General features: G+C 64.1%; 49 protein-coding genes and 1 tRNA gene (2 of these 50 running past the window's edge). 23 read left to right on the forward strand and 27 right to left on the reverse strand.

The features are described 5' to 3' along the window. The 3 genes from hemB to AC1DVS_RS16365 form a co-directional block, all read right to left on the reverse strand. Positions 1-803, reverse strand: partial view of a porphobilinogen synthase gene (gene hemB, locus AC1DVS_RS16355; RefSeq protein ID WP_478024762.1) — the 5' portion only. It extends 190 nt beyond the left edge of the window; the window shows 803 of its 993 coding nt (coding positions 1-803); its start codon is at positions 801-803; the stop codon falls past the left edge of the window. A 233-nt stretch (positions 804-1036) separates the two neighbouring features. Then, positions 1037-2488 (reverse strand): MATE family efflux transporter, encoded by a 1452-nt coding sequence (locus AC1DVS_RS16360; RefSeq protein ID WP_478025078.1) that lies wholly within the window; start codon positions 2486-2488, stop codon positions 1037-1039. A gap of 114 nt (positions 2489-2602) precedes the next feature. After that, positions 2603-5434, reverse strand: a complete 2832-nt coding sequence (locus AC1DVS_RS16365) for a valine--tRNA ligase (protein WP_478024764.1) — start codon at positions 5432-5434, stop codon at positions 2603-2605. 161 nt (positions 5435-5595) lie between these two features. Here AC1DVS_RS16365 and AC1DVS_RS16370 point away from each other — a divergent pair, with 161 nt between their 5' ends. Beyond that, on the forward strand, positions 5596-6384 hold the full coding sequence (locus AC1DVS_RS16370) for a hypothetical protein (RefSeq protein ID WP_478024766.1): 789 nt from the start codon (positions 5596-5598) through the stop codon (positions 6382-6384). A 19-nt stretch (positions 6385-6403) separates the two neighbouring features. Here AC1DVS_RS16370 and AC1DVS_RS16375 read toward each other — a convergent pair whose 3' ends face one another. From AC1DVS_RS16375 to AC1DVS_RS16400, 6 genes are all read right to left on the reverse strand, one after another. Further along, a complete protein-coding gene (locus tag AC1DVS_RS16375) occupies positions 6404-7012 on the reverse strand; it encodes an ATPase (protein ID WP_478024768.1) in 609 nt (202 codons plus the stop codon). Further along, entirely contained in the window at positions 6984-7193 is a 210-nt protein-coding gene (locus AC1DVS_RS16380) for a hypothetical protein (RefSeq protein ID WP_478024770.1), read from the reverse strand. Before AC1DVS_RS16380 ends, AC1DVS_RS16375 begins: the two co-directional genes overlap by 29 nt. 52 nt (positions 7194-7245) lie before the next feature. After that, on the reverse strand, positions 7246-9318 hold the full coding sequence (locus AC1DVS_RS16385; protein WP_478024772.1) for a S9 family peptidase: 2073 nt from the start codon (positions 9316-9318) through the stop codon (positions 7246-7248). A gap of 157 nt (positions 9319-9475) precedes the next feature. Further along, complete coding sequence (locus tag AC1DVS_RS16390) at positions 9476-10177, reverse strand: DUF2497 domain-containing protein (protein WP_478024774.1); 702 nt, start codon at positions 10175-10177, stop codon at positions 9476-9478. A gap of 42 nt (positions 10178-10219) precedes the next feature. Further along, positions 10220-11737: a TolC family outer membrane protein gene (locus AC1DVS_RS16395; protein ID WP_478024776.1), complete on the reverse strand. Its 1518-nt coding sequence runs from the start codon at positions 11735-11737 to the stop codon at positions 10220-10222. A gap of 15 nt (positions 11738-11752) precedes the next feature. Continuing rightward, on the reverse strand, positions 11753-12421 hold the full coding sequence (locus AC1DVS_RS16400) for a protein-L-isoaspartate O-methyltransferase family protein (RefSeq protein WP_478024778.1): 669 nt from the start codon (positions 12419-12421) through the stop codon (positions 11753-11755). 558 nt (positions 12422-12979) lie between these two features. On the opposite strand from AC1DVS_RS16400, the gene AC1DVS_RS16405 reads away from it, so the two are divergent. The 3 genes from AC1DVS_RS16405 to AC1DVS_RS16415 all read left to right on the forward strand — a co-directional run bounded on the left by AC1DVS_RS16405 (position 12980) and on the right by AC1DVS_RS16415 (position 14058). Beyond that, a tRNA-Cys gene (locus AC1DVS_RS16405) sits at positions 12980-13053 on the forward strand. A 131-nt stretch (positions 13054-13184) separates the two neighbouring features. After that, the gene (locus AC1DVS_RS16410) at positions 13185-13556 is read left to right on the forward strand and encodes a hypothetical protein (RefSeq protein ID WP_478024780.1); all 372 of its coding nucleotides are present in this window, start codon (positions 13185-13187) and stop codon (positions 13554-13556) included. Positions 13557-13899: 343 nt separating this feature from the next. Continuing rightward, on the forward strand, positions 13900-14058 hold the full coding sequence (locus tag AC1DVS_RS16415) for a hypothetical protein (protein ID WP_478024782.1): 159 nt from the start codon (positions 13900-13902) through the stop codon (positions 14056-14058). A gap of 71 nt (positions 14059-14129) precedes the next feature. Here the strand turns inward: AC1DVS_RS16415 and AC1DVS_RS16420 are convergent, their stop codons facing one another. Beyond that, a complete protein-coding gene (locus AC1DVS_RS16420; RefSeq protein WP_478024784.1) occupies positions 14130-14867 on the reverse strand; it encodes a 2OG-Fe(II) oxygenase in 738 nt (245 codons plus the stop codon). A gap of 766 nt (positions 14868-15633) precedes the next feature. On the opposite strand from AC1DVS_RS16420, the gene AC1DVS_RS16425 reads away from it, so the two are divergent. Beyond that, positions 15634-16896 carry a hypothetical protein gene (locus AC1DVS_RS16425; RefSeq protein WP_478024786.1) on the forward strand — a complete coding sequence of 421 codons (1263 nt, stop codon included), beginning with the start codon at positions 15634-15636 and terminating at the stop codon, positions 16894-16896. An 11-nt stretch (positions 16897-16907) separates the two neighbouring features. Beyond that, positions 16908-17753, forward strand: coding sequence for a FecR family protein (locus tag AC1DVS_RS16430; RefSeq protein ID WP_478024787.1), 846 nt, complete (start codon positions 16908-16910; stop codon positions 17751-17753). Between the two features lie 42 nt (positions 17754-17795). Here the strand turns inward: AC1DVS_RS16430 and gdhA are convergent, their stop codons facing one another. Next, on the reverse strand, positions 17796-19151 hold the full coding sequence (gdhA, locus tag AC1DVS_RS16435; RefSeq protein WP_478024789.1) for an NADP-specific glutamate dehydrogenase: 1356 nt from the start codon (positions 19149-19151) through the stop codon (positions 17796-17798). A 185-nt stretch (positions 19152-19336) separates the two neighbouring features. Between gdhA and AC1DVS_RS16440 the strand changes: the two genes are divergently transcribed. From AC1DVS_RS16440 to AC1DVS_RS16465, 6 genes are all read left to right on the forward strand, one after another. Continuing rightward, positions 19337-20977 carry an acetolactate synthase large subunit gene (locus AC1DVS_RS16440; RefSeq protein ID WP_478024791.1) on the forward strand — a complete coding sequence of 547 codons (1641 nt, stop codon included), beginning with the start codon at positions 19337-19339 and terminating at the stop codon, positions 20975-20977. A gap of 22 nt (positions 20978-20999) precedes the next feature. Beyond that, on the forward strand, positions 21000-22433 hold the full coding sequence (locus AC1DVS_RS16445; protein ID WP_478024793.1) for an aldehyde dehydrogenase family protein: 1434 nt from the start codon (positions 21000-21002) through the stop codon (positions 22431-22433). A gap of 115 nt (positions 22434-22548) precedes the next feature. Further along, positions 22549-23940 carry a multiheme c-type cytochrome gene (locus AC1DVS_RS16450; RefSeq protein WP_478024795.1) on the forward strand — a complete coding sequence of 464 codons (1392 nt, stop codon included), beginning with the start codon at positions 22549-22551 and terminating at the stop codon, positions 23938-23940. Then, positions 23937-25901: a heme-binding protein gene (locus tag AC1DVS_RS16455; RefSeq protein WP_478024797.1), complete on the forward strand. Its 1965-nt coding sequence runs from the start codon at positions 23937-23939 to the stop codon at positions 25899-25901. The genes AC1DVS_RS16450 and AC1DVS_RS16455 overlap by 4 nt, the downstream gene beginning before the upstream one ends. A gap of 96 nt (positions 25902-25997) precedes the next feature. Next, a complete protein-coding gene (locus tag AC1DVS_RS16460) occupies positions 25998-27890 on the forward strand; it encodes a hypothetical protein (protein WP_478024799.1) in 1893 nt (630 codons plus the stop codon). Continuing rightward, positions 27890-31819 (forward strand): LVIVD repeat-containing protein, encoded by a 3930-nt coding sequence (locus AC1DVS_RS16465; RefSeq protein ID WP_478024801.1) that lies wholly within the window; start codon positions 27890-27892, stop codon positions 31817-31819. Before AC1DVS_RS16460 ends, AC1DVS_RS16465 begins: the two co-directional genes overlap by 1 nt. A 201-nt stretch (positions 31820-32020) precedes the next feature. Here the strand turns inward: AC1DVS_RS16465 and AC1DVS_RS16470 are convergent, their stop codons facing one another. Beyond that, entirely contained in the window at positions 32021-32608 is a 588-nt protein-coding gene (locus AC1DVS_RS16470; protein WP_478025080.1) for a glyoxalase superfamily protein, read from the reverse strand. Between the two features lie 275 nt (positions 32609-32883). Between AC1DVS_RS16470 and AC1DVS_RS16475 the strand changes: the two genes are divergently transcribed. After that, a complete protein-coding gene (locus AC1DVS_RS16475) occupies positions 32884-33225 on the forward strand; it encodes a hypothetical protein (protein WP_478024803.1) in 342 nt (113 codons plus the stop codon). Positions 33226-33235: 10 nt separating this feature from the next. Here AC1DVS_RS16475 and AC1DVS_RS16480 read toward each other — a convergent pair whose 3' ends face one another. Genes AC1DVS_RS16480 through AC1DVS_RS16495 form a run of 4 tightly spaced genes read right to left on the reverse strand, consistent with a single transcriptional unit; the run spans position 33236 to position 39293 of the window. Continuing rightward, entirely contained in the window at positions 33236-34084 is an 849-nt protein-coding gene (locus AC1DVS_RS16480; RefSeq protein WP_478024805.1) for a phosphodiesterase, read from the reverse strand. A 10-nt stretch (positions 34085-34094) separates the two neighbouring features. After that, positions 34095-35909 (reverse strand): cytochrome c3 family protein, encoded by a 1815-nt coding sequence (locus tag AC1DVS_RS16485; protein WP_478024807.1) that lies wholly within the window; start codon positions 35907-35909, stop codon positions 34095-34097. A gap of 10 nt (positions 35910-35919) precedes the next feature. After that, positions 35920-36801 (reverse strand): hypothetical protein, encoded by an 882-nt coding sequence (locus AC1DVS_RS16490; RefSeq protein WP_478025082.1) that lies wholly within the window; start codon positions 36799-36801, stop codon positions 35920-35922. Next, entirely contained in the window at positions 36798-39293 is a 2496-nt protein-coding gene (locus tag AC1DVS_RS16495) for an NAD(P)-binding domain-containing protein (protein WP_478024809.1), read from the reverse strand. The genes AC1DVS_RS16490 and AC1DVS_RS16495 overlap by 4 nt, the downstream gene beginning before the upstream one ends. Positions 39294-39385: 92 nt before the next feature. Between AC1DVS_RS16495 and AC1DVS_RS16500 the strand changes: the two genes are divergently transcribed. After that, complete coding sequence (locus tag AC1DVS_RS16500; protein WP_478024811.1) at positions 39386-40321, forward strand: tetratricopeptide repeat protein; 936 nt, start codon at positions 39386-39388, stop codon at positions 40319-40321. Positions 40322-40711: 390 nt separating this feature from the next. Further along, positions 40712-41047, forward strand: a complete 336-nt coding sequence (locus AC1DVS_RS16505) for a hypothetical protein (protein WP_478024813.1) — start codon at positions 40712-40714, stop codon at positions 41045-41047. 245 nt (positions 41048-41292) lie between these two features. On the opposite strand, the gene AC1DVS_RS16510 is transcribed toward AC1DVS_RS16505, so the two are convergent. Next, on the reverse strand, positions 41293-42009 hold the full coding sequence (locus AC1DVS_RS16510; RefSeq protein WP_478024815.1) for a hypothetical protein: 717 nt from the start codon (positions 42007-42009) through the stop codon (positions 41293-41295). Between the two features lie 611 nt (positions 42010-42620). Here AC1DVS_RS16510 and AC1DVS_RS16515 point away from each other — a divergent pair. Both AC1DVS_RS16515 and AC1DVS_RS16520 read left to right on the forward strand, forming a co-directional pair. Further along, entirely contained in the window at positions 42621-43628 is a 1008-nt protein-coding gene (locus tag AC1DVS_RS16515) for a hypothetical protein (RefSeq protein ID WP_478024817.1), read from the forward strand. Positions 43629-43969: 341 nt separating this feature from the next. Further along, on the forward strand, positions 43970-44371 hold the full coding sequence (locus AC1DVS_RS16520; protein WP_478024819.1) for a hypothetical protein: 402 nt from the start codon (positions 43970-43972) through the stop codon (positions 44369-44371). A gap of 139 nt (positions 44372-44510) precedes the next feature. On the opposite strand, the gene AC1DVS_RS16525 is transcribed toward AC1DVS_RS16520, so the two are convergent. The 6 genes from AC1DVS_RS16525 to AC1DVS_RS16550 all read right to left on the reverse strand — a co-directional run bounded on the left by AC1DVS_RS16525 (position 44511) and on the right by AC1DVS_RS16550 (position 50835). Continuing rightward, positions 44511-45968: an amidase gene (locus AC1DVS_RS16525; protein ID WP_478024821.1), complete on the reverse strand. Its 1458-nt coding sequence runs from the start codon at positions 45966-45968 to the stop codon at positions 44511-44513. Between the two features lie 179 nt (positions 45969-46147). Further along, the gene (locus tag AC1DVS_RS16530) at positions 46148-46678 is read right to left on the reverse strand and encodes a cysteine hydrolase family protein (RefSeq protein WP_478024823.1); all 531 of its coding nucleotides are present in this window, start codon (positions 46676-46678) and stop codon (positions 46148-46150) included. 29 nt (positions 46679-46707) lie between these two features. Then, complete coding sequence (locus tag AC1DVS_RS16535) at positions 46708-46836, reverse strand: hypothetical protein (protein WP_478024825.1); 129 nt, start codon at positions 46834-46836, stop codon at positions 46708-46710. A gap of 2 nt (positions 46837-46838) precedes the next feature. Beyond that, positions 46839-49085 carry a CHASE2 domain-containing protein gene (locus tag AC1DVS_RS16540; protein ID WP_478024827.1) on the reverse strand — a complete coding sequence of 749 codons (2247 nt, stop codon included), beginning with the start codon at positions 49083-49085 and terminating at the stop codon, positions 46839-46841. A 104-nt stretch (positions 49086-49189) separates the two neighbouring features. Beyond that, entirely contained in the window at positions 49190-50332 is a 1143-nt protein-coding gene (locus AC1DVS_RS16545; RefSeq protein ID WP_478024829.1) for a sterol desaturase family protein, read from the reverse strand. A gap of 53 nt (positions 50333-50385) precedes the next feature. Beyond that, the gene (locus AC1DVS_RS16550) at positions 50386-50835 is read right to left on the reverse strand and encodes a (deoxy)nucleoside triphosphate pyrophosphohydrolase (RefSeq protein ID WP_478024831.1); all 450 of its coding nucleotides are present in this window, start codon (positions 50833-50835) and stop codon (positions 50386-50388) included. Positions 50836-50893: 58 nt separating this feature from the next. Here AC1DVS_RS16550 and AC1DVS_RS16555 point away from each other — a divergent pair, with 58 nt between their 5' ends. The 3 genes from AC1DVS_RS16555 (at position 50894) to AC1DVS_RS16565 (ending at position 51623) form a co-directional block, all read left to right on the forward strand. After that, positions 50894-51079: a Flp family type IVb pilin gene (locus AC1DVS_RS16555; protein WP_478024833.1), complete on the forward strand. Its 186-nt coding sequence runs from the start codon at positions 50894-50896 to the stop codon at positions 51077-51079. A gap of 126 nt (positions 51080-51205) precedes the next feature. After that, a complete protein-coding gene (locus AC1DVS_RS16560) occupies positions 51206-51373 on the forward strand; it encodes a Flp family type IVb pilin (protein WP_272626647.1) in 168 nt (55 codons plus the stop codon). Positions 51374-51461: 88 nt separating this feature from the next. Next, positions 51462-51623, forward strand: a complete 162-nt coding sequence (locus AC1DVS_RS16565; protein ID WP_478025084.1) for a Flp family type IVb pilin — start codon at positions 51462-51464, stop codon at positions 51621-51623. An 84-nt stretch (positions 51624-51707) separates the two neighbouring features. Here the strand turns inward: AC1DVS_RS16565 and AC1DVS_RS16570 are convergent, their stop codons facing one another. Genes AC1DVS_RS16570 through AC1DVS_RS16585 form a run of 4 tightly spaced genes read right to left on the reverse strand, consistent with a single transcriptional unit; the run spans position 51708 to position 55491 of the window. Further along, positions 51708-52655, reverse strand: coding sequence for an acetyl-CoA carboxylase carboxyltransferase subunit alpha (locus AC1DVS_RS16570; protein ID WP_478024835.1), 948 nt, complete (start codon positions 52653-52655; stop codon positions 51708-51710). A gap of 13 nt (positions 52656-52668) precedes the next feature. Continuing rightward, positions 52669-53601, reverse strand: coding sequence for a tyrosine-type recombinase/integrase (locus tag AC1DVS_RS16575; RefSeq protein ID WP_478024837.1), 933 nt, complete (start codon positions 53599-53601; stop codon positions 52669-52671). Beyond that, positions 53598-55373, reverse strand: coding sequence for a hypothetical protein (locus AC1DVS_RS16580; protein ID WP_478024839.1), 1776 nt, complete (start codon positions 55371-55373; stop codon positions 53598-53600). The genes AC1DVS_RS16575 and AC1DVS_RS16580 overlap by 4 nt, the downstream gene beginning before the upstream one ends. Further along, a complete protein-coding gene (locus tag AC1DVS_RS16585; protein ID WP_478024841.1) occupies positions 55354-55491 on the reverse strand; it encodes a hypothetical protein in 138 nt (45 codons plus the stop codon). Before AC1DVS_RS16585 ends, AC1DVS_RS16580 begins: the two co-directional genes overlap by 20 nt. Before the next feature lie 84 nt (positions 55492-55575). Between AC1DVS_RS16585 and AC1DVS_RS16590 the strand changes: the two genes are divergently transcribed. The 3 genes from AC1DVS_RS16590 to AC1DVS_RS16600 all read left to right on the forward strand — a co-directional run. Further along, entirely contained in the window at positions 55576-56115 is a 540-nt protein-coding gene (locus tag AC1DVS_RS16590; protein WP_478024843.1) for a shikimate kinase, read from the forward strand. Next, positions 56112-57221 (forward strand): 3-dehydroquinate synthase, encoded by a 1110-nt coding sequence (aroB, locus tag AC1DVS_RS16595; protein ID WP_478024845.1) that lies wholly within the window; start codon positions 56112-56114, stop codon positions 57219-57221. Before AC1DVS_RS16590 ends, aroB begins: the two co-directional genes overlap by 4 nt. 145 nt (positions 57222-57366) lie before the next feature. After that, positions 57367-57671, forward strand: partial view of a TraB/GumN family protein gene (locus tag AC1DVS_RS16600; protein WP_478024847.1) — the 5' portion only. The gene runs 652 nt beyond the window's last position; the window shows 305 of its 957 coding nt (coding positions 1-305); its start codon is at positions 57367-57369; its stop codon lies beyond the right edge, outside the window.

Raw genomic sequence — 57671 nt, forward strand, 5'->3', positions numbered from 1 at the left:
CTCTTCACCCTGAGGATGATGTCGAGATAGGGCAGCCCCGGCTTGACCATCACGCTGTCGGCGCCCTCGGCGAGATCGAGCGCAACCTCGCGCAGCGCCTCCTCGGCATTGGCCGAATCCATCTGATAGGTCTTCTTGTCGCCCTTGAGCAGCCCGCGCGACCCAACCGCATCGCGGAACGGACCGTAGAAGCCGCTCGCATATTTGGCGGCATAGGACATGATCTGGACGTTGACGTGAGCCTCGGCCTCGAGCGCCTCGCGGATCAGCCCGACCCGGCCGTCCATCATGTCGCTCGGCGCGATGATGTCGGCGCCGGCCGCAGCCTGGTTGAGCGCCTGGCCGACCAGTACCTCGGCGGTCCGGTCGTTCAGGACATAGCCGCCCTCGTCGAGCAGCCCGTCATGGCCATGCGCGGTATAGGGATCGAGCGCGACATCAGTCAGCACGCCGACCTCCGGCACCGCGTCCTTGAGCGCGCGGATGGCCCGGCACATCAGATTGTCCGGATTGAGCGCCTCGCCGCCATCGTCAGTCCGCAGATGCGGCGGCGTGTTGGGGAACAGCGCGACGCAGGGAATGCCCAGCCCGCGCGCTTCCTTAGCACGCGAGACGATCCCGTCGACCGACCAGCGCGACACGCCTGGCAGGCTGGCGATCGGATCCTCCACGCCCTCCCCTTCAGTGATGAACAGCGGCCAGATCAGATCGGCGGGCGTGAGCACGGTCTCGGCGTGCATGCGCCGGCTCCACGCGGAGGCGCGGGTACGACGAAGGCGAAGGGCTGGATAGGCGGCGGACATGCGTGGCTTTTGACCCCTCCCGCCCCTACGCGCAAGCCTGAGGCGTGGCGGGCGCCGTCCAAGCCAGCGAGCCCGATAGGCCAGGACGCCCCGCGGTTGAATCGCGGGAACGCCGATCAGATCATTGTTGGAAATGTCATGCGGGTGCTGACAGTTTCAGCCCCGGCCCCGAGAGGGTCATTCGACCCAGACCCCATACATTAAATCGTTAATTATCAACGATTTATATCGCATCAGCCGGTCGGGTGCAGCCTTCCAGCGGGTTCGCCGGTGGTATGGGCATGCTCTCCGGCCTCTTCGGGGTCGGGCGGCACGACCAGTGACTGCGCACGCCAGCGGCCGCTGCGGAAGTACAGGATCGCAAGCGAGAGCGACACGACTGACCCGAGCGGGAAGGAATACCACAGGGCGTCCTGGCCGAAGAACCGCGGGCCGAGGAGCGCGAACCCAATGCGCACCGGATAGAAAGCGATCGCCAGAATGATCAGCGGCGCGATCGTCGCGCCATTGGCGCGTACGGTCGAGAACAGCACCATGGTCGCGCCGAACATCAGGAAGGTCCAGCTGGCGATGAGCTGGATATGCCGCGCAATCGGAATCGCCGGGCTGGCACTCCCCACGAACAATGCCATCACCTGCCGGTCGAACAGGATGATCGCGACGATCACGACGAGCGTGATGACGGTATTGAACAGAATCCCGGCGCGCGTGATGGCATTCACCCGATCCCATTTGCCGGCGCCGATATTCTGCGCCGCCATGCTGCTGACCGCGACGCCGATCGCCATCGCCGGCATCTGGATATAGGTCCAGAGCTGCTGCGACACGGCATAGGCAGCAGCCGTATCGACGCCGAGCCGGTTGACCAGCCCGACCATCGTCAGCCCGGCGGTCGACATCACCAGCATCTGGGCGCCCATCGGCAGGCCCTTGGCGACGATCGTCTTCACCAGCGCCATCTCGGGGATCATGTAGCGCAGCTCATGGCCGCGCAGCCGGATCGGCAGATCCCGCCAATAGACATAGACGAGCAAGCCGGCCGAAGAGACGAACCCGGCCAACAGGGTCGCGGTCGCCGAGCCGGCGATCCCCATGCGCGGGAACGGCCCGATGCCTTGGATGAGGAGCGGGTTGAAGCTGCTGTCGATCAGCACGCTGAGCAGCATGAACCACAAGGGCGTCAGCGAATCACCGGTGCCGCGAAGACTCATCTGGATCAGCACGCCGAGCATCGAGAAGGGCAGGCCGAGAAAGATCACGCGCAGATAGTCGCGCGCCATATTCTGCGCCTCGCCGGGCGTGGCGAGCAGGCGGAGTATCTGCGGCGTGAACAGCCAGCCGAGAATCGAGATCACCACCGCACCACCGATCACCAGCCCGATCGTCGACCCAAAGGCGCGCCGCGCTGCATTGATGTCGCGACGCCCGACCGACTGGCCGATGATGACGGTGGCCGCCATGCCGAAGCCGAACACCGCCGAGAACATCAGGAACATGATGATATTGGCGTTCGACGTCGCCGCGAGCGCGCTTTCACCGAGGAAGCGCCCGACCCAGATCGAGTTGATCGAGCCGTTGAGCGACTGGAGAATGTTCGAGCCGAGCGTCGGAAGCGCGAAGGCAAGCAGGGTCGATGTGATCGGCCCTGTGGTGAGGTCGCGCTGGCCTGGCCGGGCTGATTTCATTTCCGTCATGCCGGATTCATTCCGGCATCCACCGGCCCGCAAAGGCGCCGGTCGCCCGCATGCGGAACAGTGGACCCCGGAACAAGTCCGGGGTGACGAAATGCTGGTGATGGCTCAACCCAGCCGCCCCAGCGCCGCGCTCAGTCGCTCAGCCTCAGCGGCCTTGTCGGCATGGTCAGCCCGCGCCTTCTCCACCGCTTCGGGCTTGGCCCGCTCGATAAAGCTGGCATTGCCGAGCCTGCCGGCGAGCGAATCCCGCTCCTTCTCCGCCGCCGCGATTGCCTTGGACAGGCGCGCTCGCTCGGCATCGAGGTCGATCACACCTTCGAGCGGCAGGACGAAGGTCGCCTCGTCGATCACGACCTGGACCGCACCACCTGCGGGCGCTTCGCCCTCGCTACGGTCGATCCGCGCCAGCCGCGCGAGTGCCGGCCCCTGCCGGGTCAGGCGCTCAAGTGTCGTCGCGTCGGCGTCGCGCACGAGGAACGGCATCCGCACGCCGGGCGACACGTTCAGCTCGTTCCGCGCCGCTCGCACTTCGCTGACCAGCCGGATCAGCCAGTCGATCTCCTTGCTCGCCTCGGGATCGATCGCGCGCGCATCGGCCACCGGCCATTTCGAGACGATCAGCTCATTCTCGCGCGGCCCCATCTTCGACCACAGCTCTTCGGTGATGAAGGGCATGAACGGGTGGAGCAGTACCAGGATCTGGTCGAGCACCCAGCCGGCGACCTTGCGCGTCTCTTCTGCTTCCTTAAGCCCCTCCCCTTCAGGGGAGGGGTTGGGGGTGGGGGACTCTGCCTCACCCGCGACGTTGCTTGAGGCACTGCCCCACCCCAACCCAGTGGCGTCCGCCGATGGGGTCGGGATTGCCCCCGGCAATCCCTCAATCATGCCGGGGGCATGATTGACCCCATCGGCGGGCGCCACTCCTGAAGGGGAGGGGCTTTTAGACAAGACCGGCTTGATCAGCTCGAGATACCAGTCGCAGAACCGGCTCCAGACGAACTGGTAGATCGCGTTCGCAGCGCCATCGAAGCGATAGTCCGCCAGTGCGAGATCGACTGCCTGCACCGTCTGGATCGTCTCGGCGATGATCCAGCGGTTGACCGCGAGGCTCGCCTCGGGCGCCTCGAGCGCAGTGCTCGCGCCGATCCCGTTCGACTGACAGAAGCGCGCCGCGTTCCAGAGCTTGGTCGCGAAGTTGCGGTAACCCTTAACCCGCTCCTCATCCATCTTGATGTCACGGCCCTGGCTTTCCATTGCCGCCATGAAGAAGCGCAGCGCGTCGGCGCCATACTCGTCGATCAGCCCGAGCGGATCGACCGTGTTGCCCTTGGACTTGGACATCTTCGCGCCGTCCGCCGCGCGGACCAGCCCATGCAGATAGAGCGTGCGGAACGGCACATCCTTCATGAGGTGAATGCCCTGCATCATCATGCGGGCGTCCCAGAAGAACAGGATGTCGAAGCCCGAGACGAGCACATCATTGGGGTAGCGGCCGTGAAGCGTTGGACCACCCTCGTCGGGCCAACCCATCGTCGCGAACGGCCAGAGCGCCGAGGAAAACCACGTATCCAGCACGTCATTATCCTGACGCAGTGCAACGCCCTCGCCCGCCTGCGCCTGCGCACCAGCCTCGTCCATCGCGACGAAGATCCGTCCGTCCTCAGCGAACCAAGCCGGAATCCGGTGCCCCCACCACAGCTGCCGCGACACGCACCAGGGCTGGATATTCTCCATCCAGTTGAAGAAGGTCTTCTCCCAGGTCTTGGGCACGATCTTGATGGCACCTGACTTCACCGCCTCGATCGCCGGCTTCGCCAAAGTCGCCGCGTCGACATACCATTGGTCGGTCAGCCACGGCTCGATCACCACGCCTGAGCGATCGCCAAAAGGCGTCTGGATCACGCGATCCTCAACGCGTTCCAGCAGTCCCGCCTCATCGAGCAGCGCCACCACGCGCTTGCGCGCGTCGGCGGTGGTGAGCCCGATCAGATCCGCCGGGATCAGCCCGTCCGAGGTCTGGACGACCTGCGCCTTGGCATCGAGCATGTTGAGCATCTCGCCAGCGGCGAAGCCCGCGCGCTTGCCCACCTCGAAATCGTTGAAATCATGCCCCGGCGTGATCTTCACCGCGCCCGAGCCGAGCTCGGGATCGGCATGCTCGTCGGCGACGATCGGGATGAGGCGCCCAGTGATCGGAAGCTTCACATGTTTGCCGATCAGCGCGGTATAGCGCTCGTCGGTCGGGTTCACCGCGACCGCCATATCGGCGAGCATCGTCTCCGGCCGCGTCGTCGCGACCGAGATGAAACCGGACCCATCCTCGAGCGGATAGCGAAGATGCCAGAACTGCCCGTTGATCTCGCGCGTCTCGACCTCGAGATCGGAGATCGCGGTGCCAAGGCCCGGATCCCAGTTCACCAGGCGCTTGTCGCGGTAGATCAGGCCCTCATTGTACAGATCGACGAACACCTTCAGCACTGCCTTGCTGAAGCCCTCGTCCATCGTGAAGCGCTCGTTCGCCCAGTCCATCGAACAGCCGAGCCGGCGCAGCTGCTGGGTGATGATCCCGCCGCTCTCGGCCTTCCACTCCCACACCTTGGCGACGAATTCCTCGCGGGTGAAATCAGTGCGCTTCTGCTGATGCAGCGCCATGTTGCGCTCCACCACCATCTGCGTCGCGATGCCGGCATGATCGGTGCCGACCACCCAGAGCGCATCCTTGCCCTTCAGCCGTGCATGGCGGGCGAGGATATCCTGCAGCGTATTGTCCAGCGCATGGCCGATATGGAGGTTGCCCGTCACATTGGGCGGCGGGTTGACCATCGTCCACGGCTCCGCGCCCGGGCGTTCGGGGTGGAACAGGCCGTGCGATTCCCAATGGGCGTACCAGCGGGATTCGAGTTCGGCGGGGTCGAAGGTTTTCGGGAGCTCGGTCATGGTGCCGGGGCTTTAGCCTTGGACGGCCCTGAAACGCCACCCTGTGATTTAAACGCCAGTCGACTTCCCGCAGGCGGTGGGTACATTGAACGTCACAAGCGAGTGTGCGGCAGGCGCCAAAGACCGACTCACAGCTTGAACGATCTGGGGAGGGACGCGCGATGAATCGCTTTTCCTGTGCTGCGCTGCTCGCCGTTCTGCTCGGGGCATGTTCGGGCGGAAATTCCGGGAGCGACAATGCGACTCCGCCCGTGTCGATGGCGCCGGGGTCCTCAATCGAAAAGGCGCCCGCAGCAACCATCGGCATGACGGTTTCCGGTGAGACCCTGCAAGAAGGCCAAAGCAATTTCTATCGCTTCGACAACCCCGCAAAACTGCGCGATCTGATAACCGTGCGGCTGGAGAATAAATCGGCGACGCTCCGTCCCGAGATCAAGATCTACAACGCCCACCGCGCGGAGCTACTGAACATTTATAACGGCACCCCCGGCGCCAGTATCGACCAGGGGATCAGCCTCGATCCCGGCCAGGCCATCTATGTCGCGATAGGCCCATCCGACTCAGCCGGCGCCTATCAACTCTCCGTGCTCGGCCAAAAGGCTTATGACGCGAACGAGCCCAATGACGATCAGCTGACCCCGACACCGCTCAATTGGGGCGTCCCGATCGACGGCGACATCATGGACGCCAAGGATACCGACTGGTTCCGTCTCAGGGGCGCGAGGGGCGGCACGGTGCAGGTGGTGCTCGAAAACCAGTCCGCCACGCTAGTGCCTCATATCAAGATCTACTCGGCGACCAAATCGCAGCTCTCGGAGAAATATGACAGCACTGGGCGCACCATCCCTGATATCATGCTCGACGTGGAACCCGGCAAGGATCTCTATGTCCAGATCGTACCGAACGGCAGCATCGGCCGCTATCGCCTGATGGTCCGGGCTTTGGGTTAGACCTTGCCATCAGCGGCGGTTAAAACCCTAACGCAGCACTGAGATCCGGGGCAAAAACAGCCCAACGAAACAACCGACCATCGATCTTCTCAGCGATCATTTCCGGTTCCCCCGTGGAGTTATCAAAAATATAGCATTCATCGACGCGCTCGCTGAACCATCGCAACTCGGCGAACGACCGCCGTCGCCGATCGACGATCTTGTCCACTGGAACGTCATGTCCGCCTTCCGACACCCTTATCCTGACTCGTTCGATCTGCAGCTCGGCTGACCGCAGCAGCACATAGATCATCTTCACGCGAAACCCTCGCGACTGGGCTTTCAGTACCAGATCACGATACTTCGGCGACGAAAGGACAGTCTCGACGCCGATCGTTTGATAGGTTTCGATCGAGGCTTCGAGCCATCGCTGGATGCGTTGCACGGCAGCCAGGTTTGCCTGATTGATCGCCAAGCGCTCTTGTTCGACGATCTGCTGGGTCAGGAGGTCCGGATTGATAATCCAGACCGAGCCGCCCCACCCCTCAATGTCAGTGCGATTGTAGAAGGAACTCTTGCCACTGCCGTTCGGCCCGGCAACGATCCAAAGAACAGGCCGATCAGGCTTCCGGGGAGTTTTGAGCGGCACGGTGCCGGTCTCTCCGCTCGTCCCTGATCCGCCGCACGTTGGAGCGGAAGGCAGCCAGCAAATCCGAGCCTAGAGTAGGGCTCTCTGCCTGCACGACCTTCATCTGGATGACCGATCCGTCCGGCGCGGTTACCCGTTTCGTCGGAAGGTCGCTGGGACGGGTTTTCCTGATGTCGGTCATCGTGAACTCCTCACCCTACAATCTATGTACGGGAAGCAATCAAGGAAAGCCCTCATTGGGCTTTCCCGGTCCATTTCCCCAGCCAGCCGAGCACCTCGCCATACCATTGGCGGCTCTCCTTCGGCTTCAGCACCCAGTGGCTGCCGCCGGGGAACACCACCAGCCGCGAGGGGATGTCGCGCCGCTGCAGCGCCGTGAAAGCCGCCACGCCCTGGGTATAGGGAATCCGGTAATCGCCCTCGCTGGTGATGACGAGCTGCGGCGTCTGCCACTTCGTCACGAAATTGACCGGGTTCCATTTCTCGAACTCGGCCGGCGCCTCATAATAAGGGTGGCCGCCATGCTCCCATTCGTCGAACCACAGCTCCTCGGTCTCATAGGCCATCGCGCGCGCATCGAAGACGCCGTCATGCTGGACGATGCATTTGAACCGGTCCGGCCAATTGCCCTCGATCCAGTTCATCATATAGCCGCCATAGGAGGCGCCGAGCGCGCAGGCATTGTCGGCATCGAGCCAGCCGAACTTGCTCGTAGCCGCCTTCAGTCCCTTTTGCAGATCCTCGAGCGGCCATCCGCCCCAATTGCTGCGGATCGCGTCGCTGAAGCCCTGGCCGTAACCGGTCGAGCCATGGAAATCGACCGCGACCAGGCCGTAACCGGCGCCGGCGAACACCGCCGGGTTCCAGCGATACGACCAGCTGTTGTTGCTTGAGCCCTGCGGCCCGCCATGGACCATGAACGCGATCGGCGCCTTGGCCCCCGCGGCAAGCCCGGCAGGCTTCACCGCATAGCCCCACACGGTGTCGTTGTTCGCGCCGGCAAAGCTGAACCGGGTCACCTCAGGCATGTCGATGCCGGCGAGCTTGTCGGCATTGACCGAGGTCAGCCGCACCGTCTTCTTGCCCGAGAGCATATAGAAATCATCAGGCGCGGTCAGGCTGTTCATCGAGAAGACCAGGCCCTTCGCGGTCGGCACCACCGCGGTGACATTGCCCGCCAGGGTCAGCCGGGTGATCTTGCCGCTGGCGGCATCGATCGACCAGATCGGGTTCTCCTGCGTGTCTTCAGCGGTGACGATGATGGCCTTGCTGTCGGGTGACCAGGCGATCGAGCCGACCGAGCGATCCCAGCTCTCGGTCAGCGCGCGGACGTTGCCGCTGGCGAGATCGCGGACCATCAGTACCTGCCGATCAGCCTCATAGCCCGGCCGCTTCATGGCGAACCAGGCAAGCGACTTGCCGTCAGGCGACGCCGTCGGGAGATTGTCCATGCCGTCATTGGCGTCGGTCAGGTTGACCGGCGCGGACGACCCATCAGCCGGTGCCGCCCAGATATCGAGATTCACCGAGAGCGGCTCCATCGGCAGATCCGATTTCACCCCCGGCACCGGCGACTGGCGCAGCGCGAAATAGACCGTCTTGCCGTCCGGGCTCCACGATATCTCCTCGCCCCCACCCATTGGCTTGGACGGGGAATCGCCGACCAGCCCATGCTCGATCGCGACGCCATTGCCTGGCGCACTGTCGGCGGTCAGCGGCAGGACGAATATCTGCGAGCGCGTATAATCATACCAGCTCGCCCAGTGGCGGATGAACATCTGATCGTACGCGCGGCCATTGCCCGCGTTCGGGTCCTTCTTCGCCATCGGCGGCTCGAGGCTCGGCGCTCCGACCGTGCGATCGGCAAAGACGAGCAGCTTGTCCCCGGTCGGGGCGACCTTGAAACCGCCCATGCCGCCCTTGAAGCTGGTCAGCTGCTTCGCCGCCCCGCCCGCGATCGGCACTGACCAGACTTCGTCGTCACCGCCTTTGTCCGACTGGAAATAGACCGCCCTGCCATCAGCGGAGAATTGCGGCGCGGTTTCGTTGACATCGGCTTCGGCGACCAGCTTTTCAGGCGTAGCGCCCTTTTTGGTCAGATCGAGCTTCCACAGATCGAAGCGACCGCCATCGATCGAAAGATCGGTCTCGCGCTGCTGCCAGACGAGCCAGTGGCCGTCCTTCGAGACATCAGGCGCGCCGACGCGCGCGAGCATCGTCACGTCGTCGATAGTGAGTTGGCGGGCGCCGGCAGGAGCAGCGGCGGCGACAAGCGCGAGCATGCTCGCGGAGAGGAGTATTTTCATGCGCCCGATCTGGCAGATGCCAGCGCAAGCCGCAATCTCGTGCGAAGGGTTAAAGCGAAACGCACCAGCGGTGAACCACGATGCGCGTTAGCGGCCCCTTCTTGCTGCCTTCCCCAGCCTTCGCTGGGGAAGTAAAGAGGGCTAGTGAAGATCAGATCTAGCGCGCGCCGGTGATCCGGGCGATCTCGCGCGAAACCATGGTTTCGACCATCGCCGGCAAATGGGAATCGAGCCACTCGCGCAGCATCGGCCGGAGCATCTCGCGCACCAGGCCCTCGAGCGAATCGCTGCCCGCAACCTCGGGCTTCACGATCAGCCGCGACAGCGCGTCGAGCGAACCACGACTCGCATCGGCGGTACGCGGCGACAGGATGGTATCGGCGGCGCGGGCCTCGGGGGCCGGCTCAGCAGCAGGTGCCGCCTGGACTGTTTCAGCGACTTCAGCGACCGGCTCAGGCTCAGGCTCAGGCTCCGCTGCGGGCTCGGGGGTGACAGACGGAGTCAGGATCGCCTTCGAAGAAGGGGCGACGCGCTGCCTCAGGATCGACTCCACGGGAGTGGCGAGAGGGCGCGAGAAGGGCGAAGGCAGTTCATCGGCCGGCTGGGCGCCAGCGTTTCGGTCCATGGCGGCGTTTTGGTCCATAGCCACAGGGGCCTCCTCATCCGACGCCCGCACCGGATCGCTCAATTCCAGGATTTCGTCGTGCCCGAAAGCGCCGGGCTGGGCCTGGGGGCTCATGATGCGCGCCGCGCGGCGCGCCCTGCTGGCTGCGGTCGCAGTCTCGCCCTCCTCGGCGATGATGCGTTTGATCGACGAGAGGATATCCTCCATCGACGGTTCAGCGCTGATATCTCCCATCAAAACTACCCCGTAACCCGAAAAACCGTCACCCAGCGATTCTTACTTAACGCCAGTTGCGGGATTCGGGCTGCCCGTGTCAACTACGGGTTCTACAGGAGCATCGAGGATCGGATCGAGCGGCCGTGTGACCTCCGATCCCTGTGCGGGCGTCTTGGCGGTGCTGGTTGCGATCGGCTTCGGATCGGGATCCGAACCGAAATCCCATATCTGGTGGTGTACGCGCTTGTAGTTAATCGTCGGATCGTAGAGCGCGCCGCCATCGAGCCCAAGGTCGCGAGCCTCGGCCTTGCCCATTGCCGCGAGCAGCGCGAAGCCGGCGACATAGGCGTCGCGCTGCGCCGTCACCAGGGTGACCTGCGAGTTGAGCAGTTCCTGCTCGGCGTTGAGGATGTCGAGGATGGTACGATTGCCGACGCTGTTCTCCGCGCGCACGCCTTCGAGCGAAAGCTTGTTGGCATTCACCGCGGTTTCCGAAGAGGCGATCACCTCGAGCGACGATTTCCAGATCGCATAGGCCGAGCGCGCCTGCGAGATCACGCCGCGCTCGGTCTCGGTGACCTGCTCGATCGCCTGGCTGCGTCGCGCCTGGGCCTGACGGACCTGTGCCGCCGGGCGGCCACCCTGAAACAGCGGAACGCTCAGCGAAAGGCCAACCGTTGCCGACGTGCCGGTCTGGCCGACCGGAATCCCGGTTCCCGAGCCGAGCGTGCCGAGATAATTATAGTAATTGCCGCCAACCACGCCGTTCAGCCGCGGCAGGCGCCCGGCCCGGGCGACCTCGATATCGTACCGTGTCGCATCGCGCGATTTCTGGGCGGCGAGCAGCGTCGGGTTGTCGCGCAACGCCACATCGACAGCGCTGTCGGGATCGTTCGGCAGATTGGGCAAGGCCGGCGGTGTCTCAAGCGTGCCGGGCGCATCGCCGACCAGGCGGATGTAATTTTCGCGGCTCGAGATCAGCCGCGCCTGGGCGGATTGCAGCTGGCTGCGCGCCAGCGCGAGTCGCGCTTCCGATTGGGCGACGTCGGTGCGGGTCAGGTCGCCGACCTGGAACCGGTCCCGGCTCGCCTGCAGATTGACTTCGAGCACGTGCACATTCTGCGCGTTGAGCGAGGCGATCGCCTCGTCGCGGATCACGTCCATATAAGCGCCGACCACGGCGGTGAAGAGATCGGCCTCGGTGCCGCGCAGGTTCAGCTCACCTGCCGCGACCCGCGTCTTGGCGGCGTTGACCGAGCCATGCACTGCCCCGAAGGTCAGCAGCGGAATCGACAGGCTGGCCTGGCCGTTGAGCTGCCGGTCGGGCGATGTCAGGCTGTTCGAACCCGGGGCCTTGGCCACCGCTTCGCTATAGCCGCTATTGAGATCGGCCGAAGGCAGGCCGGACGCACGCGCGATCGGCACAGTCTCGTCGATCGCGCGGACATTGGCGCGCTCGGCGCTCAGCGTGGGGTTGGTGTTGTAGGCCTTCACCAACGCGTCGCGCAGCGTTTCCGCGGAAACGGGTGCCGCGATCAGCACTATCGCCGCGCTGCCAAGCAAATGAATCCGTCGCATAGGGTGCGGCATCTTTCAGAAGGTGAAGGTTTTGGGCCGGGCGAACCCCGGCAGTGGAACACAATCGATATCGGCGAAGTCGAGCAGCGCGAAGCCGCCCGCCGTCTTGCGGCCTGATGTCAGCCGGCTGACGCCGCGATCGAGGATGCCGGCGACGGCACGACCACCCGGGCGGATCTGCGCGACCAGCGCCTCCGGCACATGATCGACAGCGCCGTCGATCACCAGCACGTCATAAGGCGCCGCGGCCTCATGCCCCGCTTCGAGCGGCCCCTCGACCAGCGTCACGTTCGAATAATCGGCCAGTGCCTCGCGCGCCAGCGCCGCAAGCGCCGGATCGCTTTCGACCGCGACCACTTCGGCGACCAGCCCGGCAAGCACAGCGGCGGTGTATCCACCGGCGGCCCCGATCAGCAGCACCCGGTCAGCAGGCAGCAGATAGGCCTCAGTCAGCAAGCGGCCGGTCGCCATCGGGAGATTCTGGGAACGGCCGCGGCCGAGCGGCACATCCCTGTCGCAATAGGCGATGGCGCGTACATCGGCGGGCAGGAACGCCTCGCGCGGCACCCGCGCCATGACGGCGACGATGCGCGGATCGCTCACCGCATTGGTGCGCAGCTGGCTTGCCACCATCGCGTGGCGCATCGCTTCGAAGCGAGCTTGATCCATTGCCATCATTTCCATCAGGTTACCTGTCGCACAACTGTTTTAGTGATGCAATACACTTGTTGCATCTGCGCGCTTGTATCGTGCCGCCCCGCCCGCGCCAAGCGAGCCGCATGGCAATTTTATCCGAGTGAAGCAATCCGCGACGCCAGGCACCCCTCGCAGGCGGTGAAATGAGCCTGGCGCCCGCCGAGTTCATCCGAATGTCAGTCGTTTGTCACGTGAAGTGTGCTACGCATCGTCCCAGCATCGGGGGACGGTCGGAATCGAGGCGTACGATGCAAGTCCTGCAACTCCTTCGCTGTGCCATTGGCCATCATGTCAGCTCGCACCGGCGGTCGCAGCTTGTCGACGGCAAAAAGGAAACCGTCTGCCGCCACTGCGGCCACAAGATCGTCCGGGAAGACCTGGCTGAGCGGTTATTCGGGGCCGATGGGCCTTCCGCACCGACCAACCTCACCAAGCTCTGATTGATCCGCCAATCACCCTGTCCGCCCGCCAATGGCGGGCACGACCACGAAAACTGCGCACGCCCGGTTGACCCCACGCCAAAAACCAAGCATTTGCGCCGCCTTCGGCCCGATGGCGGAGTGGTTACGCAGAGGACTGCAAATCCTTGCACCCGAGTTCGATTCTCGGTCGGGCCTCCATTCTCTTGAAATTGCACTCTTTCTGCCCTCTGGCGTAAATCCGATGGCCGCGCCGGCCAGCGGTTTTGCCAAACGCTATCCAGTCCCGGCTAATGTGCTAGCAATGTGGCTGACCACGGACGGAGAAGGCAATGCGTGCTGAATGGCTTCTGGCACTATCCGCAATGCTTCTCACGCCTGATACGCAGACGCTGCACGGGGCGAAAATCACCGGCTATGGCGCGAATCCTGGTGTTGGTTCGGGCGTAATGATGGTCCTGCGATCGGTACAGGTGACCACTGCAGACGGGTCGGGGCGAACGCTCTACTTCATCCACGGAGGCGCAAATGTATTTTTGGGCCGCGGCAAAGGCGAACCCTATCCGGCCATCGGCTCGATCTGCGATTTTTCGACGGTTGCACAGCCCATTTCAGGCAAGGCGCTGGCTGATGGTCCTCCCGATAGTCCGATCGGCAATATCATCACGGATATCCGCTGCGATCGTCCTTCCAGTTCGAATTGAACGCGGCGAATTTGCTGCCCGTAATGGCATCAAACTCCACCGGGGATGAGGCAGCGCACCCATTCGCCCGATCGATCCAGAGCGCCCTCCCCCCCGGCTGGCCCGAAATCGACGCAGCCTGCTCTGGCTGACGCCCCCAATGTGGATATTCAGAGTTGCCAGCGGCCAAACCACGAAGATCGCGCGCCGCAGGCGGCCAATCAGCCAGGAGTCCTTCGATGATGTCAGATCAGGGCTATTGTCAGACCAAATGCACTGCCAATTTCCCAGGCGGTTGGAGCACGACATCGACATATGTCGCGAGGATATGGTATCTGGACCGTCGCAGAGATGGAGCCACACCGTGATCGATCCGAAAGACGAATACGAGTCTGACGAACTGCCCGAAAAGGACGAACTGCCCGAAAAGGATGGGGGCGAAACCGGTCTCGAAGAGTTCAACGCGGAGGATCCCTTTCTGGAGCATCAAGTGCTTTACCGCTCCGGCCAAACTGGCGGATGAGAGGGCGAGCGGCCGCAAGGGCGCGGACGTGGTGAGCTATATCGGGTCTGTTCGGCGCCGGGAGGTCGCGATCAGCTGGCAGCGCTAAACCAGATCGAGTATGTTTGGCGCTTCCAGGCGCGACCGATCTCGCTGATTGGCTCCACCTGATGGATCAAATCGGTCCTGGGCTCGTGAATGACGACCCTGTTGGCGATCGGCGCAAGGCTGCGCGTTACGGCGCCGTGTTCCAGGTGCTGGAACCGGCCACCGAAGCCCTCTCGCCAGCCGCCATCGACATAGAGGAGCATGCAGAGGCGTCGCCGTCCCCCTGCGTCGCTGTGGGCGCGGCAGAAGTCGCCGTGCAGCATCGTCCTCGGCATGTAAGTCATGCGCTCCAGGCGATCGACGCCTGTCATTCCGGTGAGCAGCGACGCGAACTCGGTAGAGGCAAGCAACCGAGTGAAGTCGAGGTTAGCCTGCCAACCCGCGCTGTTCTTTCGACCGGGCGCCGGTCCCCTCATCAGTTGCTCGCACGCCAGCCTGACCTCTTCGGCGGATTCGTTGAACACGGCCTCGGTGACAGCCCGCTCGCCCGTTAGATCCTCCGCTGACGCGCCTTGCATCATCAGCCCGTAGTGGATCGAGAATTGCGCGTCTCTATCGAAGCACTCCTGCAACAGGCGTAGCTTTTCCCGCTTGATGAAATCATCGAGAACAATGGAGGTAAACCTGTCGCTCCGGAACTGATTGCATGACCGTTGCAAAGTTTGGGGATCAAGCCATTCGTCGCAGACCCATGCACCGACAGCTGTTGAATTGGCGCTCATCTTTCTCGCTTGTCACCCCCTCGGATGGAATGACACCTTTTATACGAAGCCGTTCGCAGTTCAAAATACTCCTCGTCGACGTCACCCCTCGCGGATGTGCAGCCGCCGCGATTGACGGCGTTAGGCGAAGCTCCTCAGATCGTATTGCAAACCCAAATGCACCACCGCTTAGCTCCTGGCCAGGTCATCGGCCCCGCGACAGGAGTTGTACAATGTTCTGTACAGATCTGAAATGTCAGTGGACCCTCATGACATTTCCAACAGCCACGGAGACGCCGATCGCTGTCTCCGCCCGCCTGGCCTCAAGCCCTGGCTGTGAGAGCCCCCCGGATAGGTGTGACACAATTCTCCAACAGCGGCGCTCGGTTTTCCGTGCATTCCCCTCCTAATAGGGTCTTCCAGCATCCGAAATCCGCACCGAATTATGTCACACATCCAACATTTCGCCGCGAACGCGCACACGCGATTCAACCCGTGCCTGAAATCGCCCATAGCATGGTCAGAAAGGAAGCTGTGGACGCCTTCCTGCGCGACGCATCCAATGCGGCCGCTGGCCCGTACAAGCCATACGGGCACCGCACGAACGAGACTGGGACGGCATGGTAACGATTGGTCGTTCTTCTGTTTCGCAAGCGTGCTACCAACCGGGCGACCCGCGAGCCGAACCAGTGCGCCGCTCGCAGCGGCACCACCGTCAGGATATGTCATGCACGGTGGCGTCGACTCTCCCGGCATATACGGGGCGGGCACATCGAGGGGGGAATGCATGAGCGGGTATCTTCACGGCAAATGGCTTGTCGCCGCGTCCTGCGCGGCGATGATGGCCATGGCCGGCACATCCGCCTGGGCGCAGGAAGCGCCGGGTGCCGATATCGACCAGCTGATCGACGCGTCGTCGAGCCCGGACGGCGCGGTGACTCTGGCGCGCAGCCAGGCCGGCCAGGGCGACCTGACCGGCGCCGCTGCCACGCTCGAGCGCGCCCTGCTCGATGCGCCGCCGCAGCGCGTCGTGGCGGCTCGGCTCTATTACATCGCCATCCTGTGCCAGCTCGACGACCATGGCCGCGCCAGGATCGAGACTGCACGGCTCCGCGGCCTTGAGGTCAGCGATGCCGCCTGGAGCGAAGTACGGGCTGCGTGCGGACCAATCGAGCTGCCGGCGGGAAGTGCTGCGGGCTCCAACGGTGTGAGCGGCGAGGTCGCCATGGGCATCGCCTATGACGGCAACAGCTATGGCGCGCTGCTGACTCAGTTCGATCTCGGCCTCCCCGCAATCCGCAAGGGCGGGTTCGCCTATATCGCCTCGGCGCAGGTCAATGGTCGCAGCACCACCGGCAACGGCTTTGTCTATGGCGGGCTGAGCGCGCTCACCAAGGACAGCATCTCGGGGCCGAGCCTCGACTATCAGCTCGCCACGCTTCGCTTCGGCTATGGCCAGCAGCTCGGCAATGTCGAACTTTCGGCCGGGCCGGTGGCTCGCTATGCACGCATCAACGGCGACAGCTTTTTCGGCGAATATGGCGGCCAGGCGGAGATCGCCTTTGCCGGCGAGGGCAGCCGCATCGCGTTCCGCGGAGAGGTGGTCCATCAGGATTATGCCGGCTCCACGCCCGCCTTCTCCCGCGACGGCACACGGTTCGATCTCGCGCTCGATTATCAGGGCCAGCCCAGCGCCGGGCTGAACTGGGTCCTCGGCGCCGGTTTCGAGAACAAGACCGCCGTGACGCGCCAGCTCGGCTACACAGGCGGGCGAGCCTATGCCGCGGTCCGCGTCCCGATCGACACGCGTGGCAGCTATGCCGGCCTGTCCACGACGATCCGGCATCTCGCCTATCGCGCCGACCTGCTCGGCAAGCATCAGATCGAGACCCGCTATTTCGCCCGCGCCGCCATCGGCACGCCGATCGCGGCCGGCTTCGATGTCGAGGCGGCGGTCAGCTACACGCGGCGCGACTATAACCAGTCGAGCCATTTGCTGGATTATGACAATGTCGGCGGCGAGCTTCGTCTCGTCTGGCACTTCGGTTGAGGAACGGACAGATGACAAACCACTTCATCATCCCAGCCGCGGCACTGCTCGCGGTCGCGGTTTCCCCGGCTTCGGCGCAGACGGTCGGCGTCAACGCGGCGGTCGTCAACGACGTCCGCATGACGACCCAGGCCAATCCGGCGGTCCACAAGGCAGTGGTCAAGGAGCGCGTCTCGCTCGGCAACGACATCGTCACCGGCCGCGCGAGCGTGCTTCAGGTGCTGCTGCTAGACCACACCAGCTTCACCGTCGGCGGCAATGCGCGGATCAAGGTCGACCGGTTCGTCTATGATCCCAATCGTAGCGCGAGTTCGGTCGGGCTGTCAGTGACGAAGGGCGCGTTCCGCTTCATCTCGGGCAAGCCGCTTCACGCCAATCCGGGCCAGTCGGCGATCCGCACCCCGATCGTCTCGATCGGCATCCGCGGCACGATCGTCGAAGGCGCGGTCGGCGCCGATGCGATCCGCATCGCCCGGGGCGAGGCAGCCATCCCGCAGAGCTTCACCGCCGATCCCGAAAACGCCTCGCTGATCTTCCTGCGCGGCCCCGGCGCCAACACTCAGGGCGGCGAACAGCCAGGTGCGATCGACGTGACGTCGGGGCTCATCACGATCTCCGTCACCGGCTCGGGCAAGGCTATGTTCGCACCTGGGCCGGGCCAGCCGTTGATCGGGCCGTTCGCGCTCTCGGCGGCGGGCTCAGCCGCACTGTCCGATTTGTTGCGCAAACCCCGCCGCGGCGGCGCACCCGCTGACTCACCCCTCGCCCAGAACCCCGTCGTCGACCTGTTCTTCCAGGGCAGGACCGAGGCCCCGGACGGCCAGGGGCAAGGCGGCGGCGACCCCGCGCACCCCTGATCACGCGAAGCGGGGCAGCCATGCAGCGGCCCCGCTCGCTGATCACACCACGCCGAACGCCAGCATTGCATCCGCCACCTTCTTGAAACCAGCGATGTTCGCGCCCTTCACATAGTCGACATAGCCATCATCGGTCCGGCCATAAGCGACGCAGCGATCATGGATGCCCGCCATGATATCAAGCAGCAGCTGTTGCAGCTCGGCCTCCTTCCAGGCGCGGCGCTCGCTGTTCTGGCTCATCTCGAGCCCCGACACGGCAACGCCGCCCGCATTGGCCGCCTTGCCCGGCGCGAACAGGATCTTCGCTTCCTTGAAGATGTGCACGCCTTCGAGATTGGTCGGCATGTTGGCACCCTCGGCGACCGCGATGCATCCACCCGCGATCAGCGCCCGCGCATCCATGCCGAGCAGCTCATTCTGGGTGGCGCAGGGCAAGGCGACATCGCAGTGAACGCCCCATGGCGTCATGCCGGCATGGAAGGTCGCGCCCTTGAATTCATTGGCGTAATCCGAGATGCGACCGCGCCGTTTCGTCTTGTGCGCCTTCACCCAGTCGATCTTCTCCTGGTCGATACCGTCGGGATCATGGATGAAGCCCTCGCTGTCCGAAAGCGTCAGCACCTTGCCGCCGAGCTGAACTATCTTCTCAGCGGCATGGGTCGCGACATTGCCCGATCCGGAGATCACCGCCGTCTTGCCCTCGAGGTCAGTGCCTTTGGTCTTGAGCATGTTCTGGAGGAAATAGACCGCGCCATAGCCAGTCGCCTCGGTGCGGATCAGCGACCCGCCATATTCGAGGCCCTTGCCGGTCAACACGCCGGTGAACTGGTTGGTGATCCGCTTGTACTGGCCGAACATATAACCGATCTCACGCCCGCCCACGCCGATATCACCAGCGGGCACGTCAACGTCAGCGCCGACATGGCGGTAAAGCTCGGTCATGAAGCTCTGGCAGAACCGCATCACCTCGTGATCGCTCTTGCCCTTGGGGTTGAAGTTCGACCCGCCTTTGCCGCCGCCCATCGGCAGCCCGGTCAGCGCGTTCTTGAAGGTCTGCTCGAAGGCGAGGAATTTGAGCACGCTCTCGGTGACCGAGGGGTGGAAGCGGATGCCGCCCTTATAGGGGCCGATCGCATTGTTGTTCTGCACCCGCCAGCCACGCTGGACGCGGATGTTTCTGTTGTCGTCCTCCCAGCAGACGCGGAACGAGATGATCCGGTCGGGCTCGGCGATGCGGCGCAGGATCTGATAGTGGTGATATTCTTCCTTATCTGCGATGAACTCGTAGATATCCTGCGCTACCTCCTGAACTGCCTGAACAAATTCGGATTGTCCGGGATTGCGCTTTTTCACGCCCTCCATGAATGTCGCCAAGTCGACATGGTCGGTCATTGCCATTTTATGGTCCTCTCCAGATCGCCGTTTCAACGCAGACTGGTGCGACCTGCCGCTTCGAGTCGCGACTTTCTATTGGCGGCAGAATACACTATTTCACGAGAACAAGTCGTCCGGCAGAGTCGGCTCTGGCCAGGTCGCTTTCTGATGTTCCAACCGGCAGTTCCAGCGACAGGGGGAAACGAGCGATGAAAGCCTCGGACGTCTTCATCAAATGCCTCGAACAGGAAGGCGTCGAATATGTCTTCGGCGTGCCCGGCGAGGAGAATCTCGATTTCCTCGACAGCCTGTCGCGCTCCTCAATCAAGCTGATCCTGACCCGGCACGAACAAGGCGCGGGGTTCATGGCGGCAACCTATGGCCGCCACACCGGAAAGACCGGCGTGTGCCTGGCTACGCTCGGACCGGGTGCGACGAACCTCGTTACCGCCGCCGCCTATGCAACCCTTGGCGGCATGCCGATCCTCATGGTGACCGGCCAGAAGCCGATCAAGAAATCCAAACAGGGTCGGTTCCAGATCCTCGACGTCGTCGCGATGATGGGGCCGATCACCAAATATACCCGACAGCTCGCCAGCGCCGACAATATCCCGAGCCGGGTCCGCGAATGCTTCCGCCTTGCCGAGGAGGAGAAGCCCGGCGCCACGCATCTCGAATTCCCCGAGGATGTGGCTGACGAGCAGACCGACATGCTGCCGATCAAGGCAAGCCTGTGCCGCCGCCCCTCGGCCGATCCGAAGGCGGTGCGCGCTGCGGTCCAGCGCCTGGAGGCGGCGAAAGCGCCGGTGCTGGTGATTGGTGCCGGCGCAAACCGCAAAATGACTGGCAGGATGCTCCTGCAGTTTGTTGAAAAAACGGGTATTCCTTTCGTCACTACGCAACTCGGCAAGGGTGTGATCGACGAGAAACACCCGAAGTTCCTCGGCTGCGCCGCGCTCTCGGCCGGAGATTTCGTCCACCGCGCGATCGAGTCGGCTGACCTGATCGTCAATATCGGCCATGACGTCATCGAGAAGCCGCCCTTCTTCATGAAGCCCGGCGGCGCCGAGGTCATCCATGTCTCGAGCCGCTCGGCCGAGGTCGATCCGGTCTATTTCCCCGGCATCGAGGTGATCGGCGATATCGCCAACGCCATCTGGCAGATGAAGGAGGATATCGTCCCCTCCGCCGGCTGGTCGTTCGACGCCATGCACAAGGCGCGGGCGGCTGAGGTGGCGCATACCGCCTCGCTCGATGGCGATCAGCGCTTCCCGATCTTCCCGGCCAACCTGGTGCGCGAGGTGCGCGCGGCAATGCCGAGCGACGGGATCATCGCGCTCGACAATGGCGTCTACAAGATCTGGTTCGCCCGCAATTACCCTGCACGCCAACAGAATACCGTGCTGCTCGACAATGCGCTGGCGACGATGGGCGCCGGCCTGCCCTCGGCCATGGCGTCAGCGATGGTCTATCCAGATCGCAAGGTGATGGCGATCTGCGGCGATGGCGGCTTCATGATGAACAGCCAGGAGATGGAGACGGCAGTTCGGCTGAAGCTCAATATCACCGTGCTGATCCTCAATGACGGCAGCTACGGCATGATCCGCTGGAAACAGGCCAATATGGGCTTTGCCGATTTCGGACTGACTTATGGCAATCCGGATTTCGTCAAATACGCCGAAGCCTATGGCGCGTTCGGGCACCGGGTGGAGAGCGCGGCGCATCTGCCGGACCTGCTCCGCCAGACGCTCAACTCACCCGGGGTGCATCTGATCGATTGCCCGGTCGATTATGGCGACAACGACCGAATCCTGAACCACGAGATCAAGGAACTGAGCGCGGCGGTATGACTGTGGCTCGGAAGGATTCCTCATGACCCAACTCAAACCAATTTATCCGCTCTATCTCAACAACAAAGCGGAACAACCTAACACTGATCTCGAAGTCACCGACAAGTTCACTGGCGAAGTCGCCTTCCGCGTCGCCCAGGCTGACGCTGCAACGATCAACGAAGGGATCGCCGGCGCAGTCCGTGCCGCGGGGCCAATGGCGCGCATGGCCAGCTACGAACGCCAGGCAGTGCTCCAGCACTGCGTCGACCGCTTCAAGCAGCGTTTCGACGAACTCGCCTATGCGCTGTGCGTCGAGGCGGGGAAGCCGATCAAGGACAGCGAGGGCGAGGTCGGCCGGCTGATCGACACCTTCCGCATCGCCGCCGAGGAATCGGTGCGGATGACGGGCGAAGTCCAGCCGCTCGATATCGCCCCTCGCGCAAAGGGCTATCAGGGCATCTGGAAGCGCGTGCCGATCGGCCCCTGCTCCTTCATCTCGCCCTTCAACTTCCCGCTCAACCTCGCCGCCCACAAGATCGCGCCCGCACTCGCGGTCGGCTGCCCTTTCGTGATGAAGCCCGCCAGCCGCACCCCGCTCGGCGCAATCATCATCGGCGAAGTGCTTGCCGAAACCGACTTGCCCGAGGGCGCCTTCTCGATCCTCCCCGCCCACCGCGAGGGCGCTGATCTGTTCACTGAGGATGAGCGCCTCAAGCTGCTCAGCTTCACCGGCTCACCGGGTGTCGGCTGGGACCTCAAGGCCAGGGCCGGCAAGAAGAAGGTCGTACTCGAGCTTGGCGGCAATGCCGCGGTTATCGTCGATCAGGATGCCGATCTCGACGACGCGCTGGAGCGGATCATCTTCGGGGCCTTCTACCAGTCGGGCCAGAGCTGCATCGGCGTTCAGCGGATCATCATCCACGAGGCGGTGTATGATCGCTTCCGCGACATGCTCGTCGCGCGGACGAAGACACTGGTCGCGGGCGACCCCAAGAACCGCAACACCTTCATCGGCCCGATGATCTCCGAAGGCGAGGCGCGGCGGCTCGACGGCTGGATCCAGCAGGCGGTTTCGGGCGGTTCGACCCTGCTCTGCGGCGGCAAGCGTGATGGCGCGATGCTCGAGGCGACCCTGCTCGACCAGGTCGACCGATCGTCGGCCGTCTATCGCGAAGAAGCCTTTGGCCCGGTTGCCTTGCTGAGCAAATTCAGCGACTTCAACGCAGCGCTTGAGGAAGTGAATGACAGCAAGTTCGGGCTGCAGGCAGGCATCTTCACCCGCGATCTGTTCAAGATGTTCGATGCATGGGACCGGCTCGAGGTCGGCGGCGTGGTGATCAACGATGTGCCGAGCTACCGGGTCGACAATATGCCCTATGGTGGCGTCAAGGATTCCGGCCTGGGCCGGGAGGGCATACGCTTTGCGATGGAAGACATGACCGAAATCCGCAATCTGGTGATCCGGCGACGCTAGGCCGATACCGGCTTCATACCAGCTTCGTATCTGTCCTATACGCAGACAGGTTTGGCACTATTCGGACGGAGCTCTTTCGGGCACAATCCGCCGACGCCGTAAGGGGATAAGCTGCATGCCAGCGGGGGGCCGCACCGACGGATCGAGGGTCCGCAAGATTGCGGCGGGCCTCGGCGTGCTGTTGCTGCTGGCGCTCGCCCTGATCGCCGGCCCGACCGCGCTCCGCGCCGACCCGGCGCCGCGCTCCGGCGGCTTTGAGGGCGTCGCCAGCTGCGCCGGCACGACCTGCCACGGCCGGATGGAAGCCGACGGTGCTGTGGTGCGCCAGGACGAACTGATGCGCTGGCAGGAGGCCTCCACACCGGGCGGAGCGCACAGCCGCGCCTTCACTGTCCTCTCCTATGCCCGTGCCCGACAGATCACCGCGACGCTTGGTCTTGGCGATCCGACCAGCGCACCAGCCTGTCTCGGCTGCCACACCACCCCCACCGGCGGGCAGACCGGCGCCCGCTTCCTCGCCACTGACGGGGTCGGCTGCGAGGCGTGCCACGGCGCTGCTTCGAGCTGGATTGCCTCGCACTATACCGTAGGCGCGAGCCATGCCGCCAACGTCGCGCACGGCATGACGCCACTTGATCGCCCGGCAGCCCGCGCGGCGGTGTGTCTCGATTGCCATTTCGGCAGCAACAAGCCTGGCCAGTTCGTCACCCACCGGATGATGGCTGCCGGCCATCCGCGCATCTCGTTCGAGCTCGACCTGTTCTCGACGCTCCAGCAGCATCATGACGAGGACGCCGATTACATCCAGCGCAAGGGCCGCACTGACAGCGTGCGGATGTGGGCCGTCGGCCAGGCAATGGCGGTCAACCGCATGCTGACGCTCTATGGTACGCCGAGGGGCACTGAGGGCGCCTTCCCCGAATTCTACTTTTTCGACTGCCATAGCTGCCACCGTCGCATTTATGACGGCGAGGACCGCACCCGGACCTGGGAGAGCAATCCCGGCCGGCCGATCCCCGCTGGCATGCCGCCCTTCAACGACGAGAACATGATCCTGCTCGCCGCCGCCGCCAAGGTGGCCGCACCGGGCATGGCAGCCCGTCTCGACAGCGACAGCCGTGCCTTCCACGCGGCGCTGGCGCGCGATCGTGGGGCTGCGGTGGCGGCCGGCGGCCGACTTGCCGCGACCGCGACGGCGCTGGCCTCGGCGCTGTCCGCGACGAATGGCAATGGCGACACCGCCTTTGCGATGGTCGATAGCATCGCCGGCCCTGCCCTCACGCCGCGCTTCACCGATTATGAGGGCTCGGTGCAGGGCGTGATGGCGATCGACACCTTGCTCAACGCGCTGGTGAAGGAGAAGCGGATCACGATCGGCGCCGCCGCCGGCATCCGCTCCAACATCAACCGTGCTTATGCGGCGGTGAAGGAACCGAACGGCTATCGCCCCGCCGATTTCCGCGCCTCGCTTGGCGAAGCAGTGCGCAGCATCCGGGCATTACGATGAGCAGCGTACGGCGTCTCACCGGGTTGCTGGCGGGCAGCGCTCTGATCCTTGCCGGGTGCAGCGGCGGCGGCTCGGGCGGGGGCAGCACGCCCACTCCTACCCCAGCGCCCGCACCGGGACCGACGACGCTCTACGCCGTCCCTGCCGCTGAATCGCTCAGTATAGCCGATGTCCAGTCCGTCATCGCCCGCGCCGCTGCGGAGGCGACCGCCCGGCACCTCCCGGCGGTGATCGCGGTCGTCGACCGGGTCGGCAATGTGCTGGCGGTGTTCCGGATGACCGGTGCCGCCGCGAACGCGACGACCTCGCCTGCTCCGAACGGCGCCAATATCGATGCGCAGAACCTCACCTTCCCAGCCGAGGCGGGCGCGATCGCCAAGGCGGTGACCGGCGCGTACCTCTCCAGCGGCGGCAATGCCTTCTCCACGCGCACGGCGAGCATGATCGTCCAGCCGCATTTCCCGCCAGCACCCTCGACGGCAGGGCTCGAAAGCGGGCCGCTGTTCGGGGTGCAGTTCAGCCAGCTGCCCTGCTCCGACCTCGCATCGCGCTATGTCGGGAGCGGCGCGACTGCGCTGATCGGCCCGAAACGCTCGCCGCTCGGCCTCGCCGCTGATCCGGGTGGCTTTCCGCTGTACAAGAACGGCGTGGTCGTCGGCGGCATCGGCGTGATGGCTGACGGCGTTTACGGCTTCGATCCCAATGTCCTCGATACTGACAACGACCCCGAGGAGGCAATTGCGCTGGCCGGCACGGTCGGGTTCGAGGCGCCGACCAGTGTCCGCGCCGACCGGATCTATGTCGACGGTACGCAGCTCCGCTATTCCGACGCGGCTTATACCGGGCTCCTCGCCACCGGCACGCCGGGCTATGCGGCGACTGACCCGGCGCTTGGCAGCCTCATCACGGTGCGGGGCTATTTCTCGCCCGCGGCCATCCTTGCCGGCACTGCCTATGGCAGCGAGGCTTCGGGCATCCGTGCCTCGACAGCGGCCGAATTCTCCAATCGCGACGCCTTCGTCCTGACCAACGGATCGGCGACCGACCGCTTCCCGATCCGTGCCGGCACTGACGGCGCCGATATCACGCAGCCGCTCACCGCAGCCGAGGTCACCGCGATCCTCGAAGAGGCGTTCCGGGTGATGAGCCGCGCCCGCGCCCAAATCCGCCAGCCGCTCGACAGCCGGGCGCAGGTCAGTATCTCGATGGTCGACACACGGGGTGCCGTGCTCGGCATTGTCCGCTCGCCCGATGCGCCGATCTTCGGCACTGACGTGTCGCTGCAAAAGGCGCGCACCGCCGCCTTCTTCTCGAGCAGCCACGCCGCGACGCAACTGACTGGCGATCCGAGCGCGGACGTGCGAAGCTTCGTGCCAGCCGCGCGCACCTTCCTGCACGATCCAACCGCCCTCACCGGCGCTTTCGCCTTTGCCGATCGCTCCGGCGGCAATCTCTCGCGGCCCTATTTCCCCGATGGCGAGATCGGGCGGTCCAATGGACCATTCTCGCGCCCGATCGCTCAGTTCAATCCCTTCTCCACCGGCCTGCAATCGGCGCTGGTCCTGAGCAATCTCGGCCAGCATCTAGGCTTTGTGACGGGCGCGAGCCCAACCGATACGCCAGCCCGCTGCACCTTCATTCCCGATGCAGCGGCCGGGCAGAACCGGCTGCAGAACGGCATCCAGATCTTTCCCGGATCGGTGCCAGTCTATCGCGGCAATGTGCTGGTCGGCGGGATCGGGGTGTCGGGCGACGGCATAGACCAGGACGACATGATCAGCTTTCTCGGGCTGAACAATGGCGGCATTCGCGTCGGCGGCGTCGGCAATGCGCCACTCGCGATGCGTGCCGACCAGATCGTCGTCGATCTGGGCGATGCGAAGGTGCGGCTGCGCTATATCAACTGCCCCTTCGCGCCGTTCCTCGATACGAGCGACCAGAATGTTTGTGCGGGGCTTTAGGGCTGTGGCCCGACACCCCCATCCCTCGCCGTCATGCCGGGCTTGTTCCGGCATCCATCGTACCGCGAGAGCCGAGGCGCCTTGGTTTGCGGCACGATGGACCCCGGAGCAAGCCCGGGGGGAGTGGGATTCGTGACCCCGCTCCTCTCGCCTTTTTACCTGCTGGCCACCGTCGCCGGCCAGGTCGCGCCCACCGCGCCTGCGCCTGCACCGCAAACACAGACCCCCGCCCAACCCGAGCCGCCGCGCAAGGAAGAGAAGACTCCGGTCGAGAATATCGAGGGCCGCCGCCGTCCGGGCTTCAACCATCCGCTTCCCGACGCGGTCACGCAGAACAATATCGGCGCAGTCCGTCCGCCTCCGCCCGAGGCTTTCCCGACCGACCAGATCCCGATCCCCGATCGCTGGCGCCTGATCGAGTCGCTCGGGCTGGTGAAGGAGAAATGGCTCGACCCCTATCACCAGAACACGCTGAAGGGTGACCGCCCGATCAACCGCGCCAAGGTGCCGTGGCTGCCGATTCACGGTGATGACTGGTTCTTCTCTGCCAGCGCGGTCAGCGACACTGTGTTCGAGCCGCGTACCTTCCCGATCCCCGTCGGGGTGCAGACCACCGAGCGGCCGCAGAGCCTCGACGTGTTCGGCAAGGATGCGAGCTATGTCTTCTCGCAGACCTTCATCGCCAGCGCGTCGTTGTTCAAGGGCTCGACCGCGTTCAAGCCGCCGGCGATCGAGTACAAGCTGAGCCTCGCGCTCAATGTCTCTTACGTGAATGTGCCTGAGAAGCGCGTACTCTCGGTCAAGCCAAGCGATCCGAGCCACCGCGCCGACCATTTCCTGGGCGTGCAGGAAGCGTTCGTCGATTATCATCTGCGCAATACGTCCGACCGCTACGACTTCGACTCGATCCGGATCGGCATCCAGCCCTTCCAGAGCGATTTCCGTGGCTTCCTGTTCAACGACCAGCAACTCGGCGTGCGCCTGTTCGGCAATCGCGACGACAATCGCTTCCAGTATAATCTGGCGGCATTCTGGCGGCTGGAGAAGGACACAAACTCCGGCCTGAACGACGTCACACAGCGGCCACGCGACGATCTCGTCTTCGTCGCCAACGCCTATCGTCAGGATTTCCTGATCCCCGGCTTCACCAGCCAGCTCACCGCGGTCTACAACCGCAACCGCGAGAGCCGCCGCATCCAGATCGACGATAATGGCTTCCCCGTCCGGCCCGCCCTGCTCGGCGATTTACGCGGGCGGAGCTATGACGTCGTCTATCTTGGCTATAATGCAGACGGGCATATCGGCCGGCTCAACCTGACCGCCTCGGTCTACGGTGCGCTCGGTCAGGATCGGAACAGCTTCTTCACCAGCCGCCCAGCGCAGATCAGGGCGTATTTCGCCGCCGCCGAGCTCAGTTATGATCATGACTGGATGCGTTTCCGCCTCTCCGGCCTCTACGCGAGCGGCGACAAGCACCCGTACGACAATGTCGAAACCGGTTTCGACGCCATTCTCGAAAACCCGATCTTCGCGGGCGCCGACACCAGCTACTGGATCCGCCAGTCGATCCCCTTTGCCGGCGGCGGACGTGCGATCGCGATCAGCGGGCGGAACGGTATCCTCAACGACCTGCGCTCCTCGAAGGATGAGGGCCAGTCCAACTTCAACAACCCCGGTACCGCGCTGATCGGGGTCGGCGGTGATTTCGATATCACGCCGACCAAGCGCCTGTCGGTCAACGCCAACCATCTCTGGTTCGCCGACACGACGGTGCTGCAAACGCTGCGCAACGAGGGCAGCATCCCGAAGAATATCGGCTGGGACCTGTCGGCGGCGGCAATCTGGCGGCCCAAGGCGACGCAGAATATCGTAGTGCGGCTGTCGGCGGCAGTTTTGTTGCCTGGCAATGGCTTCCGCGATCTTTTCACCAACAAATCTCAGGATCGGCAATATTATTCGATCCTGGCCAATGTGATCCTCAGCTACTGATGCGCAGCTTCGCATCCTTGCTGCTGCCGATCGGCCTCACCCTGCTCGTGCCGGCGGCGATGCTGCGGGCGAGCGACGAGGAAAAGCCGGTGGCGCGGACCTATGCGCCCATGCTCGCCGCGCCGATGAGCCAGACCGTAGAGCAGGTCGCGACCAAATCCGACGGCTGCTATTCCTGCCATACCAGGACCGACCAGCCTTCGATGCATGCGAGCCCGGCGGTCCAGCTCGGCTGCGTCGATTGCCATGGCGGCGACGCAACTGTGCGCGGCGATCCGCAGCTCGGCTTCAAGGACCCGGCCTATATCGCCGCGCGCGAGCGAGCCCATATACTGCCGCGATATCCGCATCGCTGGCACTATCCGGACTCGGCCAATCCGAAGCAGAGCTACACTTTGCTCAATGACGAGGCGCCGGAGTATATCCGCTTCGTCAATCCGGGCGACTACCGCGTGGTGCGCAACTCGTGCGGCGCCTGCCATATCGAGGTGATCGAAGCGGCCGAGCGGTCGATCATGGCCTCGGGCGCGATGCTGTTCGGCGGGGCGGCGTATAATAACGGCATCGTCCCGTACAAAAACTATGTCTTCGGCGAGGCCTATACCGCGAAGGGCGAGGCGGCGAAGATCGTCTCGCCCGGCTCGCCCCCCGGCACGGTTACCAAAGAGCAGGAGAAGCGCGGCGCGCTCGCGGCACTCTATCCGCTGCCGACCTGGCAGGTGACGCCGCCCGGAGACATCTTCCGCGTGTTCGAGCGCGGTGGGCGCAATATCAGCACCCAGTTCGCCGAGGTGGGCCTGCCCAACCCAAGCGGATCGATCCAGAAGCTCGAAGAGCCGGGCCGGCCCGACCTCAAGCAATCGAACCGCGGCCCTGGCACCGGCCTGCGCGTGGCTATTCCGGTGCTCAACATCCACAAGACCCGGCTCAACGATCCGCTGATGTGGTTCATGGGCACCAACGAGCAGCCCGGCGACTATCGCGGATCGGGTTGCACCGGCTGCCATGTCATTTACGCTAATGACCGCGAGCCTCGGCACAGCCTGATCTACGCGAAGGATGGCCGCGACGGGCAGAGCGTCACGGTCGATCCGACGATTGCGGCGAAGACGAGCGTGCATGGAGGGCTGGTGCAACCTGACAGCGGCCATCCCCTGCGCCATGAATTCACCCGGGCGATCCCCACCGCACAGTGCATGAGCTGCCACATGCACCAGCCCAACATCTTCCTGAATTCGTACCTCGGCTACACGATGTGGGACTATGAATCCGACGCGCCGTCGATGTGGCCGAAGGAGCAGAAATATCCGACCGCCGCCGAGATCCGCGCCTCGAACGAGCGCAATCCGGAAGCGGCGGCCGCACGCGGCAACTGGAGCGATCCGGATTTCCTGCGCAATGTCTATGATTTCAACCCGACGCTGAAGGACACCCAGTTCGCCGATTATCACGGCCATGGCTGGAACTTCCGCGGCGTGTTCAAGCGCGATCGCGAGGGCAATCTGCTCGACAAGGACGGCAAGATCGTCTGGCCCGACGACCCCGAGAAATGGCGCAAAGGCGACGAGGGCAAGTTCGTGCCGCCGGGCGTGAATCCGGGCAAGGCAGTCCATCTGATGGATATCCATGCCGAGAAGGGCATGCAGTGCGCCGATTGCCATTTCGCGCAGGACAGCCACGGCAATGGGCTGATCTATGGCGAGGTCGCCAATGCGGTCGAGATCGGCTGCAAGGATTGCCACGGCACGGTCGACGCCTATCCGACCTTGCGCACCTCGGGTCCGGCGGCACGGCCGCAGGGCAATGACCTGGAGATATTGCGCAACCCCGACGGCGAGCGCCGCTTCGAATGGGTCGGCAAGCCCTTGGGGCCGCGCAAGCTGATCCAGCGTTCGATCGTCGATCCGAAGCTCAGCTGGGAAATCCATCTCGTCAAGGACAGCGTCGATCCGGCCAATGCGCATTTCAACGCCAAGGCAGCGCGCGGCAAGCTGATGAGCCGCTCGGGCGCTGAGGACGGCAAGTTCGGCTTCGGCCCGGGCGTGCCCGCCAGCGACCGGGCACACGGCGAAGACACGATGACCTGCTACACTTGCCACCTCAGCTGGACGACGAGCTGCGGCGGCTGCCATTTGCCGATCGAGGCCAACTGGAAATCGACCACCCATCATTTCAAGGGTGAGGAGACGCGCAACTTCGCGACCTATAACCCGCAGGTGGCGCGCGACGACATGTTCCAGCTCGGGCGGGGCATGACGACGAAGGGCAATGTCGTGACGCCAGTGCGCAGTACCTCGGCGCTGGTGCTCTCCTCGACCAACGTCAATCGCGAGCGGATCTATGTCCAGCAGCCGCCAATCAGTTCGATCGGTTTCTCGAGCCAGGCCTTCGCCCCGCACTTTCCGCATACGGTTCGGACCACGGAGACCAAGACCTGCACTGACTGCCATCTGTCGGCGCAGGACGACAATAACGCGATCATGGCGCAGCTGATGCTGCTCGGGACCAACTATGTGAACTTTGTCGGGCTCAATGCCTGGACCGGGCTCGATCATGGCTTCGAGGCGGTGCGCGTGACGGAATGGGAGGAGCCCCAGGCAGTGATCGGCTCCTATCTCCAGCGCTACGCCTATCCCGATTACTGGCGGATGCATGTCGAGCAGAACAAGCGCGAGCTGAAGAACTGGGTGCGTGGCAAGACCTTCGACAAGCGGCTCTCGGGCGAGACGCATCAGAAGGAGGAGTTCCGCAACGTCGTCCAAGGCACGACCGACAAGGTCGGCTGCCTCCAGTTGCGCGGCGAATATATGTATGTGGCTGAAGGGCGCGGTGGTTTCCGCGTCTATGATGTCGCCTCGATCGCCAACAAGGGATTCTCCGAAAAGATCGTCTCGGCGCCCTTCTCGAAGCTTGGCCAGAACGCCCATGTCGCATCGCCGAACGCGACCTGCATGGCGCTGCCGACCGACCAGCCGATCAATCCGCTACGCAATACGGCCGCGATGCGGGAGATGAACCAGGAGCAGAACTTCCTGCCGATCTACAGCTATGCCGCCGTCACTGACGCGGTCGAGGGGCTGATCCTCGTCAATGTCGAGACCATGGCCGACGGCGAGTTCCGCAACAATTTCCTGAAGCGCACCGTGACCTGGAACGAGAAGGGTGTGCTGAAGGGAGCGCGGCACATCGTGCTGGCGGGCTCAGTCGCCTATATCACCGCTGATGCGGGGCTGGTGGTCGTCGATCTCGCCGACCCGCTCCATCCCCGTCTCGCCGCGGTGCGCCCACTCAGGGACGCCCGGGCGAGCGCGCTGCAGTTCCGCTATCTCTGGGTAACCGATGCGGAAGGCGTGAAGCTGTTCGACGTGACGCGGCTGCTCGATCCGGTGGCGGTGCCTTCGGGCACGATCGCCCTGCCTGACGCCCGCCGGCTCTATGTCGCCCGCACCTACGCCTATATCGCCGCTGGTGCGCAGGGGCTGGTGATCGCCAATGTCACCAACCCGATCCGGCCGCTCATCTACAAAACCGCCGATTTCGGCGGGCAGCTCAACGATGCGCAGGATGTGATCGTGGGCAGCACCAACGCCTCGCTGTTCGCCTATGTCGCGGACGGGCGGAACGGGCTGAAGGTGCTCCAGCTCACCTCGCCGGCAAGCCAGCCCAATTTCTACGGCTTCTCGCCGGCACCGATGCCCGAGCTGATCGCCTGGGCAAAGACCCCCTCCCCCGCGCTCGCCTTGTCCAAGGGCCTAGACCGCGACCGGGCGGTGGACGAGACCGGGGGTCAGATCGCCGTGTTCGGCCGGCTCGGCTCGCGGCCCTTTACGCGGGCGGAGATGGAGAAGCTGTTCCTGACCAGCAGAGGCACGCCGTGGAAGGTGAGTGACGTAGCCGATATGAAGAACTGGCGACCGCCGCTGAAATAGCAGTCGGCGGCAGAGCCTGGGACCGAGCCTCTATCGAGGTTTTCCCTGTTATTTGGCCGATAACAGGGAAAGAACAGGGAAAGCCGAAGCACCGAGGTTTCGACCGTCATGTGAAGGAGCTGAGTCGGAGGTTTACGCTCCGTCCGGTTTGCACAGTGCTATGATTCGGGTTGCGGTTGAATCGCCCACAACGCCTGACGCCTAAAATTGCACGAAAGAGATCACATTCCCGTCGGGATCGCGGACGTGGAAATCCGTGCCGCCCCAGGCTTGCTTCAGCAGGCCCTGCGAAAACTCGACGCCGCGGACTTTGAATTCCTCGAAGAGCGCCCTGACATTGCTGACGTTGATCGTCGCGAGGATCAACGACTGCTCATGTGCGGCGAGATCAGCGAAGTTGGGGCGGTGGACGAAGCGCAAGTGAAGACAGGCGCCGTCACGACTGACCGCACCATAAAAAGCCGGTTTGCCGTGGAGAAAGTCGATTTCGAAGCCGAGCTTCTCGCGGTAGAACTCCGCTGAAGAGGCAACATCGCGGACGAACAGAATCGGGATGACCCCAGCCAAGACTGGGACACCAGGGTCGGCGCGTGGTGTTGCCACGGCTTCCGCTGCTTCGGCCTTGAGTGCAGCCCAGTTCGCGAACCCCGCTTCCACCGCAACAACCTCCTGCGCGAGCGTGAGGGGCAACGGTTTGTCGAGGATCTCGCGGTCAGTGAGATTGCGGTAGCGCTCGAGCAGACGGAGCTTTCCGCCGACGGAATAATTGCCCTCGCGGTGCCAGCGCACGAGCAATTTGGCCTGTTTGCGATAGGTTTCGATTGTCGCCATGGGAGATTCCCGGCTGAAGGTTTCAGCGGGCGGGCCTAGCCCTTTCGGCATTGTGCCGATGTGCCCCGATCGAACACCCACACCCTAGTTAGAGCGCCGATGCCGAGTCAAATCAGTTCGAAAGTGCTGACGGCCGGGCGGACGACGTCGAAGGAATTTCCCGCGCATTTACCGGACGGCAAGGTTTGCGCCGCAGATTCGCCGTTCGATTCGGCTCGGGGGAGGCGCCAATAATGCGGAACAGGGGCCTGTCGGCAGTCGTCTTCGTCGCGGTCGTCATCGTGCGTCTAGCCTTTGCCGCGGGTTCTGTGCACTCGGTGAATCATTCGACCGCGACCGCAGCCTCGCCGCGGACCGATACGACGACAATGGCGGACGCGGGGCAACATTTCAGGCAGACGCCAGATTATATCGGTACCTCGCCCGGCCGCGAGGTAATGTTGGGCGATGGGACGACGCCTGAATTCGGCGACAGCTCCGAAGACGATCTCGACGACAGCGACGCTCCTAAACACGCGCCAACTCCCATTTTCGTGCCAGGCAAACCAATGATGAATCCCGCTCCCAGCCGCTAGTCTGCGGCGCTCACACCGCGCGCTCCTCGAACATGTGCCGCACCAGCGGCTGCATGCTCTCATCGAACTTCGCGAGCAGGACATGTTCCTGCACCGCGTCGAAATGGGTGACCATGCCGTGTCGGGTCCAGCGGTGGAGCGCGTAGCCGGGCGGATCGGCGTTCACCATTGGGCGGTCGTCTGGGGCTTCCGGGTCGATCAGGTTGAGATCGAGCGACAGCTCGGCGGCGGTGGCGGGGCAGACGCTGACGGTGATGCCCTTCCACGGCGCGACAATCGGGCGATGGAGATGGCCGCACCAGATCGACTGGATCTGGCGATGCCCGGCGATCGCGGCCGTGAAGCGCTGCACCCATGGCTGGTCCGGATGGGTGTCCATCCAGTCGATCCCGACGCCCAGCGGGGGATGATGCATGACGATCATCGTCGGCGTGTCGCGGTGCTCGGCGAGCCGGGCGCGGAGCCAGGCAGCGCGCACTTCGCAAAAGCCGCCGCCGTGGCGCCCTACTTCCAGCGTATCGAGGACGATCACCCGCAGCCCATCAAGCCCGAGGCAATATTGCGCGAAGCCCGAGGTCATCGGCACTTGCGGGAAGACGCTTGCGAAGTTGGCGCGATTGTCGTGGTTGCCCAGCGCGGGGTAGACCGGGAAAGGGCAGCGTTTCAGCGCCTCTGCTACGCGCCGATAGCTCTCGACATCGCCCTTGTCGGCGAGGTCGCCGGTGACGAGCATCAGATCGGGGCGGTTGCGACCCTCGATCAGCTCGGCAAGCACCAAATCGAGGCGCTTGCGGTTCAGTTCGTCCGGATTGTCCGGCTCGAACCCGAGATGGACGTCGGTGATCTGTGCGATCAGCATGATCCCCCCTCTATTCTGGTTTGTCGCGACCTCGGGCAGCTACGACTGATGGAAGCCCCCGGACGCGCCGCGACTTTGCGGGAACCCATGGTGCGTTGGTATCGGCATGATAGCTGTGGCACATCGCGCAGGACGAGGGCACCGGAGCGCTGGCATTTTCGCCACCATGGCAGGTGCGGCAGGTCTTGATGCCGGGCAGCAGCAGATCCTGAGCTGAGGCGGATTGCCGCGCGGTGTGGCAGGTCTCGCATTTTTCGGTCTTGTGGGCAGCGTGATCGAACCAGCCATGCATCATGTAGCGCATCGGCTGGTTGACGGGCAGCACCGTCCAACTGGCCGCCCCGCCTGCGCCGGGCGGCGTGACGACATGGCAATCATAACAGGCGCCGCCCTTGCTAAAGATAGCGTTGATCGCGGCGTCTGCGCTTCCGGGGCGCATTGCGACCGCGCCGAAATAGGCGTGATAGACCTGACCCTGGGCGTAGACGCCGGGGCGGCGGCGCGCGCTGCCGAGTTCGGGCGGGCGCGGCGGGCTGGTCGATCGGTACATGGCGCGCAGATCGGCGATGACCTGCGGCACGTCTCCGTGGCGGAGCGTGCGGATGGTGCCGCCGATCTGGTCGAAGCCGAGGCTGTGGCACATCTGGCAATTGCGCTCCATCGTGATGGGCAGGAACCGCGTGCCGTCGGCTGTCGGGGTGTGGCAATCGGCGCAGGCCAGCGCATCACCGAAGCCGGATCGCCCCTTCAGCGTCTGCGCCATCTTCGCGACGCCGCCAAGCGCATCGAGATGCAGCTTGTGCGGGAATTTGAGGCCATTCTCCTCAGCGCCCGGGTGATCGAGCGACATGCGCTGCAACCCCGGCTTGGCGCCGGGCACCACCGCGACAATCGGCTGGAATTGCGGATGCGAGGTGCCGAAATCGCCGGCATTGCCGAGCTTCGTATCGGCCAGCCGTGCCTTCAGCGTCGCATGGCAATCGGAGCAGAATGCCTGGGGCGTCGCCGCCATTGGGCCGGCGCCCTGATGCTCGCGGTGGCAGTCGACACAGGCGCCGGGGCCCGGCTTGTTGAAGGTCTTCGCGACGCTGGCGAGGATGCGCCCGCCGAACCCCGGCTGGTCGCGCGCGCCGGCAAGGCGCGTTGGCGGTGCGTGATCATGGACGGTCTTGTGGCAGGCGCGACACGAATCGTCGCGGACCGAGACGAATGCCTCGGCATGGCAGGCGGTGCAATTGGCTTCGAGCGCGTGGTGCGCGTTGCTCAGGGGTCCGCTCGTCCAGACATGATCCGCCTTCAGCGCATAGATGTTGCGATGATCGGGCCGATCGCGCTGGACGAAACTCCAGATCGGCAGCGCGAGGAAGCCGATCAGCACCGCGATCACGAGCAGCCAGGCGGTCATGCGCTTGCCGGGGAGCAGGCGCGTCAGCGAATAATCGCCAACCTCGTCGCGCTCGCCGGCTGTGTCCGAAACAGCGCCGACCCGCGAGACGGTGAGCACGACGTGCCCCTCCCCGTCACGCATCACGGTGATGCGGTGGCCGCCGAAACCGAGCTCGGCGCCCTTGGCGGCGTTGATCTCGGTGCGGTGCATCGTGCGCCCGTCGACCTCGAAGCCGCGCGTGCTGGTGGCGATCACGGCGATGCGGCGATCGTCGCGCTGCTCGATCCTGGCATGACGCGGCTCGACGCTGAGGTCGGGCAGCGAGATGTCATTCTCGGCGGCGCGGCCGACGGTCAGGCTCGGCTGATCGAAGTTGGTCGCGCGGACGATCTCGCGGTGGTCCGCGGTGTAGCTCACCTGCTTGACGAGGAAGGTCATCGCGCCCGCCTCACCAGTAGAAGAAGACGCTGATGATGTGCGCCGTCAGCGCCGCGATCAGCGCGAAGGTGGCGGGCACATGCACATAGAGCCAGATTTCGAGCATCGCGCGCAGCCGCAAATGCCGGCGGAGCTGGGCGAGCATCGCGATCTTGCGTTCGAGCAGGGCATCGATGCGTTCAAGCGGATCGTCGCCGAGATCAGGCTGCGGGCCGGTCCGCTCGCGGATCGTATCGAAGGTGCGCTGGGTGGCGCAGCGCGGGTATCGGCCCGAAAGACGTGCGATCAGCCCGCCGCCGAACGGGTCCTGTACCAGCGAGGCCTGTACGAGGTCGGCCTGATATTGGTTGAGCGGCTGGGCGGCATCATGGAGCTGGCGATCGAGCGCTCGCAATGCATCGACCATCTGGGTCTGGGTCATCTCCTCGCGATTGTTGCTGAGCGCGGCGGGGACGGCGACATACATCGCAATGCCGTAAATCCCCGAGACGATCACCAGCATCATCAGCGTATAGGCGGCCGTGTGGACGTTCCAGCCGAACTGGAAGCCGGTGTGGAGCGTCGCGATCACGATCAGGCTCAGGCCAAGATAGACATGGGCGCTGGTCCAGGCTTTCAGCGACCAGCGGCCCGGCGTCATCGCGCGCTTGCGGATACCGAGCAGGGTCAGCCAGAGGATCAGCAGCACGCCGATAGTGCCGAGCGTATAGCCGTACCAGGACGCGCCAAAGGGCCGCGGGGTGTGGTCGATCAAGAGATAGACGAGGGTCGCGAAGGCGCTGATCGATAGCGCGACCTTCAGCCAGCGGAACCGCTTATGGCGCAGGAATCCCTCGTGCAGCGCACCACGCTCGCCTGCCCGTACCGGCCCGCGGGAGGCACGGCTGGCTATGACCCGGTTTCCTCTTCGAGGCGTGCGACGCTGAGGAAATTCTCGGGTGAGACGCGGATCGCCGCACCGGTCGGGCAGGCGCGGACACAGGCCGGACCGCCGTCAATGCCGGAGCACATGTCGCACTTGATGGCTTTCTTGGGCTTCTCGACGCCAGCCTTGGTGTTTTTGTAGCGCCATTTTTTGGACGGCTCGCCCGGCCCTGGACCCACGCCGAGGAGCATCCAGCTGAGCAAGCCCGGCTTTTTAGGCGGGACGCTGTCCATGCGGATCACGCCGTACGGACAATTGCGCTGGCAATTGCCGCAGCCGATGCAGGTATCGTCGATCACCACCTCGCCGTCCGGCCCGCGATGGATCGCATTGGGCGGGCAATCGGCCATGCAGTGCGGGTGCTCGCAGTGGCGGCAGCTGGTCGGCACGTGGAGATGGGCATAGGTGCGCCCGGCCTCGCGATCGAGCCGCGACAGGCCTTCATGGCTGTCGGCGCAGGCCTTTTCGCAATTGTCGCAGCCGACGCAGAGATTCTCGTCGATCAGCAGCACATCGGTCGCCTCGCCGATGCCGTTCTCGACGAGGAATGTCGCGGTCTGCGAATACATGTCGACCACGCCGGAAAAGCTGTCCTTCCGGCTTTCGACAAAGGCGTTGATGTTCTGGCGCTGCGCCATGTCAGCGCGGGCCTTTTCGAGCAGGCGCGGCTTGGCCTCGAGCAGCCGGCGGAACGCGGCGCCGGGAAGCCGGATCACCTCGGATTTGACCGCCGCCTTGACGGTCGCGGTACGCCTGCCGCCGCCGATCAGCGCCATTTCGCCGACATAGGAGCCGGCGGGAAGGTAGGAGAGGAAGACCGGCTTCCCGCCGACATTCTTCTCGACGATCATGCTGCCGACGCGAATGACGTAGATGTCCTCGCCGGTGTCGCCCTCAGTAAGGATCGCGCGGCCGGCCGGGACGATCTCGATCTCGGACGCGTCGAGAAGCTCGCCGAGATCGGCCGAGGTGAGGCCCGAGCCGAACAGCTGAAGCAATTGCCGCTCGACCGAGATGCGGGTGACGGCGCGCTTCGCGGCTGGGACCGAGGCCATCAGTTTGAGGGCGGCGGTGCGCGAGACCTCGACCGCGATCATGTCTGTGCCGGCGCGCACGGTCGCGCCACGCCGCCGGCCCGAGATCAGGCCAACCTCGCCGAAGATCGAGCCCTGCTCGATCGGAACGGTGATCGCTGGATTGTCCTTGTCGACCTGGACCAGGGCGGTTCCCTGCGCAATCGCGAACAAGGACGACCCGGGATCGGCGCGCTCGAATATGACTTCCCCCGCCTTGTAGGAGCGCACCTCGGAATCGAGCATGAACTCGCGCATCTGGAGCGCCGAGAGCTCGTTCAGGACCATGACATTCTGGCGGAGCATCTCGAGCCATCGATCGACTGAGCGGCTCGCCTTGAAGCGGGCGAATTTGGCGGCGAGGATCGGTTCGTCAGCGGGCTTCAGCGTGGTGTTGCCGTTGATGAACTCGACGACGTCATAGCCCTGGTTCATGCAGTGCTTGATCAGCGGATAGCCGGCGAGCGCGCCGATCACGAAGATGCCGGGCTTGGTCGATTCGAAGGTCGAGGAGAGCTTGGGGAAAGCCTCGCGATCACTGCTGCTGAACTCGATGCCGCAGGCTTCGACAAAGGCGCGTGGCGCGGCTGAGCCCATGCGGGCGATGATCCGGTCGCAGCGGATCGTCTCTTGGCCGTCACGGGTCTCGAGCAGCAGCTGCAGCTCACCCGTACGGACTTCGGCGGGGGTGGTTTCCAGCCGGATGGTGATCCGTCCCTGCTCGGCCGCCTCGTTGAGCAATTTGACATTGGCGCTCTTGGCGCGCGCAAAATCGGCCGAGCGGTTCAGGATTGTGACCACATTGCCCTGCGCGGGATCAGCGATGAGGCCGAGCGCATTCTCGATGCCGGCATCGCCCGAGCCGATCACGGTAATATGCTCATCGATATACTCGCCGGGATCGTCGAGCTGATACTGGACGTGCGACATGGCCGAGCCGGGACAGCGCATCAGGTTTGGGTTGCCCTGGGTGCCGATCGCCAGCACCACCGTCTCGGCCTCGACCACCGCGCCGTCAGTCAGGGTGATGCGAAAGGCACCGCGCTCGCCTTCGATCGCCTTGACCTCGCTGCGATAGCGGACATTGATGCCGGTGCTGGCGGCGAGCTTGTCCCAGGTGCCGAGGATCGCCTCGCGCTTGCCGGCGTCGAACGCCATATCGGAGCGGAGCACGAGCTGGCTGGGCGTCGCCATCACATGCTTGCCCTTCTGGTATTTGTAGATCGTGTCCGAGAGGTGATCGGTCTTTTCAAGCAGGATATGGGACAGCTTGAGCTGGGCGGCGCGCGCGGCCGCGCTCAGCCCTGCCGGACCCGAGCCGATGATCGCGATGCGGACACGATCGGTCACGCTTAGTCCCCTTGCCCCGGGAGCGGTTGCGCGCATCCGGTGGGGATTGCGCTTGCCGCCTGCCCTTGCACGATAGCATGTACGGGCCGGGGCGCCAGCCAGAACCACAGTATAGACGGGGACTCGTGATGGAATCGGCCAAGCATTCGTCAAGGACCGGGCTGATTGTGTTGGTCGTCGCCGCAATGGTGCTGGTCGGCGCGATCTCCTTTGCTGCGCTGCGCAGCGCAAGCTCGGAGAAAAGTGCTGCTCAGCCGCCTGCGACGCCGGCCCCGAACCAGCCGGCGACGCTCGAATCCTTGCAGGAACGAACGCGCGCCGAGCCGGCGAATGTCGAGGCCTGGCTCGCGCTCGCCCAGGCGCAATTCGACGCGGGCGACTATAAGGGTGCCGTCGCTACGTACGAACATGGGACACAGCTTGCGCCGCAGCGCGCGGATATCTGGTCCGCGCTCGGCGAGGCGCGGACCAGTGCCACCAGCGATCCGATGCCGGCCGACGCGGTGGCGGCCTTCCGCAAGGCCGTGGCAATCAATCCGAAGGAGCCGCGGGCGCGCTATTTCCTGGCCGTGGCGCGCGACCTCGCCAAGGACCATCGGGGCGCGATCGACGACTGGCTCGCCCTGCTCCGCGACACGCCGCCGGGTGCGCCGTGGGAGAATGATCTGCGCCGGACGATCGAGCAGGTCGGCCGGATCAACCATATCAATGTCGCCCCGCAGCTTGCCGCCGTCACGCAGACGACCGCCCACTCCGTCATCCCCGACGCCTCGATCGCGGGCGCCGCGATCCCCGGACCGAGCCCCGACCAGATGCGTGCCGCCGCTTCGCTCTCCGCCGACCAGCAGAATGCGATGATCCAGGGGATGGTCGGGAAGCTCGAGGCCAAGCTTCAGGCCAACCCTGCCAATGTCGAAGGCTGGATCATGCTGATGCGGAGCCGCGTGACGTTGGGCGAGCCGGCCAAGGCGAGTGCCGCGCTGAAGGCGGCGATTGCGGCCAATCCAGGCGCCAAGGCTCAGTTGCTGGCCGAAGCTCGGACGCTCGGGGTGCCCGGCGCGTAGCGGGGCGAGGCATTGGTGTAGAGCCAGCCTGATCTCGGAAGTAAAACCAAGAAGCCGTCGGCAAGCGCCACCAGTATAGAGGGGTTTTTGGGACCCAATGTGATCCTGCGTTTTCGCCATGGCCGCGGCGGACTCATCCAATATCATGCTGTGCGGCGCACCCAATCCCGACTTCAATCTCAGAATTAGGCGCATCACGTTAGTCACCACAGTGACAAACAGGGTCGCAATTCTCTTATGGTTATGAGAATCGATCCGGGATGCTATCTCCTTTCGTAGCGCCTCCGGGCGAGATGCTTCGGTGCGAACGGACGTCGGGGCATTGACGCGCCATTTCGCCGGGCAGCGGTTGCGCAGCCAGCAAAACCCCGCCTTCGGATCAGCGAGAACATGGCGGCGATATCGCGCGACGACCGGCTTGCCAGCGCCACGCGGCATGAACACGCGCTCAACGAAATAGTCGCCGCCGATCGCGCGGCGGTACAGGGACTTCTGAATCGGATGGGCGGACTCAGCCTTGCCGACTGCCGCTGCGGTGGCGAATTCCAGATATTGCTCGAGCCAGCGATACAGGGTCGCGGGGCTGACCGAGAAAAGGCGGGCGAGATCGGCATTGTCCATGCCGAGCCGGCAGCCGAGACGGGCCTGGCGAGCGAAATCGGATTTGTAGCGGGTCGGGCGTGCCATGGGGGCTGGATGGGCTCGGCGCGGGAATATTTGAATTGAGCAGGCGCTTCCCCCGCGTTTACCTAGAAGCTCACAAAAGGCGGTCAGAGTCATTTATCGGCGGCAGCCCGGCTTGCCAAAAATGACTCCGCCTCGTTAGGCCGTAGACTCATAGAAGCGGTCTGCCGGCTTTCGCCCAATTGCGGACATCAGACGCGTGATCGAAAACGGCAGGTTAGCCGCAGGGACCAGCTGGCTTCGCCGTTTCTGCGGCCAGCGAAGGTCCCTTCATCCCTACCTGGAACTCAGTTGCACCATAGCGCGGTGTGTATCAGTCGCGGGTGGGGGCAATGGGTCGGAAGCGGCATCGCCGCACCAGGCTTCCACAGGCCCAGTCGCTGCTGGATGTTAGGCATCTCTGAATCGATCACAGCCAGCCTGTTGCCGTCGGCATAGCGCGTCGCGCTCCGGTAGCGCAGCACCTGGCGATAGCGGTAGCCGCGATCCAGCCGGCTGACCGTGACCCAATAACCGAACGGCGCGCCGCCGGTCGGATCGGCCGAGATCATACTGCCCGCTAGCGGCCCCGACGCGACGAAGCGGACTTCCTGATTATTGTTGTGCGACGTGACGAACCGATAGATTTGTTCGAACCGATCCGACGCGGAGCGATAGGCGAACAACTGCGTAAATTCGCCCTGATCGCCGTTAAACATGGCTAGTGTCGCGGTGCGCAACAGCAATAGCGGGGACTCCGACTTACCACGCGGATAGACCAGCCGCGATTCGTCGAGGAAATGCGATTTTCCCGAGTCTGCAGGCGATGGATCGGCACGCAGCCCAGGATCGCAGCGATCGCCGACTGCTTTTCGCAGACACAATGTCACCGCGCCGGGCGAGGGGCCGAGGTCAGCCCCGCTGGCCTCGTCGACCGGCGGCCCTTGCGTCACGACCAGATGCCATGCCGACCGCGCGCGAAATGCCTTCGCAAGCGCCATGTCGGAGCGAATACGCTTTTGCACGTCTTGCTCGGCAGCGGATGATGCCGACGCCACCAACGCGCAGGCGGAAATCATCCCGAATAGCGATGCGAGTCGGGCGGAAATGTCGGGTTTCATGACGTCGATCTGTACCCGCTATGCAATAAATACGCGCGAAGATTCGTGGGCAGCGCGAGGGCAGAATGTCCGCTTCCCACCCATTCTCGGACGCCAGATCCTATTATGAACGAACGGCAATTTACGGGGGCACTACCTAGTTGGCTGAACGTCCGAATGTAGGCGCATAGCCGCTGATCCCGTCCGCTCTCGCGCGAACGACAGCTACCGACCCACTAGCGGCTATTCGATTTTCACGGCTCGATGACTGCTTATGCCGGGATCGACCATTTTCGTTGTAGGCTTTCTGTATTGGTAAATGACCGATGTCGCGAATGACTATCGCGGCGCACGTCTCGGGGTTACATTCGACTAGTACAAGGGCCGTTCTTCGAGTCGAATTACAGCTGGGTCGATCCGGTGAAACGTCGACGTTATGGTCGACGAGGTTTCATGGCCGAGCGCGAGGTAATGAGATCCGGCCTGCATTGAGGTTTGTTGGCGATTTTTGAGCAACAGCTCGGGAGCGGCCGAAGATGCTTATCCATCACTTTGTCATCAGGCTGTGTCTGCTCGCGGTGTTCTTTCTGACGTTGCCGATCTCGCCGGCCACCGCACAGATCGGCAACACGGACGTTGTCGGGGGGGCAGGCGGGGCTTCCGATCAGGATCAATGCCCGGATGGCGCGCTGCTTACCGGCATGCACTTTTCGGGCAACAAGGACATCAACACAGTTACACCGATCTGCACGGCCTATGTAAACGGCCAGGCCTCCGGCGCGGCGATCGTCTTGCGCAAATGGGGAACGGACTATGAGCCGACCTTCGGGTTTGGCGGAGATCCGGCGAAGACCCCGGCCTGCCCTGCCAATACGGCGGTCGAAGGCATCACCGTCGAGGTATCGAATGTGAACCTGGTCCACTCCTTTCGCTTCCACTGCCGCAATCCGCTCTTGCATACATATTACGACAGTCCCGCGGCGTTGCTTGGCCGAGGGGCCAAGAAATATGAAAAATACGTCGGCTGCGGCGGTGGCGCGATCGCGATCGGCATTGTGGTCCACCATGGCGCTCTGATCGATGCGCTGGGGCTGATCTGCAAGACCTGGATCGTGCCCGCGCCCGTAAAACCGATCAAGACGACCGGACCGCGCAGGACCCCGCCAACGCCTTCGGGCCCGCCCCTGGCGCTGCGCGTGACGGTCGGCGGCGCCTGGAAGATGCAAACGGATGATGGGACCCGCACCAACCTCATCTTGTCCCCGCAGGGTCAAGGGCTCAACCCCTTCGGGCAGGATAATGAACTGATGGGAATTGTCGGCCAGATCTCTGCTCCCGGCGGGCTGGCCAGCTCGACCGGCGGCCTTCAAGGCGCGTTTCCTCCTGGCCGCCTGCTGACATTCACCTACTTCAGACCGGACGGAGCGACGGGCACCTGCCAGTTGGTATATTCAACGGACGGACAGTCGCTCAAGGGCACCTGTGCGGAGAAGGGGACGAGCTTCAATTGGAACGGAACGCGCGGCTCCTGGCCGGCGCCGTAGCGCAGGATCGGCTCGATCGTTCAGGCCGAGCCGGCAGCCGAGACGGGCCTGGCGAGCGAAGTCGGATTTGTAGCGGGTCGGGCGTGCCATTGGGGCTGAATGGGCCCGGTGCGGGAATATTTGAATTGAGCAGGCGCTTCCCCCGGCGTTTACCAAGAAGCCCACAAAAGGAGGTCAGAGTCATTTATCGGCGGCAGCCCGGCTTTCCAAAAAAAGACTCCGCCTCGTTAGGCCCTAGACTCGTAAAAACGGTCTGCCGGCTTTCGGCCCATGTGTGGACGTTCAACGGTCGTTCGCTAACACCTAATTGCGGACCTCCGCGAACGGCCTATGATCTGCCCATGCGAAGATACAAAATCTTTATTGCGTTGGCAGGTACGGCCGTGGCTTCCCCGGTGGGGGCAAAATCGGAAAGCTACTTAAGCCCGTCAAACGCTCTGGCCCATGCTGCCGAGCTTGACGGTCGCAAGGTCACCATCGGCGGCTTTGTCGACCTCGGCACCAACTCACGGTGCCTGTATGATTCCATGGAAGCTATTCAGCACAGAGACGGGACCGGCGCTCAGGTGATCACTCTGTCGGAGGGGGACAATCTGCTGCATCGAAGAGCGGAACTGAACCACCGATTTGTCCTTGTCACTGGAACGTTCAAGAGGACCTTCAACGAGCCGGACGTGCTTGACCTTTATCAATGCAATGATGCGGGCATTGAGCAAGAAACGGTGCGCCGTTCCCGTAGGTAGGGCAGTCCGCTTCCACCTTTCAGCTATCAAAAGCCGTCTTTCGTCTTTCCACCATTCCGAGCCTCTGCCGCAGCCGCAGCTCGGCCTGGTTCGGTCGATTCCCAGCCACGCTGCCAACTGTCACGAATTGATCGGGTCGTCAGGCTTGCTCACCGTTTATCCACCCGCCGAGCTTCGGTCGCTTTTCCTGCCATGGGCAAGCTTGCTCGAGCTGGGCTGCGAGTCGGATCAGTGTCGCTTCGTCGGCGTAACGCGCCGAGAACATCATCCCGATTGGTAAACCCTCGCGGGAGTGGCCGAGCGGCAGAGAGATTGAGGGCTGACCAGTGAAGTTGAACGGAGCGGCGAAGGGAAAGACCTCGCCATTGCGTGCCTGGATGTCTGCCGCCGGCACGTTGACCGGATCGAGATAGCCGATCCTGGGCGGCGGGGTTCCCATCACCGGGCATAGGAACACGTCCCAATCCTCGAAAAAACGAAGCGTCGCTCGGGCTCGCATCCGGCGTTCCTGCGCGCTGTAGAGTGCGTCGACACCCGACACCGAACGCGCGCCGATAAGCGCTGCCCAGGTCAGCGGCTCCAGCTCTTCCGCTGCCGGCTCGCGCCCAATCGCCTCGATCATCCGCTTCATGCCGGCGGCGAAGTTTGCGCCCGCAAGCGGCAGATTGGCGAGGTAGTCGCCAAGCATATTGGTGCCGAGCGCACGCTCCTCCACGTGATGGCCGAGCCCGTCCAGCAATCGTGCGGTATCTTCGAGCACGCCTTGCACATCGGGATGAATCGCGCCTCCGAGCGGCGTCTCGCCCGACCACGCGATGCGGAGCCGTCCCGGATCGCGCCCGATTTCGTCCGCATAAGGCCGTTCCTTCGGTGGGATGGCATAGGGCGACCCCGGCTCCGGATTGCCGGTCACGTCGAGCATCACCGCGGTATCGCGGACAGTGCGGGTGAGCACGTGCTCGACGACATTGCCTTGGGCGAAATCATAGCCGTCGGGCAAATGCGGGTTGCGGTCGCGCGTCACCTTCAGCCCGACCAGGCCGCAGCACGAGGCCGGGATCCGGATCGAGCCAAGGCCATCGCCGCCGTGCGCCATCGGCACCATGCCGGACGCTACCGCTGCCGCCGAACCGCCTGACGATCCGCCCACGATGTGGCCGAGGTCCCATGGATTTCGACATGGCCCGAACAGTGCGCCTTCGGTCGTGCCGGCGATCCCAAACTCCGACAGGTTGGCCTTGCCCATGGTGACGACCCCGCTCGCCCGGTAGCGGCGCATCAGGCCACTGTCCTGGGTGTCCGTGAAGCCCGCATTCGCGGCATAGCGGCTGCCCGACGTGCGCGGCCAACCCCTCACCTGCAGCAGCAAATCTTTCACCAGGAATGGAACACCCGTGAACGGACCTTCCGGCAGCGGCCCAACCGCCGCCGCCCGCGCCTCATCGAACGCGCGATAGACGACGGCGTTGATCTCGTGATCGTACCGCTCGATGCCCTCGATCGCTGCGTTGACGACCTCAAGCGGTGACACCTCACCGTGCCGGATCAGCGCAGCCAGGCCGACGGCATCGTGGGCCGTATATTCAGAGAACTTCATCGCCCCTCTTTGCCCGACTAATTTGCTTCCTCAAAGGGGTCTGCTTCAGGCTCTCCCAAGATCTGCAGGTCGTAATTTCGTCATTCCTCGATTCGCGAGGCGGGTTCACCGTGTCGCCGATCAGCGAATAGGAAAGCCGCTGCGCCGAACCCATATTGCCGACGCAGCACGGCCCGCCATTAGCCCAAAGCGTCGCATCGACTGAGACGCGCCGATCCTGCGGGCGAGATGAAATTCGCCCAAACCATATTGTGATGCTCAATTATCTTTTCCGCAGACAGATATGGCCGATCGAAAGTGGTATGGCCATCCTCCGGCACAATGGTCGGGTATCCGAGAGCCAGCGCACTGCGAATTGTCGTGTCTACGCAGAAGTCTGTGGCGCATCCAGTGACGATCACCTCTCCCACTTCAAGCTCGCCGAGCTTCGCGGCGAGGTTCGTGTTCAGAAAGGCATCGCAGGATGCTTTCGTGATAACGACGTCTTCCGGCTTAGCGACCAAATCGTGGTGTATAGCAAAGCCAGGCTGCGACGGATGAAGATGATCGCCATCAGGCCCGCAATGCTGGATGAAGATGACAGGCGACTGACTGGCGCGGAAGCGTGCGGACAGCGCATTGAGCCGCATGATCAGGCCATCCGTGTCGTGGCGCGGGGTTGAGAACAAGCCTTCCTGCATGTCCACAATAATGAGCGCCTGCTTGCTCACAGCCGAACTCCAGCGTCGATCGGCTAATCTTATGACCGCTTCCGGGCAGACCGCCAATAGCCGCGAACGGCAGCAAGCGGGTCGCCACTGCCGATCTCATGGCGCTCGATGGCGGCGCGGACTGAGCCGTCGACGAGCGCGCCGGCAGGCAGGATCAAAGCTATTTCTCCGTGGCCGAGAACACCCCGTCCCAATCCGGCCCCGGCGGATTGGCGGCGAAATGGGCGATGCGGTCGTGCATCAGCAGGTAGAATTTGCGCAGGCCGTATCCCACCGCGCTTGACTGCCCCGCTTCCGCCAGCGCGCCCGCCTTCGCCCAATCCTGCGCGCGATAGGCATCGAGCATTGTCTGGTGCTTCGCCGCGAAATCCCGGAAATCGGCGGTCTCGGCGAGGCTCTCGTCGCCGAGCAGGCCGAAAATCTCCTCGGGCGCCTCGCGGCCTACCACCCGAACGCGATCGAGCGAAACGATCGCGAATTGCGGCAGGTGGCGCCTCAGGTCCTCGCCGATCGCAATCTGCAGGCCGTAATATTTGGTCATCCCCTCGATCCGCGAGGCGAGGTTCACCGTGTCGCCGATCAGCGAATAGGAGAGACGCTGGGCCGAGCCCATATTGCCGACGCAGCACGGGCCGGCGTTGAGGCCAATGCCGATGCTGACCTCACCCGGCCAGGTCGTGCCGGTTTGGTCGCGCATCTCGACATTCATCGCGCGCAGCCGCGCCGTCATCGCCAGCGCGCCGCGGGCGGCATTGGCATATTGATCGGGGTCGTCGAGTGGCGCGTTCCAGAAGGCAAGCACAGCGTCACCGATGAACTTGTCGATCGTCGCCTTCCGCGCGAGCAAGATGTCGCACATCGGCGTGAGGAAGGAGATCAAGAACTGAATGATCTCCTGCGGCGTCAGCTTCTCCGAGATGTGGGAGAAGCCGCGGATATCGCAGAACAGCACCGTCATCTCGCGCTCTTCGCCGCCGAGTTCCAGCTGACCGGGATCATCGACGATGCGTTTGACGAGTTCGGGCGAAAGATAGCGGTCGAACGCCTGGTGGATATAGGCGCGCTGGCGCTCCTCGCGATAATAAGTGAGCGCGGTCTCGACCAGATAGACCAGGATCAGCGCGATCACCGGATAGGTGGGATAGAGCAGCAATCGGGATTGGCTGAATGCCTCCCAACTCCCCACCAACATGCCGCCGACCATCACCAGACCCAGCACGGCACCGCGCGCTGCACCAAGCCATGGCAGGGAAAACGCCATGATCAGGCTGAGCACCACCAATGCACCCCGCTCGACGCCGGGGCCCCAATCAGGCTGTCGCAGAAAGGTGCCGGAGGCGATCTGCTCAAGCACCTGCGCATGGACCACGACGCCCAGTTCGGTTTGGGAGATCGGAGTCGATTTGAGATCGTAAAGGCCCTGGGCGCTCGTGCCGATAAACACGACGTGCCTGTCGAAAGTCCGCCGCAGCTCTTCCGGCGACATGGCTCCGGTCAGGATCTTCCAGGCCGGCACGACGCGATCCGGCTGGGGCGCGGTGTAGTACATGAAGAGCTGGCCGGCCGAAGTCGTCGGCACCTCCACATCGCCCACTTGAAGCGCCACGACGTTCGACCCGTCACCATAATATTCGCCGCTGCCGTTGCTCGATTTGATCTTTATCGAAGGTAGCCCGAACGCTGTGCGCAAAGCCTCGATCGACAGTGACGGCAGTAACTGTCCGTTCTCGGTCGAGATCAGCGGCGCCTTGCGAATAATGCCGTCACTATCCGTAGGCAGGCTGACAAAACCAAGCCCGCTGACAGCCTCCCTGAGCACCGGCAGTGGCTGGATCGCACCATTATAGTCGGCTTCCCCGGTCTTCGGCGTGCTGCCGACAATGCCGAAGCCGGCTTTGGGCTCGACCTGACCGCCCTTGCGGTCGTGGCTCAGGAAGAAAGCGAGCGTGACGTTGGATTGCCTGAACGTATCGGCCAACAGCGCGTCATTGTCCGGCAGCTTCGCCAGCGCGGCGGCGACCTCTTTCGTGCCACCGTCGCGCGCCAGGCGCTCGGCAAGCCGGGCGGGCGAGGTGCGATCGCTCTCCGAAAAGACAATATCGAAGGCGATCGCGGGTGCGCCGGCGTCGGTCAGCCGTTTGGTCAGCTGGGCGATATCAGTCCGCGGCCAGGGCCATTGGCCAAGCCGGCGCAGCGTCTCGTCATCGATATCGACGATCTTGACGTTCTCGTCGCTATAGGGGCGTGGCTTTGCCCGCTGATAGCTGTCGAATAACAGCGACCCGGCCCGGTCGATCGAGGGCACGCCGATCAGCTGTAGCGCCGTCATGATCAGTATCACCAGCAGCCCGGGCAGGATCACCCCGGCCTTGCCGCGCAGGATCTTCAGCGAAGGCCGTCCCGCCATGTGTCCGCCCCCCGGCTATCTCGCCCCTTGTGAGGCCTGGCGCTGACTAGCACAGAATCGGGCGGCTACAGAATCGGACACGACCGAATCCGATGAGCCCTGCCCTACCCCGCCTTCCGCCGGAACGGATAGGCGAGCTGGGCGCGGTAGCCGCGCGGCACGTCTTCCGACACGCCATAGCCGCTCGGCCACTCGCCGGGCGGCAGGTAATGCGTGCCGAAAAGCCGGTCGAGCCAGGGGAAGTGGATCGCGAAATTCTTGTCGATCGCGATGTCCTCGATGCCGTGATGCCAGTGATGGAAACGCGGAATGACGAGGAAGCGGCCGAGCTGATCGAAATTGCCGCGCAGATTGGCGTGAACCAGGCTCGCATAGATATAGACCATCGCGACATAGGCCTGCATCACCGAGGGCGCGAAGCCGAGGGTCAGCAAGGGCAGCGAGGTTACGCCGCGCAGCAGGATGATCTCGACGAAGTGCATCCGCGAGCCGGCCAGCCAGTCCATCGACTTCGCTGAATGATGGACCGCGTGGAAACCCCACAGGAATGGCCAGCGATGGAAGGCGCGGTGGAACCAATATTGCACGAGATCGGTCAGGAACATCGCCTCGACGAACTGCAGGAACCAGGGTTGGCCACCGACCATCGCGCGGAAGGCGCCGAAATTGCTGGTCGAGGCCATGATGAAGGTCGAGGGCGCAAGCGCGAGGAAGGTGATGAGCTGCACCATCATCGAGCTGACCAGATAGTAAAAGAGGTCCTCACGCCATTCAGCCCGGAACAGGCGCTGCGCCGGGCGATGCGGGAAGATGCGCTCGATCGGCGCGAACATCAGGCCGGTGGCGATCATGTTGAGCGCGAAGAAATCGATGCCGAAGAAAATGCCCCAGGCATGAGACTCGTGCGGCTGCACCGCCGCGCCACCGAGCAATGTGGCGACCAGGGCGATCACCAAAGCGGTCGCGCCGAGCGCCTTGCGCGGCCGCAGCAACACGCTGAGCAGGGCAAGGCCATAAGCGGCGAGCAAGGTGAGATGGATGACGACTCGGAAGCCGGTCCAGTCGCGCACCGCGCCGAGCTGGGGCATTGCGAACCAGTCGGGCCAGCGGAGCGCCGCGACGAAGCACAGCCCGGCAATCGCGAATATCAGCGCAAAGAAGCCCGCGAACCAGCCGGTGCCGAAGCCACGCGCCTCAATGGGCGCCTCCAGATCATGCAGCAGCCCGCCCAGGAATCCTCGTTTCATCGCCCAATCTCCCCCATACGCGAATCGGCTATAAGGCTATGGCGCGAGACACCCTAATCATCCGCGAATCCAACCGATAATATCGCCTCCAGCAATCCGATCAGCGGGCGATCAGCCGGTGGCATGTCGAGCGTGCGGAGCGATGCGGGCGTGCACCAGAGGAGCTCCTCGGCATCGAGCGCGCGTGGCGAGCCTTCCCAGCTGCGACAAATATAGAGCAATAACAGCATGTGGCGGCCGGCCAGCGGCTCGCTCGCGAAAGCGGCTGGCTTGAGAAGAGCTGCGTCGATGGTGATGCCAAGCTCCTCGTCGAGCTCCCGGACAAGGGCGAATTCGGGCGTCTCGCCGGGTTCGATCTTGCCGCCGGGAAACTCCCAAAGCCCGGCCATCATCTTGCCCGCGGGCCTGCGCTGGACGAGGACTCGGCCCTCCCGATCAATCAGCGCAGCGGCGACGACCATCATTATTTCGGACATTTCAAGCGCTTCCCCGGTCTTCGCCATTCATTAACGGTACGAGCTTAAGCTTTTGGCAGGAATTTCCGGACGGGGCGGATATTTTATGATGATCAAATTTATACGACGGCTGGCGAAGAATCGACGAGGCGGAACGGCCATTGAATATGGCCTGATCGCGGCGCTTGTCGTAATTACCATGATCGCTGCTTTCATGCAGGTCGCTGACAGCACCATCGGCTTGTGGCAAAACACGAACACGAAAATGGCGGTCGCACGCGCGGGCGGCTGATTTGTTCCAAAGAATCTTTCATCGGTTTAAGTTTTTCTAAACCCTGCTCCCCTAAACCGAGTCTGCTGGCCCGGTTTTCCACCGGACCGGCCGGGTACTGAAGCTTTAGAACCAATGGAGATCCACATGCAGACCATTCGCAAGTTCATCAAGAACAGCAAGGGCGCCACCGCAATCGAGTACGGCCTGATCGCCGCTCTGATCGCCGTCGCAGCCATCGCAGCCATGCAGGGCCTGGGCAACCAGCTCAAGACGACCTTCACGAACGTCTCGTCGAACATGAAGGCTTCGTAAGCTCTAAACAGCTTACTGAGAAAAGAGGGGCGGCGGGACTTCGGTTCCGCCGCCCTTTTTTCGTTCCGGGAGTAGTAATATGCTTAGGATGTTTTTGACCCTGTTGCGCGAAACCCGTGGGGCTACCGCAATCGAATATGGCCTGATCGCAGCGCTGATCGCCATCGCGGCAATCACTGCGATGCAAGGCGTTGGAAATAAACTGAAGACAACCTTCACGAACGTCTCGTCCAATATGAAGGCTTCGTAAGCTTTACCAGCTTGCCGAAAAACTGGAGCGACGGCCGATGGACCCCGCCGCTCCCTCTGCCTCTGGACGCAAACCCGCTGAAACTTAGATCCGGCCGATCGCCAGGAACTTTTCGCGACGGCCGCGCCGCAGCTCGGCAGGCCCCTGATTGCCGAGTTCGCCGAGCGCACCGTCAATCGCATCGCCGAGACTTGCAATAGCCTTTGCCGGATCGCGGTGGGCGCCGCCGAGCGGCTCGGGCACGATCGTATCGATGACGCCCAGCCCTTTCAGATCCTGCGCGGTGACCTTCATCGCCTCGGCCGCCTCAGACGCCTTGTCGGCGGTGCGCCACAAAATCGAGGCGCAGCCTTCGGGCGAGATTACCGAATAGACGGCGTGCTCGAACATCAGCACCTTGTTGCCAGCGGCGAGCGCGATGGCCCCGCCTGAACCGCCCTCACCCACCACCGCCGAAATCAGCGGGACGCCGAGCCCAAGACAGGCTTCAGTCGAGCGGGCGATGGCCTCGGCCTGGCCGCGTTCCTCGGCCTGGACGCCGGGAAACGCGCCAGACGTGTCGACCAGGGTGACGACCGGGAGGCCGAATCGGTCAGCGAGGTGCATCAGGCGAATCGCCTTGCGATAGCCTTCGGGCTTGCCCATGCCGAAATTGTGACGGAGCCGGCTGGCGGTATCGTCGCCCTTTTCATGGCCGATCACCAGAATCTTGCGATCGCGGAAACGTGCGAAGCCGCCGAGGATCGCCTGATCGTCGCTAAAGGCGCGGTCTCCGGCGAGGGGCATGAAATCATCGAACAGGCCGGCGACATAATCCTTGAAGTGCGGGCGTTCGCCGTGGCGGGCGACCTGAGTCTTCTGCCAGGGAGTCAGCCGCGTATAGGTGTCGCGCAACAGCTTGTCGGATTTGGCCTGGAGCCGGGCAACCTCAGCGCCGATATCGACCGCGCCGTCGGCGGCGGTCTCGCGGAGCTCGTCGATCCGGCCCTGGAGCTCGGCGATCGGCTTTTCGAAATCGAGGAAGCTTGGCATCAGGTCGCGTCGGTTAGGCGTCGCGGCGCTTCGCGTCAACGCGGCGCTTGGCGTCGGTGAGTGGATGGCGCGTGTTGACCAGCTCGACGAGGCGGCTGGCATCGACATGGGTGTAGATCTCGGTGGTCGCGATATCGGCATGGCCGAGCATGGATTGCAACGCGCGCAGATCTGCGCCGCCCTCGAGCAGGTGAGTCGCAAAGGCATGGCGCAGGACGTGCGGGCTGATCCGGTCGGGCGGGATGCCCGCCTCAGACGCCAGCACCCGCACCAGCTGGAACAGCCGCACTCGCGAAAGGTGCGATTTGCCTGAGGGGAAGAGCCAGGCCCGGTCGGTCGCGACATGATCGCGCCACACCGCCACCGCGGCACGGGCGCGGTCCGAGATCGGCACGAGCCGCTCACGCCCGCCCTTGCCGCGCAGGATGAGATAGGGGCGATCGGGGGCGATGGCGTTGCGGGGAAGCGACACCAGTTCCGTCGCGCGCAGGCCGGAGCCGTAAAGGAGTTCGAACAGCGCCGCGAGACGGAGGTCGTTCGGATCGGGCGGGACTCGGGCGATGCGGGCGGCGATCGCTTCGAACAGGCGGTCGACGTCGCCGTGCCCGAGGATCTTGGGCAGGCGCCGCTGTGCGCCCGGCCTGGGCAGTGCCGCACCGGGATCATCGGCGCGGTGGCCCTCATCGGCGAGGAAGGCGAAGAAGCGCCTGAGCGCCGCGGATTTGCGCGCGACGCTCGACCGGGAGAGATCGAGCCACTGTGCGCCGAGCCGGGCCAGGTCGTCAGGCGAGGCCGCCGCGAGACCATGGCCGAGAAAGTCCGAGGCGAGCGACAGATCGCTGCGATAGGCAGCGATAGTGTTCTTCGCAGCCCCCGCTTCGGCCGCCATCATCTCGAGGAAACGCTCGATCAGCGCGCGGTCGGTGCCGGGCGCAGTCGCGATCAAAGCCGGGCGATGGCCTCGGCGGCGATCATGCGCGCCTCGCCCTCCAGACCGACCGCCCTGAGCGCGGTGACGATGTGATACAGCGCAACCGGCGACACGCCGTGCCACAGCCGGGTCTGCATGCCGATGCCGGCGAGCAGCAGCACGGTCGCTGGTTCGTGCGCGATCGCCGCGTGGCTGAGCGCGCGGGTCCAGGCATTGTCAGCGCCGATCGGCACGTCGAGCCCGCTCGCGCCGCGATTGATATCGGCCGCCGACATGCGGCCGAGCCCGGCGAGGCCGGCGAACAGCATCTGGCGCTTCAGCAGCGTCTCATTGGCTGACTTGTAGCGGCCGACATCGGCATAGCTGATGGCGACCCGATCGGGATCAGCGAGCGCGAGCATCGCCCAGGCATCGCCATAGCGCGGCGCCTTGTCGTGCCAGCGCATCGCCGAACGATCGAGCCCGGCGGTCAGCATCGAGGCGATAAGCCGGTCGACATCGACATCAGCCGTATCGACCGGAATGCGCGCCGCAGCGCGGGCGGTCAGGATGAGGCGGGCATAGCGGCCGTCGGGGGTCTTGGGCTCATCCCACAGGCCCTTCAGCGCCTCGATCCGGGCGGGAAGCTCAGCGGTGTAGGCAGTGCGCAGATCATGCGCGATGCCAACCTCAGCGCCGGACTGATCGTCATCGGCATCGATCGCGCCGTAGAGATCGACCAGGGCCGCGTTCGAAAAGACGCCGCGCACCGCCGCCTGTTCGGCCGCACTGGCACGGACCTTTGCGGTCAGCGAAGGCGAAAGGGCGCGCCATGACTGAACGGTCGGGGAGACGGTGGCGAAGAGCGCGTCGGGAATCTCGGCGCCGCTCGCCATCGCGAGACCATAGCGCCACGCCGTGAGGCGATCGACGGATTCCCATTCGATCGTCACCGCCTGAACGCCCTTGGCGCCGCTGCCCGCGATCTTTTGCGCGAGCAGCAGATCGATGCCGCCGGCAACGCCGGTATCGCGCGCCGATTTGATCAGCGCCTGCGCCTTGGTCGGCTGACCCGCGAGGCCGGCGCACATCGCCTGGGCGAGCACCCAGCCGCGTTCGCGCCCGAGCGCTGCCCCACCATCGGCGGCCGAGCACAGGGCGGCGGGATCGCCATTTGCGAGCGCCGTCTGCAGCGCGACCTCATAGAGCTTGGGGGTATAATTGTCCGTATCGACATATTGCACGACACCGCGCGCCGCCGCCGCCTCGCCCATGCGGAGCAGCAGCCAGGCGCGCTCGGCGGCGAAATCGGCGCCGTTGACCTGGCGCGGCGTCGTGAGCCGCGAGAGCAGCGCGCGGCGGAGGCCGATCGAGAGCCAGCGCGACGCGATCGGCGTATCGAGCCGGCGCATCAGCGTTTCGAGAAAACGGCCATCCTCATTGCCGAACGCATTGGACTCGACGCCGCCTTCAGCCGGGCCGACCGGGCCGACCAGATCGAGCGAACGCCGGGCATATTCGGGCATCTCGTAGCGCGCGAGCGCGGCTGGATCGATTGCCGGCGTTTCGGTCGCGCCGGGCGTGCCCGACACGGACGGCGTGGGTGTGGCACTGGTTGGCGTGCCGCTCGCGGATGGGGCGGGTCTGGCTCCGGTCGGCGCGGGCGCGGGTGTCGGCGCGGTGACCGGATCGCCGAAGCCGGGCGGCAGAATCGATTCGGGCTTGTCCTGACCGAGCGCGGGAATCCCCGCGCCGATCAATACCGCCGCGATCGCGCCGAGCGCGACGCTAGTTCGAGAGATTCGCAAGCGGCACCGCTTTCTCGACCCGAACCTGCGGCTTTTCATGCGAGCGCCCGGCAAGGACGAACAGCCCCCCGATCACCACGACCAGGATGACGATGAGCGCAATCAACGAACGGGACATGGGTGAACCTTGTACAAACTTGCAATAACCGGTTGCGCGCGCCTTTTGCCCGACGGGCAGGCTCGCTGTATAGCCCCCGTTTCAATGTTTCAAACACACACCTCCGTGCCGGACTGGACCGGCCCTCCGATCGTGCTGATAGGCCTGATGGGCGCCGGCAAATCAACTGTCGGTCGCCGTCTGGCAGCACGGATGCGGCTGCCCTTTGTCGATGCCGATTCGGAGATCGAGGCGGCGGCGGGCATGTCGATCGCCGATATCTTCGCGCGCTTCGGCGAGGCGCATTTCCGCGACGGGGAGCGCCGTGTCATCGCGCGGCTGATCGACGGCACGCCCAAGGTGATCGCGACCGGCGGCGGCGCCTTCATCAATGACGAAACCCGCGCGCTGATCCTCGAATCGGCGCTGGCGATCTGGCTCGACGCCAACACCGCAGTCCTCGCGGATCGGGTCGGCCGGCGCGACACCCGGCCGCTACTGCGCGGCCGCGATCCACGCCAGGCGCTCGACGAACTGGCCAAGGTCCGCAACCCGATCTACGCGCTGGCACCGATTCGTGTGCCAAGCCATCACGCGCCGCACGAAGCGACCGTCAACGCGATCCTGAAAGCGCTCGACCTATGATCAACATCCCGGTTGCACTTGGCGACCGCAGTTATGACGTGGTGGTGGAGGCCGGGCTGCTCGGCCGTGCCGGCACCTGGCTCGCGCCGCTTGCGCGCGGGCGCACGATGGCGATCGTGACCGACGAGAATGTGACGGTGCATCTCGCGACTTTGCAGGCGTCGCTCGCCGCATCGGGGGTGAAGAGCGAGGCGATCATCCTCCCTCCCGGCGAAGGATCGAAGAGCTGGGGGACGCTCGAGATGCTGACAGACCGACTGATCGAGCTCGGCATTGAGCGCGGCGACCATGTCGTGGCGCTGGGCGGCGGGGTGATCGGCGATCTGGTCGGCTTTGCGACCGCGATCCTGAAGCGCGGCTGCGGCTTCGTGCAGATTCCCACCACCCTGCTCGCCCAGGTCGATTCGTCGGTGGGCGGCAAGACGGCGATCAATGCGCGGGCGGGAAAGAATCTGATCGGGGCCTTTCATCAGCCGGCCCTGGTGCTGATCGATCCCGACGTGCTCGACACCCTCGCCTTGCGTCAGGTCCGTGCCGGTTATGCCGAGGTGGTGAAATATGGCCTGATCGACGATTTCGCCTTTTTCGAATGGTGCGAGGCGAATGCCGCCGCCCTGCTGGCGGGCGATCCGGCAGCGCGGTCTTATGCCATTGCGCATTCGGTCGGCGCCAAGGCGCGGATCGTCGCTGAGGACGAGCGCGAGACGACGGGCGCTCGGGCGCTGCTCAATCTCGGGCATACGTTCGGCCATGCGCTGGAGGCGGAGGCGGGTTTCTCGGACCGGCTTCTCCACGGCGAAGCGGTCGCGGCCGGGATGGCGCTGGCGTTCAGCTATTCGGCGGCGAAGGCTCTTTGCTCCGGCCAGGATGCCGAGCGGGTCGCGGCGCATCTGCGTGCAATCGGCTTGCCGGATAGTGTGGCGGCGGCGGGGATCGCGGCGGACGGCGATACGCTGGTTGCGCATATGCTCCACGACAAAAAGATGGACGCGGGCACCCTGCCCTTCCTGCTGGCGCGCGGGATCGGGAAAAGTTTTCTCGACAAGTCGGTGGACCTGAGGGACGTCGCGGCGTTTCTTGGCCGCGAGACAGTGGCGGCGGGATAGGCGGGTCGGCCTGCGACAGCAGATCGGACTTGTGACTGCGGCAGATTCAGGAAAGGTTGAGTCATCTCGCCTCCCAACTCCCGATTCTTCGCGGCGGGAGGTCTGCTGACGCTGTTATCATTGATGGGTTGATCGGGGGATGTCGGTGGAATCAACGAAAACGCACCTGCTTGCGGCGCTCGCGCTGGCATTCTTCGCCGTGCCGGCCGGCGCGCAAATGCAACCGGACGGCGTGGCCGGGCAATCCGTATCGGAAGATATCGTCGTCACCGCGCGCGCCTCGGGCGTGCCGATCTGGGAGGCGAGCGTGAACGGCAGCACTGTGCTGCTCGTCGGCGAAATCAGAAATGTTCCCAAGGCGGTGCGCTGGCGGCCCGAGCGGCTTCAGGCGGCGACGGCGCGCGCCGATCGCGTGATCCTGGGGGTGAAGGCCAGTTTCACCGTCGGCGA

The organism is Sphingomonas sp. P3_C5 (assembly GCF_056402635.1).

What these genes read in the sequence shown, in the direction of transcription:
- AC1DVS_RS16360 (WP_478025078.1), bottom strand. Translation starts at nt 2,488, where the DNA reads ATGAAATCAGCCCGGCCAGGCCAGCGCGACCTCACCACAGGGCCGATC.
- AC1DVS_RS16365 (WP_478024764.1), bottom strand. Translation starts at nt 5,434, where the DNA reads ATGACCGAGCTCCCGAAAACCTTCGACCCCGCCGAACTCGAATCCCGC.
- AC1DVS_RS16370 (WP_478024766.1), top strand. Translation starts at nt 5,596, where the DNA reads ATGAATCGCTTTTCCTGTGCTGCGCTGCTCGCCGTTCTGCTCGGGGCA.
- AC1DVS_RS16380 (WP_478024770.1), bottom strand. Translation starts at nt 7,193, where the DNA reads ATGACCGACATCAGGAAAACCCGTCCCAGCGACCTTCCGACGAAACGG.
- AC1DVS_RS16385 (WP_478024772.1), bottom strand. Translation starts at nt 9,318, where the DNA reads ATGAAAATACTCCTCTCCGCGAGCATGCTCGCGCTTGTCGCCGCCGCT.
- AC1DVS_RS16390 (WP_478024774.1), bottom strand. Translation starts at nt 10,177, where the DNA reads ATGGGAGATATCAGCGCTGAACCGTCGATGGAGGATATCCTCTCGTCG.
- AC1DVS_RS16395 (WP_478024776.1), bottom strand. Translation starts at nt 11,737, where the DNA reads ATGCGACGGATTCATTTGCTTGGCAGCGCGGCGATAGTGCTGATCGCG.
- AC1DVS_RS16400 (WP_478024778.1), bottom strand. Translation starts at nt 12,421, where the DNA reads ATGGAAATGATGGCAATGGATCAAGCTCGCTTCGAAGCGATGCGCCAC.
- AC1DVS_RS16410 (WP_478024780.1), top strand. Translation starts at nt 13,185, where the DNA reads ATGCGTGCTGAATGGCTTCTGGCACTATCCGCAATGCTTCTCACGCCT.
- AC1DVS_RS16420 (WP_478024784.1), bottom strand. Translation starts at nt 14,867, where the DNA reads ATGAGCGCCAATTCAACAGCTGTCGGTGCATGGGTCTGCGACGAATGG.
- AC1DVS_RS16425 (WP_478024786.1), top strand. Translation starts at nt 15,634, where the DNA reads ATGAGCGGGTATCTTCACGGCAAATGGCTTGTCGCCGCGTCCTGCGCG.
- AC1DVS_RS16430 (WP_478024787.1), top strand. Translation starts at nt 16,908, where the DNA reads ATGACAAACCACTTCATCATCCCAGCCGCGGCACTGCTCGCGGTCGCG.
- gdhA (WP_478024789.1), bottom strand. Translation starts at nt 19,151, where the DNA reads ATGGCAATGACCGACCATGTCGACTTGGCGACATTCATGGAGGGCGTG.
- AC1DVS_RS16440 (WP_478024791.1), top strand. Translation starts at nt 19,337, where the DNA reads ATGAAAGCCTCGGACGTCTTCATCAAATGCCTCGAACAGGAAGGCGTC.
- AC1DVS_RS16445 (WP_478024793.1), top strand. Translation starts at nt 21,000, where the DNA reads ATGACCCAACTCAAACCAATTTATCCGCTCTATCTCAACAACAAAGCG.
- AC1DVS_RS16450 (WP_478024795.1), top strand. Translation starts at nt 22,549, where the DNA reads ATGCCAGCGGGGGGCCGCACCGACGGATCGAGGGTCCGCAAGATTGCG.
- AC1DVS_RS16455 (WP_478024797.1), top strand. Translation starts at nt 23,937, where the DNA reads ATGAGCAGCGTACGGCGTCTCACCGGGTTGCTGGCGGGCAGCGCTCTG.
- AC1DVS_RS16460 (WP_478024799.1), top strand. Translation starts at nt 25,998, where the DNA reads ATGGACCCCGGAGCAAGCCCGGGGGGAGTGGGATTCGTGACCCCGCTC.
- AC1DVS_RS16465 (WP_478024801.1), top strand. Translation starts at nt 27,890, where the DNA reads ATGCGCAGCTTCGCATCCTTGCTGCTGCCGATCGGCCTCACCCTGCTC.
- AC1DVS_RS16475 (WP_478024803.1), top strand. Translation starts at nt 32,884, where the DNA reads ATGCGGAACAGGGGCCTGTCGGCAGTCGTCTTCGTCGCGGTCGTCATC.
- AC1DVS_RS16480 (WP_478024805.1), bottom strand. Translation starts at nt 34,084, where the DNA reads ATGCTGATCGCACAGATCACCGACGTCCATCTCGGGTTCGAGCCGGAC.
- AC1DVS_RS16485 (WP_478024807.1), bottom strand. Translation starts at nt 35,909, where the DNA reads ATGACCTTCCTCGTCAAGCAGGTGAGCTACACCGCGGACCACCGCGAG.
- AC1DVS_RS16495 (WP_478024809.1), bottom strand. Translation starts at nt 39,293, where the DNA reads ATGCGCGCAACCGCTCCCGGGGCAAGGGGACTAAGCGTGACCGATCGT.
- AC1DVS_RS16500 (WP_478024811.1), top strand. Translation starts at nt 39,386, where the DNA reads ATGGAATCGGCCAAGCATTCGTCAAGGACCGGGCTGATTGTGTTGGTC.
- AC1DVS_RS16505 (WP_478024813.1), top strand. Translation starts at nt 40,712, where the DNA reads ATGGCGGCGATATCGCGCGACGACCGGCTTGCCAGCGCCACGCGGCAT.
- AC1DVS_RS16515 (WP_478024817.1), top strand. Translation starts at nt 42,621, where the DNA reads ATGCTTATCCATCACTTTGTCATCAGGCTGTGTCTGCTCGCGGTGTTC.
- AC1DVS_RS16520 (WP_478024819.1), top strand. Translation starts at nt 43,970, where the DNA reads ATGCGAAGATACAAAATCTTTATTGCGTTGGCAGGTACGGCCGTGGCT.
- AC1DVS_RS16525 (WP_478024821.1), bottom strand. Translation starts at nt 45,968, where the DNA reads ATGAAGTTCTCTGAATATACGGCCCACGATGCCGTCGGCCTGGCTGCG.
- AC1DVS_RS16540 (WP_478024827.1), bottom strand. Translation starts at nt 49,085, where the DNA reads ATGGCGGGACGGCCTTCGCTGAAGATCCTGCGCGGCAAGGCCGGGGTG.
- AC1DVS_RS16545 (WP_478024829.1), bottom strand. Translation starts at nt 50,332, where the DNA reads ATGAAACGAGGATTCCTGGGCGGGCTGCTGCATGATCTGGAGGCGCCC.
- AC1DVS_RS16550 (WP_478024831.1), bottom strand. Translation starts at nt 50,835, where the DNA reads ATGGCGAAGACCGGGGAAGCGCTTGAAATGTCCGAAATAATGATGGTC.
- AC1DVS_RS16555 (WP_478024833.1), top strand. Translation starts at nt 50,894, where the DNA reads ATGATGATCAAATTTATACGACGGCTGGCGAAGAATCGACGAGGCGGA.
- AC1DVS_RS16560 (WP_272626647.1), top strand. Translation starts at nt 51,206, where the DNA reads ATGCAGACCATTCGCAAGTTCATCAAGAACAGCAAGGGCGCCACCGCA.
- AC1DVS_RS16565 (WP_478025084.1), top strand. Translation starts at nt 51,462, where the DNA reads ATGTTTTTGACCCTGTTGCGCGAAACCCGTGGGGCTACCGCAATCGAA.
- AC1DVS_RS16570 (WP_478024835.1), bottom strand. Translation starts at nt 52,655, where the DNA reads ATGCCAAGCTTCCTCGATTTCGAAAAGCCGATCGCCGAGCTCCAGGGC.
- AC1DVS_RS16585 (WP_478024841.1), bottom strand. Translation starts at nt 55,491, where the DNA reads ATGTCCCGTTCGTTGATTGCGCTCATCGTCATCCTGGTCGTGGTGATC.
- AC1DVS_RS16590 (WP_478024843.1), top strand. Translation starts at nt 55,576, where the DNA reads ATGTTTCAAACACACACCTCCGTGCCGGACTGGACCGGCCCTCCGATC.
- aroB (WP_478024845.1), top strand. Translation starts at nt 56,112, where the DNA reads ATGATCAACATCCCGGTTGCACTTGGCGACCGCAGTTATGACGTGGTG.